38 protein-coding genes, 3 tRNA genes and 2 pseudogenes (1 of these 43 running past the window's edge) are annotated in these 44,577 nt (G+C 72.8%); 19 read left to right on the top strand and 24 right to left on the bottom strand.

What is annotated here, in order from left to right:
• Positions 1–522, bottom strand: the 5' portion of a protein-coding gene (locus ACWDAS_RS04085) for a metal ABC transporter ATP-binding protein (RefSeq protein WP_450387226.1). The gene continues 240 nt to the left of window position 1, outside the view; 522 of the gene's 762 nt are visible here — the first part of the coding sequence; its start codon is at positions 520–522; the stop codon falls past the left edge of the window.
• 34 nt (positions 523–556) lie between these two features.
• On the bottom strand, positions 557–1,534 hold the full coding sequence (locus tag ACWDAS_RS04090) for a metal ABC transporter substrate-binding protein (protein ID WP_450387228.1): 978 nt from the start codon (positions 1,532–1,534) through the stop codon (positions 557–559).
• Positions 1,535–1,716: 182 nt separating this feature from the next.
• Between ACWDAS_RS04090 and ACWDAS_RS04095 the strand changes: the two genes are divergently transcribed.
• On the top strand, positions 1,717–3,099 hold the full coding sequence (locus ACWDAS_RS04095) for a glycine--tRNA ligase (protein ID WP_450387230.1): 1,383 nt from the start codon (positions 1,717–1,719) through the stop codon (positions 3,097–3,099).
• Between the two features lie 87 nt (positions 3,100–3,186).
• Here ACWDAS_RS04095 and ACWDAS_RS04100 read toward each other — a convergent pair whose 3' ends face one another.
• The 3 genes from ACWDAS_RS04100 to ACWDAS_RS04110 form a co-directional block, all read right to left on the bottom strand.
• A complete protein-coding gene (locus tag ACWDAS_RS04100; protein ID WP_450387232.1) occupies positions 3,187–3,771 on the bottom strand; it encodes a TetR family transcriptional regulator in 585 nt (194 codons plus the stop codon).
• A gap of 33 nt (positions 3,772–3,804) precedes the next feature.
• Positions 3,805–4,815, bottom strand: a complete 1,011-nt coding sequence (locus ACWDAS_RS04105; protein ID WP_450387234.1) for an aldo/keto reductase — start codon at positions 4,813–4,815, stop codon at positions 3,805–3,807.
• 137 nt (positions 4,816–4,952) lie between these two features.
• Positions 4,953–6,362 carry an MFS transporter gene (locus ACWDAS_RS04110; protein WP_450387290.1) on the bottom strand — a complete coding sequence of 470 codons (1,410 nt, stop codon included), beginning with the start codon at positions 6,360–6,362 and terminating at the stop codon, positions 4,953–4,955.
• A gap of 224 nt (positions 6,363–6,586) precedes the next feature.
• Between ACWDAS_RS04110 and ACWDAS_RS04115 the strand changes: the two genes are divergently transcribed.
• Entirely contained in the window at positions 6,587–7,453 is an 867-nt protein-coding gene (locus ACWDAS_RS04115; protein ID WP_450387235.1) for a helix-turn-helix transcriptional regulator, read from the top strand.
• Here ACWDAS_RS04115 and ACWDAS_RS04120 read toward each other — a convergent pair.
• The 3 genes from ACWDAS_RS04120 to ACWDAS_RS04130 are packed head-to-tail and all read right to left on the bottom strand — an operon-like array spanning position 7,434 to position 9,947.
• Positions 7,434–8,024 (bottom strand): NADAR family protein, encoded by a 591-nt coding sequence (locus tag ACWDAS_RS04120; protein ID WP_450387237.1) that lies wholly within the window; start codon positions 8,022–8,024, stop codon positions 7,434–7,436. The two genes, ACWDAS_RS04115 and ACWDAS_RS04120, sit on opposite strands and share 20 nt — an antisense overlap.
• A gap of 43 nt (positions 8,025–8,067) precedes the next feature.
• Positions 8,068–8,538 (bottom strand): MarR family winged helix-turn-helix transcriptional regulator, encoded by a 471-nt coding sequence (locus tag ACWDAS_RS04125; RefSeq protein WP_450387240.1) that lies wholly within the window; start codon positions 8,536–8,538, stop codon positions 8,068–8,070.
• On the bottom strand, positions 8,535–9,947 hold the full coding sequence (locus ACWDAS_RS04130; RefSeq protein ID WP_450387242.1) for an MFS transporter: 1,413 nt from the start codon (positions 9,945–9,947) through the stop codon (positions 8,535–8,537). The genes ACWDAS_RS04125 and ACWDAS_RS04130 overlap by 4 nt, the downstream gene beginning before the upstream one ends.
• Before the next feature lie 124 nt (positions 9,948–10,071).
• Between ACWDAS_RS04130 and dusB the strand changes: the two genes are divergently transcribed.
• Both dusB and ppdK read left to right on the top strand, forming a co-directional pair.
• Positions 10,072–11,220: a tRNA dihydrouridine synthase DusB gene (gene dusB, locus ACWDAS_RS04135; protein WP_450387244.1), complete on the top strand. Its 1,149-nt coding sequence runs from the start codon at positions 10,072–10,074 to the stop codon at positions 11,218–11,220.
• 417 nt (positions 11,221–11,637) lie between these two features.
• On the top strand, positions 11,638–14,334 hold the full coding sequence (gene ppdK / locus ACWDAS_RS04140; protein WP_450387291.1) for a pyruvate, phosphate dikinase: 2,697 nt from the start codon (positions 11,638–11,640) through the stop codon (positions 14,332–14,334).
• A gap of 143 nt (positions 14,335–14,477) precedes the next feature.
• On the opposite strand, the pseudogene ACWDAS_RS04145 reads toward ppdK, so the two are convergent.
• From ACWDAS_RS04145 to ACWDAS_RS04175, 7 genes and pseudogenes are all read right to left on the bottom strand, one after another.
• Positions 14,478–14,953, bottom strand: a pseudogene (locus ACWDAS_RS04145) (alkaline phosphatase PhoX); the annotation flags it as partial.
• Positions 14,954–15,136: 183 nt separating this feature from the next.
• Positions 15,137–16,063 (bottom strand): oxidoreductase, encoded by a 927-nt coding sequence (locus ACWDAS_RS04150; protein ID WP_450387246.1) that lies wholly within the window; start codon positions 16,061–16,063, stop codon positions 15,137–15,139.
• Between the two features lie 57 nt (positions 16,064–16,120).
• Positions 16,121–16,318: an antitoxin gene (locus tag ACWDAS_RS04155; protein ID WP_450387248.1), complete on the bottom strand. Its 198-nt coding sequence runs from the start codon at positions 16,316–16,318 to the stop codon at positions 16,121–16,123.
• 170 nt (positions 16,319–16,488) lie between these two features.
• Positions 16,489–17,136 carry a PhzF family phenazine biosynthesis protein gene (locus ACWDAS_RS04160; RefSeq protein WP_450387250.1) on the bottom strand — a complete coding sequence of 216 codons (648 nt, stop codon included), beginning with the start codon at positions 17,134–17,136 and terminating at the stop codon, positions 16,489–16,491.
• 28 nt (positions 17,137–17,164) lie between these two features.
• Positions 17,165–17,497, bottom strand: a complete 333-nt coding sequence (gene nirD, locus ACWDAS_RS04165) for a nitrite reductase small subunit NirD (RefSeq protein ID WP_450387252.1) — start codon at positions 17,495–17,497, stop codon at positions 17,165–17,167.
• Positions 17,494–20,079: a nitrite reductase large subunit NirB gene (gene nirB, locus ACWDAS_RS04170; protein WP_450387254.1), complete on the bottom strand. Its 2,586-nt coding sequence runs from the start codon at positions 20,077–20,079 to the stop codon at positions 17,494–17,496. The genes nirD and nirB overlap by 4 nt, the downstream gene beginning before the upstream one ends.
• 1 nt (position 20,080) lies before the next feature.
• Complete coding sequence (locus tag ACWDAS_RS04175; protein WP_450387292.1) at positions 20,081–21,406, bottom strand: NAD(P)/FAD-dependent oxidoreductase; 1,326 nt, start codon at positions 21,404–21,406, stop codon at positions 20,081–20,083.
• Positions 21,407–21,579: 173 nt separating this feature from the next.
• Between ACWDAS_RS04175 and ACWDAS_RS04180 the strand changes: the two genes are divergently transcribed.
• Together ACWDAS_RS04180 and ACWDAS_RS04185 are read left to right on the top strand one after the other, a co-directional pair.
• Positions 21,580–22,359, top strand: coding sequence for an MFS transporter (locus tag ACWDAS_RS04180; RefSeq protein ID WP_450387255.1), 780 nt, complete (start codon positions 21,580–21,582; stop codon positions 22,357–22,359).
• Positions 22,293–22,826, top strand: a complete 534-nt coding sequence (locus ACWDAS_RS04185) for a hypothetical protein (protein WP_450387257.1) — start codon at positions 22,293–22,295, stop codon at positions 22,824–22,826. The genes ACWDAS_RS04180 and ACWDAS_RS04185 overlap by 67 nt, the downstream gene beginning before the upstream one ends.
• Here the strand turns inward: ACWDAS_RS04185 and ACWDAS_RS04190 are convergent.
• Together ACWDAS_RS04190 and ACWDAS_RS04195 are read right to left on the bottom strand one after the other, a co-directional pair.
• Positions 22,792–24,885 carry a molybdopterin oxidoreductase family protein gene (locus tag ACWDAS_RS04190; protein WP_450387259.1) on the bottom strand — a complete coding sequence of 698 codons (2,094 nt, stop codon included), beginning with the start codon at positions 24,883–24,885 and terminating at the stop codon, positions 22,792–22,794. The genes ACWDAS_RS04185 and ACWDAS_RS04190 overlap by 35 nt on opposite strands.
• 343 nt (positions 24,886–25,228) lie before the next feature.
• Positions 25,229–25,885, bottom strand: coding sequence for a SanA/YdcF family protein (locus ACWDAS_RS04195; protein ID WP_450387293.1), 657 nt, complete (start codon positions 25,883–25,885; stop codon positions 25,229–25,231).
• A gap of 137 nt (positions 25,886–26,022) precedes the next feature.
• Here ACWDAS_RS04195 and ACWDAS_RS04200 point away from each other — a divergent pair, with 137 nt between their 5' ends.
• From ACWDAS_RS04200 to ACWDAS_RS04230, 7 genes are all read left to right on the top strand, one after another.
• On the top strand, positions 26,023–26,445 hold the full coding sequence (locus ACWDAS_RS04200; protein WP_450387260.1) for a gamma-glutamylcyclotransferase family protein: 423 nt from the start codon (positions 26,023–26,025) through the stop codon (positions 26,443–26,445).
• Positions 26,446–26,576: 131 nt separating this feature from the next.
• Complete coding sequence (locus tag ACWDAS_RS04205) at positions 26,577–27,464, top strand: sirohydrochlorin chelatase (RefSeq protein WP_450387261.1); 888 nt, start codon at positions 26,577–26,579, stop codon at positions 27,462–27,464.
• A 36-nt stretch (positions 27,465–27,500) separates the two neighbouring features.
• Positions 27,501–28,808 (top strand): deoxyguanosinetriphosphate triphosphohydrolase, encoded by a 1,308-nt coding sequence (locus ACWDAS_RS04210; RefSeq protein WP_450387262.1) that lies wholly within the window; start codon positions 27,501–27,503, stop codon positions 28,806–28,808.
• 158 nt (positions 28,809–28,966) lie between these two features.
• Positions 28,967–30,229 (top strand): NAD(P)/FAD-dependent oxidoreductase, encoded by a 1,263-nt coding sequence (locus ACWDAS_RS04215; protein WP_450387263.1) that lies wholly within the window; start codon positions 28,967–28,969, stop codon positions 30,227–30,229.
• Positions 30,230–30,260: 31 nt separating this feature from the next.
• Positions 30,261–30,710, top strand: coding sequence for a GNAT family N-acetyltransferase (locus ACWDAS_RS04220; protein ID WP_450387264.1), 450 nt, complete (start codon positions 30,261–30,263; stop codon positions 30,708–30,710).
• 31 nt (positions 30,711–30,741) lie between these two features.
• Positions 30,742–32,640, top strand: a complete 1,899-nt coding sequence (gene dnaG, locus ACWDAS_RS04225) for a DNA primase (protein ID WP_450387265.1) — start codon at positions 30,742–30,744, stop codon at positions 32,638–32,640.
• Positions 32,641–32,770: 130 nt separating this feature from the next.
• Entirely contained in the window at positions 32,771–34,039 is a 1,269-nt protein-coding gene (locus ACWDAS_RS04230; protein WP_450387266.1) for an RNA polymerase sigma factor, read from the top strand.
• Between the two features lie 59 nt (positions 34,040–34,098).
• Here ACWDAS_RS04230 and ACWDAS_RS04235 read toward each other — a convergent pair whose 3' ends face one another.
• The 4 genes from ACWDAS_RS04235 to ACWDAS_RS04250 all read right to left on the bottom strand — a co-directional run bounded on the left by ACWDAS_RS04235 (position 34,099) and on the right by ACWDAS_RS04250 (position 39,746).
• Positions 34,099–36,018, bottom strand: coding sequence for an ABC transporter ATP-binding protein (locus ACWDAS_RS04235; RefSeq protein WP_450387294.1), 1,920 nt, complete (start codon positions 36,016–36,018; stop codon positions 34,099–34,101).
• Positions 36,019–36,050: 32 nt separating this feature from the next.
• The gene (locus ACWDAS_RS04240; protein ID WP_450387267.1) at positions 36,051–37,799 is read right to left on the bottom strand and encodes an ABC transporter ATP-binding protein; all 1,749 of its coding nucleotides are present in this window, start codon (positions 37,797–37,799) and stop codon (positions 36,051–36,053) included.
• 111 nt (positions 37,800–37,910) lie between these two features.
• Positions 37,911–39,365: an FGGY family carbohydrate kinase gene (locus ACWDAS_RS04245; RefSeq protein ID WP_450387268.1), complete on the bottom strand. Its 1,455-nt coding sequence runs from the start codon at positions 39,363–39,365 to the stop codon at positions 37,911–37,913.
• Between the two features lie 81 nt (positions 39,366–39,446).
• Positions 39,447–39,746 (bottom strand): YtxH domain-containing protein, encoded by a 300-nt coding sequence (locus ACWDAS_RS04250; protein WP_361798890.1) that lies wholly within the window; start codon positions 39,744–39,746, stop codon positions 39,447–39,449.
• Positions 39,747–39,923: 177 nt separating this feature from the next.
• On the opposite strand from ACWDAS_RS04250, the gene ACWDAS_RS04255 reads away from it, so the two are divergent.
• The 4 genes from ACWDAS_RS04255 (at position 39,924) to ACWDAS_RS04270 (ending at position 40,774) form a co-directional block, all read left to right on the top strand.
• A tRNA-Asn gene (locus tag ACWDAS_RS04255) sits at positions 39,924–39,996 on the top strand.
• A gap of 15 nt (positions 39,997–40,011) precedes the next feature.
• A tRNA-Asn gene (locus tag ACWDAS_RS04260) sits at positions 40,012–40,084 on the top strand.
• Positions 40,085–40,253: 169 nt separating this feature from the next.
• Positions 40,254–40,330 (top strand) — tRNA-Ile (locus tag ACWDAS_RS04265).
• A gap of 99 nt (positions 40,331–40,429) precedes the next feature.
• On the top strand, positions 40,430–40,774 hold the full coding sequence (locus tag ACWDAS_RS04270) for a DUF6251 family protein (protein ID WP_450387269.1): 345 nt from the start codon (positions 40,430–40,432) through the stop codon (positions 40,772–40,774).
• 395 nt (positions 40,775–41,169) lie between these two features.
• Here the strand turns inward: ACWDAS_RS04270 and ACWDAS_RS04275 are convergent, their stop codons facing one another.
• Both ACWDAS_RS04275 and ACWDAS_RS04280 read right to left on the bottom strand, forming a co-directional pair.
• Positions 41,170–41,604 carry a DUF4760 domain-containing protein gene (locus ACWDAS_RS04275; RefSeq protein ID WP_450387270.1) on the bottom strand — a complete coding sequence of 145 codons (435 nt, stop codon included), beginning with the start codon at positions 41,602–41,604 and terminating at the stop codon, positions 41,170–41,172.
• Positions 41,605–41,863: 259 nt separating this feature from the next.
• Positions 41,864–42,298 (bottom strand): hypothetical protein, encoded by a 435-nt coding sequence (locus ACWDAS_RS04280; protein WP_450387271.1) that lies wholly within the window; start codon positions 42,296–42,298, stop codon positions 41,864–41,866.
• Positions 42,299–42,787: 489 nt separating this feature from the next.
• Here ACWDAS_RS04280 and ACWDAS_RS04285 point away from each other — a divergent pair, with 489 nt between their 5' ends.
• Together ACWDAS_RS04285 and ACWDAS_RS04290 are read left to right on the top strand one after the other, a co-directional pair.
• Positions 42,788–43,168, top strand: a complete 381-nt coding sequence (locus ACWDAS_RS04285) for a hypothetical protein (protein ID WP_450387272.1) — start codon at positions 42,788–42,790, stop codon at positions 43,166–43,168.
• A 15-nt stretch (positions 43,169–43,183) separates the two neighbouring features.
• Positions 43,184–44,098 (top strand): NmrA family NAD(P)-binding protein, encoded by a 915-nt coding sequence (locus ACWDAS_RS04290; RefSeq protein WP_450387273.1) that lies wholly within the window; start codon positions 43,184–43,186, stop codon positions 44,096–44,098.
• Between the two features lie 169 nt (positions 44,099–44,267).
• Here the strand turns inward: ACWDAS_RS04290 and ACWDAS_RS04295 are convergent.
• A pseudogene (locus tag ACWDAS_RS04295) lies at positions 44,268–44,446 on the bottom strand (ABC transporter ATP-binding protein); the annotation flags it as partial.
• Positions 44,447–44,577: the final 131 nt, after the last annotated feature.

The raw sequence follows: 44,577 nt of genomic DNA on the forward strand, positions 1-44,577 counted from the left end.
CTGGCTGGCGAGGTCGACGCCGGCCATCGGCTCGTCCATGATCAGCAGTTCGGGCTCGACGGACAGCGCGCGGGCGATGAGCACCCGCTGGTGCTGACCGCCGGAGAGCGCCTCCACCGGGTCGCCGGCCCGGTCGGCCATCCCGACCAGTTCCAGGGCGCGCTCCACGGCCCGCCGGTCCGCCTTGCGCGGCAGGCCCAGCCTCGTACGGGCCAGGCGCCCGGCCGAGACCACCTCGCGCACGGTGGCGGGGACACCGGACGCCGCCGTGGTGCGCTGGGGGACGTAGCCGATCCGCGCCCAGTCGCGGAACCGGCTCCGCGGGGTGCCGAACAGCTCCAGTTCGCCCGCGGTGAGCGGCACCTGCCCCACCACGGCGCGCACCGCGGTGGACTTGCCCGAGCCGTTGGCCCCGAGCAGCGCGACGACCTCGCCGCGCCGCACGGTCAGGTCGATCCCGCGCAGTACCGGCCGTGAGCCGCGCGAGGCGGTCGCCCCCCGCATCGATATGACCGTGTCCATTTCAGCCTCCGTACCGGGCTCCGTCATCGCGGCCTCACTTCGCGCCGAGCGCGGCGCGCAGGGCCTGAAGATTGCTGTGCTGGACCTCGAAGTAGTCGCTGCCCTGGGACTTGTCGGTGATGCCCTCGATCGGGTCGAGGACCGCGGTCTTCAGGCCGAGGTCGCCCGCGAGGGTCTTGGCGGTCCTGTCGCTGGCGAGCGCCTCGAAGAATACGGTGCTGACGCCCTTGTCCTTGGCGAGCGTCTGCAGGGTCCTCATCCGGGCGGCGCTGGGCTCGGACTCCGGGTCGATGCCGTTGATCGCCTCCTCGACCAGCCCGTAGCGCTCGGCGAGGTAGCCGAAGGCGGCGTGGGTGGTGATGAAGGTGTCCGAGGCGCGGTTCCGCAGCCCGTTCTCGAAGTCGGTGTTCAGCGCGTCCAGCTTCTTCACCAGCGTGTCGGTGTTCTTCTCGTATGTCGCCGCGTGGTCCGGGTCGGCCTTGGCGAGGGCCTTGCCGACGCCCCTGGCGACCTGGGCGTAGCGCACCGGGTCGAGCCAGATGTGCGGGTCGGCGCCCGCTCCCCTGGCCTCCGGCATGGGGGACCCCTCCTCGTCCTCGTGCCCGGTGTGGTTGTCCCCGGTGGTGTGGTGGTGGCCGTCGACCTCGGTGCCGTGGTCCTCGAGGGTGGTCAGCGCGGCGGCGTCGACGGTGTTCTTCACGCCGGACTGGGCGATCGCGTCGTCGACGGCCGGCTGCAGGCCCTTGAGGTAGACGACGACGTCGGACTCGCCCAGCTCGCCGGTCTGCCGGGGGGTGAGCTCCAGGTCGTGCGGTTCGGTCCCGGGTTTGGTCAGTTCGGTCACGGTGACGTGGCCGCCGCCGATCTCCTCGGCCAGGAACTGCATCGGGTAGAAGGAGGCGGTGACCTTCAGCCTGCCGTCGTCGCCGCTCGCACCCGCGCTGGAACAGGCGGTGAGGGCGACCAGCCCGGCGACGGCGGTGAGGGGGACCAGGGCGCGACCTATGTTCATGACACCCATTTTCAACAAAACTGGAAACGATTGTCAATTGGCTTTGTCCCCGCCTTCCGCGACCCCGGACTGCGGAACCGATTTGATACAGGCCCCGCACCCGCCGGTAATCTGAGGTATTCGCCGGACCGCACGCGACCCGGCGGATCCCACCGACCGCTTCGTCGTCTGAAGAGAGCACCGTGGCCGCCGACAAGATCGACACCATCGTCAGCCTGAGCAAGCGCCGTGGCTTCGTTTTCCCCTGCAGCGAGATCTACGGCGGTCAGCGCGCCGCCTGGGACTACGGGCCGCTGGGCGTCGAGCTCAAGGAGAACATCAAGCGCCAGTGGTGGCGTGCGATGGTCACCTCGCGGGAGGACGTGGTCGGCATTGACTCCTCGGTGATCCTGGCCCGCGAGGTCTGGGAGGCCTCGGGCCACGTCGCCACGTTCACCGACCCGCTCACCGAGTGCACCTCCTGCCACAAGCGTTACCGCGCGGACCACCTGGAGGAGGCGTACGAGGCCAAGCACGGCCATCTGCCGGCCAACGGCCTGTCCGACGTCAACTGCCCGCACTGCGGCACCAAGGGCGCCTTCACCGAGCCCAAGCAGTTCTCCGGCCTCCTGGCCACCCACCTCGGCCCGACCCAGGACTCGGGGTCGGTGGCGTACCTGCGCCCGGAGACCGCCCAGGGCATCTTCACCAACTTCGCCCTGGTGCAGCAGACCTCGCGCCGCAAGCCGCCGTTCGGCATCGCCCAGACCGGCAAGTCGTTCCGCAACGAGATCACGCCGGGCAACTTCATCTTCCGGACCCGCGAGTTCGAGCAGATGGAGATGGAGTTCTTCGTCAAGCCGGGCGAGGACGAGACCTGGCACGAGTACTGGATGGAGCAGCGCTGGGGCTGGTACCGGGACCTCGGCATGCGCGAGGAGAACATGCGCTGGTACGAGCACGCCAAGGAGAAGCTCTCCCACTACTCGAAGCGCACCGTCGACATCGAGTACCGCTTCAACTTCGGCGGCACCGAGTACTCCGAGCTGGAGGGCATCGCCAACCGCACGGACTACGACCTCAAGGCCCACAGCCAGGCCAGCGGCCAGGACCTGTCGTACTTCGACCAGGAGGCCGGCGAGCGCTACTTCCCGTACGTCATCGAGCCCGCGGCCGGTCTCAACCGCGCCATGCTCGCCTTCATGCTCGACGCGTACAACGAGGACGAGGCCCCGAACGCCAAGGGCGTGATGGAGAAGCGCACCGTCATGCGCCTCGACCCGCGCCTGGCCCCGGTCAAGGTCGCCGTCCTGCCGCTGTCGCGCAACCCGGAGCTCTCCCCGAAGGCCAAGGGCCTGGCGGCCGACCTGCGCCGCCACTGGAACATCGAGTTCGACGACGCCGGCGCCATCGGCCGCCGCTACCGCCGCCAGGACGAGATCGGCACCCCGTTCTGCGTGACCGTCGACTTCGACACCCTCGAGGACAACGCGGTCACCGTGCGCGAGCGCGACACGATGAAGCAGGAGCGGGTCTCGCTGGACCAGGTCGAGGCCTACCTCGGCGGCCGGCTGCTCGGCTGCTAGGTCCGTAACCGGACGGACGCACGAAGGCGCCCGGCCACCCCTCGCAGGGGTGGCCGGGCGCCTTCGTGCGTACGCGGGGTCGGGCGCTCAGGCCTTCAGGCCGCGCAGGATCAGGTCGGTGACCGCGGAGAACGCGGCGTCGATGCCCGGGGCGAACCACTCGGCGGCGTACGCCGGGTCGTGGAAGCGGACGGTGGCGTCCCACACCGCCTGCGCTGCGGCATCGGGGTCGCCGGCGGCGAACTCGCCGGTGGCCACGCCGTCCCGGACGATCCGCGCGAGGAGCGAGACCATGACGGCGACGTGCTGGGCGACCACCGAGCTGTGCTCGACGGTGAGCGCCATGTACGTGGCGAACAGCTCGGGGTCGCCGCCCGCCTTGCGCCGTTTGGCCGCGAACAACGCCTCCAGCCAGGCGCGCAGCCGCTCCGGCCCCGGGCGGCCGCCGTCCTGCGCTATCGCCGTCAGCTCCGTGTGGGCCTGGTCCAGCCACCGCTGGGTGACCGCCTCCCGCAGCGCGGCCTTGGTGCGGAAGTGCCGGTAGACGCTGCCGTGGCTGACCCCGAGGGCGCGCGCCACGTCGACCACGGTCGCCTTGGCCGGGCCGTAACGGCGCAGCACCTCTTCCGTGGTCTCCAGGATGCGTTCGGCGGTCAGCGTCTCGGGTGGCATGGCGTCATTCTCCCAGGGCCGGGCGGGTGCCCGTCAGTGCCGCCGCTCACTGTCCAGGTGCGCCATCTGCGACTCCGGGTAGCGCTCGCCCGCGGCCGCGTCGGCCGGGACCGCGGTCTCGATCGCCGCCAGGTCGGCCGCGTCGAGGGGCAGGTCCAGCGCGCCCAGTGCCTCGGCCAGCCGCTCGCGGGTGCGGGCGCCTACCAGCGGGACGATGTCCTCGCCCCGGGCCAGTACCCAGGCGATGGCGGTCTGGGCGACGGTGACCCCCTTCTGCTCCGCGATCTTGCGCAGCGCCTCCACCAGCCCGAGGTTGTGCTCCAGGTTCTCGCCCTGGAAGCGGGGGCTCATCGCGCGGAAGTCGTTGCCTGCCAGCTGCCGGTCGCGGGTGAAGTGCCCGCTGATCAGGCCGCGGGACAGCACGCCGTACGCCGTGATGCCGATGCCCAGCTCACGGGCGGTGGGCAGGATCTCCTCCTCGATGCCGCGGGAGATCAGCGAGTACTCGATCTGCAGATCGGTGATCGGGGCCACGGCGGCCGCGCGGCGCAGGGTGGCGGCGCCCACCTCGGACAGGCCGATGTGGCGCACGTAGCCGGCCTGGACGAGCTCCGCGATGGCGCCGACGGTCTCCTCGACGGGGACCTGCGGGTCGACCCGGGCGATCCGGTAGACGTCGATGTGGTCGGTGCCCAGGCGCTGCAGCGAGTACGAGGCGAAGTTTCTGACGGCCTGGGGGCGCCCGTCGATGCCCAGCCACTCGCCGCCGGGCCCGCGCAGGGCGCCGAACTTGACGCTGACGAGGGCCTTCTCGCGGTCGGCGGGGGCGGCCGTGCGCAGCGCCTCGCCGATGAGCATCTCGTTGTGGCCCATGCCGTAGAAGTCGCCGGTGTCGATCAGCGTGACGCCCGCGTCGAGGGCGGCGTGGATCGTGGCGATCGACTCGGTGCGGTCGGCGTCGCCGTAGAGGGCGGACATGCCCATGGCGCCGAGACCGAGTGCGGAGACGGCGGGACCGGTGGAACCGAGGGTGCGGTTCTGCATGGGGGACTCCTTGGATCGGATCAGGAGGTCAGGTGGGGATACCGGCGACAATGACACATGCGCTGACAGATTTCAATATCTGTCAGCGCATGGCTGTCACTCACTCACGCACTCCGACCGACCCGGAACCCGCCTCCTCAGCCCACGTGCCGCGGCAGCCGCAGGCTGAGCAGCGCCGTCCCGATCACGGCCGCGAGCTGTACCACCAGGACCGCGACCAGTGCGTCCCGCGTCCCGTGCGACGGGGCCAGGGCGAGGAAGAGCGTGCCGAGGGTGGCCACGCCCAGGGCCAGCGCCGACTGCTGGGTGGTGATCATGACCCCGCTGCCCACGCCGGCCCGCTCGGCCGGTACATCCGCGAGCACCAGCCGGAACAGCACCGGCAGCTGCAGCCCCTGGCCGAAGCCGGCGATCGCGACACCCGGCAGCAGGGCCCAGGCGGTCATCCCGGTCTCCCACTCGCGGGCCACGGTCAGCGCCAGCACCGCGATGCCCAGGGCCTGCAGGACGCCGCCGGCGGTGACCACCCGCCCGCCGTACCGGCCCACCAGGCGCGGTCCGGCCAGCGAGGCCACGAAGAACGCCACCGCCATCGGCACGAGCGTGGCGCCCGCCTCCACCGGCCCGTACCGCAGGCCTTGCTGCAGGGCGACGGCGATCACGAACATGAAGCCGCCGAAGCCGATGGAGAACGGCACCAGCAGCGGCAGCGCGCGGCGCATGCCGGTCAGCGCGAACAGGCTCGGCGGCACGAGCGGGATCCGCCCGGCCCGGTCGGCCCGCCGCTCGACCAGGAAGAAGGCCAGGGCCGCGAACGGGAAGACGGCCAGCGACACCCAGGTCCACACAGGCCACCCGGCCGCCCGGCCCTCGGTCAGCGGCGCCAGCAGGGTCACCAGCGACACCGCCAGCAGGAAGGTGCCCGGCCGGTCGACCGGCGCGGGCCGGTCGGAACGGGTCTCCGGCACCGAGCGCACCGCGAGCAGCAGACCGGCCGCGGCGACCGGCACGTTCACCAGGAACACCGCGCGCCAGCCGGTCCCGGCGATGTCCGCGGCGACCAGGACGCCGCCGAGGATCTGGCCCGCGACCATGGACAGGCCCGCGGTCGCGCCGTACAGGCTCAGCGCCTTCGCCCGGCGGTGGCCGGAGGTGGCGGAGTGGATGGTGGCCAGCACCTGCGGCAGCATCAGCGCGGCCGCCGCGCCCTGCGCGACCCGGGCCCCCACCAGCACCCACGCGTCGGGCGCCAGGCCGCAGGCCAGCGAGGTCAGGCCGAACGCCGCCATGCCGGCGAGGAAGAGCCGGCGGCGCCCGAAGGAATCGCCGAGCCGGCCGCCGAGCACCAGCAGCACGGCGTACGCGACGCCGTAACCGGCGACCACCAGCTCCAGCAGCGCGGCCCCGGCGTGCAGATCGGTCTCGATGGCGGGCAGGGCGACATTGACGATGAAGAAGTCGATCAGCGGCAGTGCGGCGCCCAGCAGCACGGTGAACAGGCCCAGCGGGCTGAGCAGCGGTGCGGCGGAGCCGGGCGGCGTTTCCACGGCCGGTGGCGCGGTGCTCGGGGCCCGCGTCGCGTCACAGGCGCCGACGCGGATGACACGGGGCCGGACCTCGGCGCGGGAACGCAGGTCGGCGGAGACGGTGGCTTCGATGCGATCGGTCACGTATGCCACCATGGCCCTGTTCTCAGGGGGGTACCAGAGAGCGTTTATCCAGGTATCGGGACCACCTGGCAATGGTCTGAGCTCTCAGGCACTCTGGATATATGACGTCTCCCAGCGCCGCCGCGCGGAGCGAGCTCGCCTCCTTCCTCCGCAGCCGCCGTGAACGGATCTCCCCCGAGCAGGTCGGACTCCCGCCCGGCCGCCGGCGGCGCACCCCGGGGCTGCGCCGCGAGGAGGTGGCCCAGCTGGCCGCGGTCGGGGTGACCTGGTACACGTGGCTCGAGCAGGCCCGGGAGATCCAGATCTCCGCCCAGGTGGCCGACTCCATCGCCCGCGCCCTGATGCTCGACCCGAACGAGCGCACCCACGTCTTCCTCCTCGCCGGGGTGGCGGACCCCAACCCGCGCGCCCAGTGCCCGGGGATGTCCGACCAGATCCGCGAGATGCTGACGAAGCTGGAGCCGCTGCCCGCCGCCGTCCTCAACAGCCGCACCGACGTCATCGCCCACAACCGCACCTATGGGCGGCTGGTCGACGACCTCGACGCCCTGCCCTTCGAGGACCGCAACATCATGTGGCTGGCCTTCACCGATCCCGCCTGGCGCGAGGGGCTGCCCGACTGGCACGAGACCAGCCGGCAGCTGGTCGCCAAGTACCGCGCGGCGATGGCCGAGCACCTGGCCGAGTCGCCCTGGAAGGCACTGGTCAAGCGGCTGGAGCAGGCATCTCCCGAATTCCGGGAACTGTGGGAGCGCCACGAGGTGCAGGATCCGGAGAACCGCACCAAGCGCTTCCTCAACCCCCAGGTGGGCCTGCTGACCTTCCACTTCACCCATCTGTGGCTCGGCCCAGGCCAGGGCCCCCGGCTGGTCACCTACATCCCGGCGGACGACGTCACCCGCGAGCGGCTGGACCGGCTGTACGAGATCGTCACCTCCGCCCCGAGCGCTATGCCGGCGCCTGCGTGAGGAGCCGTCGCCGCGTCTCCATGAGCGCGAAGCCCAGCAGATTCAGGCCGCGCCACTGCGCCGGGTCGGCGGCCCGCTCGTCGTCGGAGGCCAGGCCGATGCCCCATATGCGGTCCACCGGGCTGGCCTCCACCAGCACACGCGAGCCCGTGCCCAGCAGATAGCCGCGCAGCGCCGGATCCTGGCCGAACTTGGCGACATTGCCCGCCACGACCAGCTCCTCGCGCCGTCGCTCCCAGGTCTCGTTGTCGAAGCCGCGGACCTGCCGCCCGAGTTTCTTCGCGGCGTGCGGGTGCGGCGAGGCGAGGATCCTGGCGAGGGTCTGCGCGTCGTCGAAGAGACGGGCCTTGCCGGCCATCATCCAGTGCTCCGCCGTGGCGTAGCCGATGCCGTCGACGGTGAACTCCGAGGGCCACCACTGGCTCAGGCAGCCCGCGCCGACGCTGCCGTCGCGCTGCGGCTGATGGCCCCAGAAGAACAGATACCTGGGCCGGACGCCGCGCGCGGTCAGCTGTGTCAGCGCCGCGCGTGAACGCGCGTCGCGGGGCTCGGTGATCTGCGTTCCGGTCATGTCGCCGACCGTAGCGCCAGGGTCCGACAACGGCCCGCGAATTTCAGGCGTGCCCGGGCGGCGCCTGCCCGGGGGGCACGGGCGAGGACTCCAGCAGCTTCGCCACGACGCGGTCCAGCACCGCCAGCTCCGCGGCGTCCAGCTCCACCAGGCCCGGCGGGGGAGTGCCCAGGATGCGGTCGGCCTCCGCCGCCGCGGCGGCGCCGGCGGGCGTGACGGTCACCAGCTTGCGGCGCCGGTCCCGCGGGTGCGGTGTGCGCTCCACGAGCCCCCGCCGGGCGAGGTCGTCGACGACCAGCGTGACGTACGGGCGGTCCGTCATGAGGTCGGAGGCGAGGTCGCCCGGGGTCACGGGGGCCACCGCTATCCGGCGCAGCGCCTTGACCCGGAAGAAGCTCATGCCGAGCGCGTCGGCCACCTCACGGCGGCGTTCGTTGCGCTCCAGGACGAGGGTGCGCAGATCGCGCCACACCCGGGTGGCCCTGTCCTCGCCCGCCTCGGTGCCTTCGTTCATCGTGCGCCCACCGGCTCCCGGGCCGCGTCCACGGTGAGCCGTTCCGCGGCGCGTTCGGCCGTGCCCGCCGCCCAGTGGCCCGAGGTGAGCCAGCCCAGCACCAGGACCGCCACACCGCAGCCCGTGATGATCCACCACGCGGTGAGGCCGAGCCCGGCGGCGAGGGCGGCGCCGATGACGGCGACCCCCAGCGACTGGCCGACCTGCCGGCTGGTCGAGGCGACCGCTGCGGCGACCCCGGCCTGGCTCCGCGGCATGCCGGAGACGGCGGTGTTGGTGATCGGCGCGTTGACGAAGCCGAAGCCGATGCCGAACAGGACGTACGCCGTGAACAGCTTGGCGTCCGAGGACGTCGCGTCCAGCGCGGCGAACATCACGCCGCTCGCGGTGGTGGCCGCACCCGCCAGCAGCAACGGCAGCCGGGGCCCGCGGCTGCCGACGATCCGCCCGGACAGCGGGGCGCAGACCAGCGCCATGGCCGCCATCGGCAGCAGGTGCAGGCCTGCCTCCAGGGCGGACATGCCGCGCTGGTCCTGCAGATACAGGGTGTTGAGGAAGAGGAAGCCGGCGAGGGCCGCGAAGGCGCTCACCGCTATCACGGTCGCCCCGCTGAAGGGCGCGCTGCGGAAGAAGCGCGGATCGATCAGCGGCTCCGTGCGCCGCCGCTCGTAGCCGATCAGGACCACCGCCGAGCACAGCGCCAGGACGAGGCAGCCGACGATGACCGGGGAGCCCCAGCCCGCCGCGGGGGCCTCGATGATCGCGTACGTCACCGAGCCGAGCAGCGCGATGACGAGCAGCTGCCCCACCGGGTCGATCCGGCGCGGCCTGGGGGCGCGGGACTCGGGGACGTACCGCGCGGTGAGCACCAAGGCGAGCAGGCCGATGGGCAGGTTGATCCAGAAGACCGAGCGCCAGCCGACCGACTCCACGAGCGCGCCGCCGATGATCGGCCCGGCCGCCATGCTGATGCCGACGACGCCGCCCCACGCCCCGATCGCCCGCGCGCGCTCGCGTGGGTCGGTGAAGACGTTGGTGATGATCGACATCGCGACGGGGTTGAGCATCGAGCCGCCGATCGCCTGCAGCATGCGGAAGAACACCAGCCACTCCAGGCTGGGGGCGATGCTGCACAGCCCGGACGCCACGGTGAAGATCACCAGACCGGTGCGGAAGATCCGGCGCCGGCCGATGCGGTCGGCGGTGGAGCCGGAGAGCATGAGCAGCGAGGCCAGCACGAGTGTGTACGCGTCGATGGTCCACTGCAGGCCGGAGATGGAGGTGTGCAGGTCCCGGCGCATCGAGGGCAGCGCGACGTTCAGGATGGTGTTGTCGAGGCTGACGATCAGCAGGCTCATGCAGCAGATGGCCAGCACCAGCAGACGTCTGCGCCGGCTCAGCTCGGGCATCGGCCGTTCCTGTCTCCGTGGCGGTGGCCCGGGTCGATGACCCGGGCCCGTGGATTGATTGTACGTGTGTAACCATTTCACGTTACAGCCAGTGCCTCCCCGGCGATACGGGAGAATGGTCCGCATGACTGCTGACGCCACCGCTCCCGCACTCCGCATCGGCCCGCACACCGTGTGGCCGCCGGTGGTGCTGGCACCGATGGCCGGGATCACGAACGCGCCGTTCCGCACGCTGTGCCGTGAGTTCTCCGGCGGCAAGGGGCTCTTCGTCTCCGAGATGATCACCACCCGGGCCCTCGTCGAGCGCAACGACAAGACGATGCAGCTGATCCACTTCGACGGCAGCGAGAAGCCGCGCTCGATCCAGCTGTACGGGGTCGACCCGGTCACCGTCGGCAAGGCGGTCCGGATGATCGTCGACGAGGACCTGGCCGACCACATCGACCTGAACTTCGGCTGCCCCGTCCCCAAGGTGACCCGCCGGGGCGGCGGCTCGGCCCTGCCGTACAAGCGCAACCTGCTCCGCTCGATCCTGCGCGAGGCGGTCGGCAACGCCGGCGACCTGCCGGTCACCATCAAGATGCGCAAGGGCATCGACGACGACCACCTCACCTACCTGGACGCCGGCCGGATCGCCGTCGAGGAGGGTGTCACGGCCGTCGCGCTGCACGGCAGGACCGCCTCCCAGCACTACGGCGGCACGGCCGACTGGGAGGCGATCGCCCGCCTCAAGGAGCACGTCCCGGAGATCCCGGTGCTGGGCAACGGCGACATCTGGAGCGCCGAGGACGCGGTCCGCATGATGCGGGAGACCGGCTGCGACGGCGTCGTCGTCGGCCGCGGCTGCCTCGGCCGGCCCTGGCTCTTCGGCGACCTCGTGGCCGCCTTCGAGGGCGGCGGCGCCCCGGCCGCCCCGACGCTGCGCGAGGTCGCGGGGGTGATGCGCCGCCACGCCGAGCTGCTGGGACAGTGGCTGGGCGACGAGGAGCGCGGCGTCATCGACTTCCGCAAGCACGTCGCCTGGTACACCAAGGGCTTCTCGGTCGGCTCCGAGATGCGCCGCAAGCTGGCGATGACGTCCTCCCTCGCCGAACTCGACGCCCACCTCGCCGATCTCGACCTGGACCAGAATTGGCCGGATGGCGCCGAGGGGCCGCGCGGCCGGACGGCCGGGACCAAGCGCGTGGTGCTCCCGGACGGCTGGCTGAAGGACCCCTACGACTGCTCGGTGGTCGTCGGCGCCGATGCCGAGCTGGACACTTCGGGCGGCTGAGGACGTTTCCCCGGTCCACGCGGACGTCCGCACCGTAAGACGGGGAGCCGTGAGGACGAGTGATTCTCGCCACGCCTGATAGGGGCGTCGCTCAGATGAGCGGCGAGAGTGTCATGACACCTCTCCAATGAGTGGCACTGGGTGCCATCGTTGTCGTGGTCACCTGATCAAGTCATCCTCACGTGGAGTAGTCGATTCCGAGTGGGGCGATCACGTGGCGAGAGCATGTGTTCGACGATTGAACGCATCCAGTGTTCACCCGGAGGGACGTCAGCGCTTTCGATCTCTCGGCGGATGGGTGGTTACGACCGTGTGACCTGGTGATTGACGTACTGCGGCGCCTTCGAGATGGGTACGCTCCCCGCCGTCAGGGCATCCCGGCCGCGAGGAGCGAGTCCCGTGTCGGAAGAACAAGTAATCCAGAAGTTCGTCTACGACTTCACTGAGGGCAACAAGGACCTCAAGGACCTGCTCGGCGGCAAGGGAGCGAACCTTGCCGAGATGACCAACCTCGGTCTGCCCGTCCCTCCGGGCTTCACGATCACCACCGAGGCGTGCAAGGTCTACCTGGAGTCCGGCGCCGAACCCGCGGCGCTGCGCGACGAGGTGAGTGCGCACCTCGAAGCGCTCGAGCAGAAGATGGGCAAGAAGCTCGGGCAGGCGGACGACCCGCTGCTGGTGTCGGTCCGCTCCGGGGCGAAGTTCAGCATGCCGGGCATGATGGACACCGTCCTCAACATCGGCCTGTCCGACGCGTCGGTCACCGGCCTGGCCGCGCAGGCCGGCAACGAGCGCTTCGCGTGGGACTCCTACCGGCGCCTCATCCAGATGTTCGGCAAGACCGTGCTGGGCGTCGACGGCGAGCTCTTCGAGGAGGCGCTGGAGGAGGCCAAGCGGGCCAAGGGCACCCACAACGACCTCGACCTGGACGCGGCCGACCTGCAGGGCCTGGTCGAGCAGTTCAAGGCCGTCGTCGCCAAGGAGACCGGACGGGACTTCCCGCAGGAGCCGCGTGAGCAGATGGACCTGGCCGTCCGGGCGGTCTTCGACTCCTGGAACGGCGAGCGCGCCAAGCTCTACCGTCGCCAGGAGCGCATCCCCGGCGACCTCGGCACCGCCGTCAACGTCTGCTCGATGGTCTTCGGCAACCTCGGCTCCGACTCCGGCACCGGCGTCGCCTTCACCCGCGACCCGGCCACCGGCCACCAGGGCGTGTACGGCGACTACCTGAGCAACGCGCAGGGCGAGGACGTCGTGGCGGGCATCCGCAACACCGTGCCGCTCGCCGAGCTGGAGCAGTTGGACAAGGCGTCCTACGACCAGCTGATGCAGATCATGGAGACCCTCGAGACGCACTACAAGGACCTGTGCGACATCGAGTTCACCATCGAGCGCGGCAAGCTGTGGATGCTGCAGACCCGCGTCGGCAAGCGCACCGCGGCCGCCGCCTTCCGCATCGCCACCCAGCTGGTCGACCAGGGCCTGATCGACGAGGCCGAGGCGCTGCAGCGGGTCAACGGCGCCCAGCTGGCGCAGCTGATGTTCCCCCGCTTCGACGAGAAGGCGAAGGCCGAGCGGATCGGCTGGGGCATCGCCGCCTCGCCGGGCGCGGCGGTCGGCAAGGCCGTCTTCGACTCGTACACCGCCGTCAAGTGGTCGCGCTCCGGCGAGAAGGTCATCCTCATCCGCCGTGAGACCAACCCCGACGACCTCAACGGCATGATCGCCGCCGAGGGCATCCTCACCTCGCGCGGCGGCAAGACCTCGCACGCGGCCGTCGTCGCCCGCGGCATGGGCAAGACCTGTGTCTGCGGCGCCGAGGAGCTCGAGGTCGACACCAAGCGGCGCCGGATGACCGCGCCCGGCGGGATCGTCGTCGAGGAGGGCGACGTCATCTCCATCGACGGCTCCTCCGGCAAGGTCTACCTGGGCAAGGTGCCGGTCGTCCCGTCCCCGGTCGTGGAGTACTTCGAGGGCCGCATGCACGCGGGCGCCGACGACGCCGACGAGCTGGTGCGTGCGGTGCACCGGATCATGGCGTACGCGGACCGCGTCCGCCGCCTGCGGGTGCGCGCCAACGCCGACAACGCCGAGGACGCCTCCCGCGCCCGCCGCTTCGGCGCCCAGGGCATCGGCCTGTGCCGCACCGAGCACATGTTCCTCGGCGAGCGCCGCGAGCTGGTCGAACGGCTGATCCTCGCCGACACCGACTCCGAGCGCGACAAGGCCCTCTCCGCGCTGCTGCCGCTGCAGAGGTCCGACTTCATCGAGCTCTTCGAGGCGATGGACGGGCTGCCGGTGACCGTGCGCCTGCTGGACCCGCCGCTGCACGAGTTCCTGCCCGACATCACCGAACTGTCGGTCCGGGTCGCGCTCGCCGAGTCCCGCAAGGACGCCAACGAGAACGACCTGCGCCTGCTCCAGGCCGTCCACAAGCTCCATGAGCAGAACCCGATGCTCGGCCTGCGCGGTGTCCGCCTCGGCCTGGTCATCCCGGGTCTGTTCGCCATGCAGGTACGGGCGATCGCGGAGGCCGCCGCGGAGCGCAAGGACGCCAAGGGCGACCCGCGCGCCGAGATCATGATCCCGCTGGTGGGCACCGTCCAGGAGCTGGAGATCGTCCGCGAGGAGGCCGAGGCCGTCATCGCCGAGGTCGAGGCCGCCACCGGCACCGAGCTCCGGCTCACCCTCGGCACGATGATCGAGCTGCCGCGCGCCGCCCTGACCGCCGGTCAGATCGCGGAGGCCGCCGAGTTCTTCTCCTTCGGCACCAACGACCTCACCCAGACGGTCTGGGGCTTCAGCCGCGACGACGTCGAGGCCAGCTTCTTCACCGCCTACCTGGAGAAGGGCATCTTCGGCGTCTCCCCGTTCGAGACCATCGACAAGGACGGCGTCGGCTCCCTCGTCCGCTCCGCCGCCGCGGCCGGCCGTGCCACCCGGCCCGACCTCAAGCTCGGCGTCTGCGGCGAGCACGGCGGTGACCCCGAGTCCGTCCACTTCTTCCACGAGGTGGGCCTGGACTACGTCTCCTGCTCCCCGTTCCGCATCCCCGTCGCCCGCCTGGAGGCGGGCCGGGCCGCAGCGCAGAGCAAGGGCAGCGACAGCCGGTAACCCCGGCCCTGAAGACCATCTCCAACCCTCACCGGGGGCGGCACCTTTGTGCGAAGGTGCCGCCCCCGCTTCCTCGTCCGGCCGCGACCGGGCTACGGCCTGAACGGGCCGCGCACCTCGTAGCTGATGCCGCCCGACGAGCTGCCCCGGGGGTGGGTCCCGTGGACGTGGCCGCGGCTGACTTCCTCGCACGACAGCCAGGTGGTCCACGGTGTCCTGCCGCCGGCGCAGTTCTGCCGGGTGCCGGAGAGGATCCGGTAGGCAGCGGTGATGTCACCGGAGGAGCCGAACCTGACCGCGCTCGCCCCGCCGCCCGGTTCGATCTCCGACCCGGAGACGTGGATCCACCCGGCGCCGTCGGCGAAGCACGCGCCGCCGTCGGTCGCGTTGTGCCAGGTGTACGACGTGCCCGCGACGGTTGGCCGGAGCGGGCGATGACACGGCTGGTGAAACCGCTCGGCAGCGCAATGCCGTTGGCGTCGGCCGCTCGGCAGCGCGCCGTAGGGGCCGGCGCCCGGCTGGGCGGCGCGGCACAGGCCGCTGCGCGCATGAGGGTGCCGCCGAAGGCGGCCGCCGAGGTGCCGGGCACCGTTCCGCGCAGGAAGGTCCGACGTTCCACGACCACTCCAGGGACGACGGGGTGGCCGCCCGGACCCATCGCCGCGGACGGGTCGCGCACCGGAAGGCCGGGGTGCGTGCCCCGACGCCGTCGGCGGCACAGCGTGAACCACCCGCCGCGGTCTGTCGCATTCGCCGGCCCGGTAGACGCCCCGGGGCGGCGCGGCGGCGGAGGGCGGCTGCCTCACGGGGCCGCCGGCAGCTCGTACCGGACGCCCGTCAGCTGTTCGGAGGCCGCCCACAGCAGCTCGCCCGCGCGGTCGTCGCGGGTCCACGAGGCGCGCCAGGAGGGGGCCGGCGAGCCGCGCCAGCCCTGGAAGCGGGGGCCGGTGAAGGAGTCGGGGAGGACACCGGGCGCCGTGGCGGCGTAGAGCAGCGGGAGCGCGCCGGCGTCGGCGGACTGGGCGATGGCGCGGTTGCCGAGGTTCATCAGGCGTTCGGTGAGCCGCCGGTTCTCCATGCGCGCGGCGCGGGTCTGCAGATTGGTGTCCGCGTAGCCGGGGTGCGCCGCCGCGGCGACGGTGTCGGCGCCCGCGGCGGCCAGCCGCCGGGACAGCTCGTGGACGAAGAGCAGATTGGCGCTCTTGGAACGGCCGTAGGCGATCCAGCGGCGGTAGCGGCGTTCGCTGTTGAGGTCGCCGGGGTCGATGTTGGCGACGGCGTGCATGCCGCTGGAGACGGTGACGACGCGGGCGCCCGGGGTGGTCAGCAGGCGCGGCAGCAGCAGCCCGGTGAGGGCGAAGTGGCCGAGGTGGTTGACGCCCATCTGGGTCTCGAAGCCGTCGGCGGTGGTGCCGTACGGCAGGGCCATCACGCCCGCGTTGTTGACCAGCAGGTCGAGACCGGTGTCGTCGTACCCGGCGGCGAAGGCGCGCACGGAGGAGAGGTCGCCGAGATCGAGGTGGCGGTAGCCGGCGCGGGCACTGGGCACTTCGGCCTTCAGGCGCTCGACGGCCTCCTTGCCGCGCGTCTCGCTGCGGCAGGCCAGCAGCACACGTGCGCCCCTGCGGGCCAGCTCGCGGGCGGTGCAGTAGCCGAGGCCGCTGTTCGCGCCGGTGACGACGGCGGTGCGGCCGCTCTGGTCGGGGATGTCGTTCGCGGTCCAAGCCATGCGGGCCAGCGTAGGGCCGCCGCGCCGCCCTGGCGGGCACGCGGCGGCCCTTCGGCGTCAGGAGTGCGGGGGACGGTCCTCGCCGGTGCTGCCCGAACCGAACTCGTCGCCCAGCTTCTCCTGGGCGGTGTCGACCTGGCGCTGGTACTTCCCGCCGGTCTTGTCGTCCAGCGTGTCGCCGCCCTTGTCGATGCCCTTCTGGGTCTGGCTCTCGTGGCCCTTCAGCTTGGCCTTGATCTTGTCGAACATGGACATCGCTGTCCTCCTCGCCGTGAGTGGCACTTCTCTCAGCATCACCGCCCCGACGAAGATCCGCATCCGGAGCCCGAGTGGGTGTGACTTGGCAGGTCAGACGGTGTGCGGCCGCCGTGGGCGGCGGCCACGGCTGCGGCCGTACGGTCAAACGGCGCGGCCCGTGCCACCGCTCAGCCGGCGAAGGCCACCCGGCCGCCGATGTCGACGGAGCCGTCCGGATGCACCCGGGTCAGGATCTGCGATCCCACGCCCTGACGGACGTCCAGCGGCCGCCCCAGCTCACCGGTGAGCACCAGGGCGGCCGCCCCCGTCGCCTCGTCCTCCACGATGCCGTCGCCCCGCCGCGGGAAGGCCCGGGCCCGCACCCGTCCGGCGGCCTCGTCCGCCCAGGCCCAGGCGTACAGCCAGCCCTCCCCGGGCGGCGGCGCCGGCAGCGCGTCCACCTCCGCGGGAGAGCCGTACCGCTGTGTACGGCGTCCCGACGCCCACGCGGCGCGCCCGCGCACCCATGTGAACTCGTTCTCCGCCCACGCCTTCACCTCGCCGGCGGGCGGCCGGAGCACCCCGGCCCCCAGCAGCCACGCCGTGCCCACCGTGGGATGGCCCGCGAACGGCAGCCGCACACTCGGCGTCCAGATGTCCACGACTCCGCGCTCGGCGTCGTCCACGAACACGGTCTCGCTGTACCCGAGCTCCGCGGCCAGCCGCTGCCGCGCCTGCGCCCCGGGCACGGACTCCCCGTCCCGTACGACGCCGAGCAGATTCCCGCCCCGCCCGTCGGGACCGATGAACACCCGCAGCACCTGAAGATCGACCATGCGTCGATTCAAGCAGGCGCCGCGCGGGTCATCGCGTCCGGACCGCGAAGGCCGGCACCGAGACCGCCTCGTCGTCGAGGCAGCGGCCGTTCTCCAGGTCGAAGCGCTGCTTGAGCAGCGGGGAGGCGACGAAGGCCCGGCCCTCGGCGGTCGAGCCGAGCAGGCCGCGGGACAGGACGTAGGCGCCGGTGAAGGGGTCGCGGTTGTCGATGGCGTAGAGGCGGCCGTGCCGGTCGGTGAAGAGGGCGGCCTGGCGGCCGCCGGGGAGGAGGGCGGCGACGCCGCGGCCGGGGGTGAGGACCTCGTGCTCGCAGACGGCGAACCAGTCGGCGGTGCCGGGGAGGAGGACTTCGACGGTCATGCGGTGGTGCTCCCTTCGAGGGTGCGGACGGTGAGCACCGGGCCGGCGAGGAGGCCGAGGTCGGGCTTGACCTGGTCCCGCTCGGGGACGAACCCGACCGACGGGTCCGGCACGCCCGGCGCGTTGACGAAGGAGACAAAGCGCCGCAGCTTCTCCGGGTCGCCCAGGGTCTCGGCCCATTCGTCGCGGTAGTTGGCGACGTGGTCGGCCATCAGCCGCTCCAGCTCCCCGCAGATGCCCAGCGAGTCGTGGACGACGACGTCCCGCACGTGGTCGAGCCCGCCCTCGATCCGCTCCAGCCAGCCGGCGGTGCGCTCCAGGCGGTCGGCGGTGCGGATGTAGAACATCAGGAAGCGGTCGATGAGCCGGACCAGCTCCGCGTCGCTCAGGTCCTGGGCGAGCAGGTCCGCGTGGCGCGGGGTGGCGCCGCCGTTGCCGCCGACGTAGAGGTTCCAGCCGTTCGCGGTGGCGATGACGCCGAAGTCCTTGCTCTGCGCCTCCGCGCACTCGCGCTGGCAGCCGGAGACGGCGGACTTGAGCTTGTGCGGGGAGCGCAGGCCCCGGTAGCGCAGCTCCAGGTCGATGGCCATGCGCACGCTGTCCTGCACGCCGTAGCGGCACCAGGTTTGCCCCACGCAGGACTTCACGGTGCGCAGCGCTTTGCCGTACGCGTGGCCGGACTCGAAGCCGGCGTCGACCAGCCGGGCCCAGATCATCGGCAGCTGCTCGACCCGGGCGCCGAAGAGGTCGATCCGCTGACCGCCGGTGATCTTGGTGTAGAGGCCGAAGTCGCGCGCCACCTCGCCGATGACGATCAGCTTCTCGGGGGTGATCTCACCGCCCGGGATGCGCGGCACGATCGAGTACGACCCGTTTCTCTGCAGGTTGGCCAGGAAGTGGTCGTTGGTGTCCTGCAGCGCGGCCTGCTCGCCGTCCAGGACGTAGCCCGACGCGCCGATCGTCGGGGCGAGCGAGGCGATGATCGAGCCGACGGCCGGCTTGCAGACCTCGCAGCCGTCGCCACCGCGTGCGCCGTCCCGGCCGTGGTGGTCGATCAGCTCGCGGAAGGTGGTGATCCGCAGGGCCCGCACGATCTCGTACAGCTCCTGGCGGGTGTGGCCGAAGCAGCCGCACAGGCCCTTGTCGACCTCGACGCCCGAGGCCTCCAGCTCCGCGGTGACCAACTGGCCCAGCACCTTCACGCAACTGCCGCAGCCGGTGCCGGCCTTGGTGCACTTCTTCACCTCGGGGACCGTGGTGCAGCCGTGCTCCGTGACCGCGCCGCGGATGGTGCCCTTGGCGACGTTGTGGCAGGAGCAGATCACCGCCTCGTCCGGCAGCGCCGACGGGCCGAGCGCCACGGGCGCCCCGGCGCCCGCCGGGAGCACCAGCTGCTCGGGGGAGACCGGCGGCACCGAGCCCGTCAGCGGGCGCAGCATGCCGTACTGCTCGGCGTCCCCGACCAGGATGCCGCCCAGCAGCACGCCCTCGGGCGAGACGACCAGCTTCTTGTAGACGCCGGAGCGGGAGTCGGAGTAGACGACGTCCAGGCAGCCCGCGGTCGCGCCGTGCGCGTCGCCGAAGGAGGCCACGTCGACACCGAGCAGCTTGAGCTTGGTGGAGGTGTCGGCGCCGGTGAAGGAGCCCGCCTCGCCCGCGATCGCCTTCGCGGCGGTCTCCGCCATGTCGTAGCCCGGCGCCACCAGGCCGTAGACCCGGCCGTCGGCGGCCAGCGCGCACTCGCCGATCGCGTAGACGTGCGGGTCATCGGTGCGGCAGGCCGCGTCGACGACGACGCCGCCGCGCTCGCCGACCGGCAGCCCGCACTCGCGGGCCAGCTGGTCCCGGGGCCGTACGCCCGCCGAGAAGACCACCAGGTCGACGTCGAGCGACGAACCGTCCGACAGGGCCATGGCCGTGACCGAGCCGTCCCCGGCCATGAGGACCTCCCGCGTGCCCACCCCCGTGTGGACGGCCACGCCCATGTCCTCGATGGTGCGCCGCAGCGCCTCGCCGCCGCCCTCGTCGACCTGCACCGGCATCAGGCGCGGCGCGAACTCCACGACGTGCGTGTCCAGTCCGAGCCCCTTGAGCGCGCCCGCCGCCTCCAGGCCGAGGAGCCCGCCGCCGACCACCGCGCCGGTGCGCGAGGTCATCGCGTACTCCTCGATCGCCAGCAGGTCCTCGATCGTGCGGTAGACGAAGCACCCCGTCGCGTCCTTGCCGGGGACCGGCGGCACGAAGGGGTACGAGCCGGTGGCCAGCACCAGCGTGTCGTAGCCGACCGTCAGACCCGAGCGGGCCGTGACCGTCCGGGCCTGCCGGTCCACGGCGACCGCCGGATCGCCCAGGTGGAGCTCGATGCCGTGCTCGGCCATGAAGCCGGCCTCCACCAGGGACAGCCCCTCGGGGCTGGTGCCCGCGAAGTACGAGGTGAGGTGGACGCGGTCGTACGCCGGACGGGGCTCCTCGCAGAACACCACCACCCGGGCGCGGGAGGTCAGGCCCCGGTCGGCCAGCGCCTCAAGGAACCGCTGTCCGACCATCCCGTGGCCGACGAGCACGATGGTGGGCGTGGTCATATCAGGACCCTCCGTTGTCGGTGAGCAGGTGAAGCGGAGAGGAGGGCAGCGGCTCGTCGCCCTCCCAGGTGCGGGCCAGGGCGCCCACGGTGCTGAGGTCGCCGAGGAGGATTCCGCCGACCAGGCGGTCACCGCGCAGGACGACCTTGCGGTAGGCGCCGCGTGTGGCGTCGGCGAGGCGGAGCACGTCGTCGCCCGGCGCGGGCGTGGTCTCGCCGAAGGCGGCGATGTCCAGGGCGGCCGGGCCGTTCAGGGTGAGCCGGGTCAGCGAACGGGTGCCGCCGTACCGCCGCGCGGGGCCGGCCGTCAGGACGTCCGCCAGCGCGTCCGCCTGCTCGGTGGCCGGACCCGCGAGACCGTAGACGACGCCGTCGTGCTGGGCGCAGTCGCCGACGGCGTGCACGGACGGGTCGGAGGTGCGCAGGGCGTCGTCCACGACCACGCCCTTGGCGACCGCCAGGCCCGCCGCCTGGGCGAGCCCGACCCGCGGCCGGACCCCGCAGGCCAGGACGACGAGGTCGGTGCCGAGGCAGTAGCCGTCGGCGAGTTCGACGGCGGTGACGACGGGGCGCGCGGCCGTGCGGCCGCCTGCGGCTTCGCGGGGCAGGGTCAACGGGCGCGCGCCGGCAGTCCGGTCGCCGCGCGCCGACAGGGCGAGCCGCAACTGCCGTGAGGGCTGCGCGACGCCGTCCTCACCACGGGTCAGCAGACCGCGCACCCGGCACTGGGTGTGCACCTCGACGCCCAGCCCCTCCAGATGCGCGCGCAGCAACCCCGAAGCCGCCTCGTCCAGATGGCGTTCCATCAGATGTTCGCCCTGGGTGGCGATCACCACCTGCGCGCCGCGCGCCGCCAGCGCCCGCGCCGCCGACACCCCGAGCAGCCCGCCGCCGACGATCACCGCGCGGGCCCCGGGGCGCACCGCCGCCGAGAGCGCCAGGCAGTCGTCCATCGTGCGGAAGGCGTGCACCCCCTCGGGGAACGTGCCGCTGCCCTCGGCGAACAGCCCGCGCAGCGGCGGCAGCACCGGGTTGGAGCCGGTCGCCAGCACCAGCCTGTCGTACCGGACCGCACCGCCGTCGTCGCAGACCACGGTCCGCTCGTCGCGGTCGATCCGCACCACCCGCACGCCCCGGCGCACCACCGCGCCGGGCGCGCCCGGCAGGGCGACCACGTCGGGCGCGTACCGGCCGGCCAGCACCTCCGCGAGCAGCACCCGGTTGTACGGGGCGTGCCGCTCCTCGCCGATCACCGTGACGTCCGCGCCGGAGGGCGCCAGGCGCTGCGCGAGGCGCGCCCCCGCCATTCCGCCGCCGACCACCACCATCCTCATGCGACGAGCGTGCGGTGCCGCTGTTAACCGGCCGCATCCCCGTCGTTTCCCCCGGGGAACAGTGCCCTCAGCGCCGGCCGGGGCCCGCTGTGAGCGGGAAGTGGCCCAGCGGATCCGGTGCGCAGTGGCCCTCCCCGGCGGTCCGCCCTGCCCCCTACGGTGGCCCCATGCCCCTCGCGCGGCTCGCCCCGCCCTCCGGAGCGCCCCGGCTCCTCGTCCTCGCCCAGCTGGCCAACTCCGTCGGTGACGGCGCCTACCTCGTCTGCTCCGCGCTCTACTTCACCCGGATCGTCGGCCTTCCGCCCGAGCGGGTCGGCCTCGGCCTCACCCTCGCCTGGGGCATCGGCTCGGTCGCGGGTGTGCCCCTCGGCCACCTCGCCGACCGGCGCGGCCCGCGCGGTACGGCGGTCGTGCTGGCGCTCGCCACGGCCGCCTCGGTCGCCGGCTTCCTCGTCGCCCGCTCCTTCGCGGCGTTCCTTCTCGCCGCCTGCGCCTACGCCGTCGGCCAGTGCGGGCTCGCCGCCGCCCGCCAGGCCCTGCTGGCCGCCCTGGTCGTCCCGGCCGCCAGGACCGGACTGCTGGCGTACCTCCAGTCCACCCTCAACGCCGGGCTCGGCATCGGCGCGGCGCTCGGCGGGCTCGCCCTGCACGCCGACACGCGCACCGCCTACCTCGCGGTCCTCGCCGTCGACGTGGCCGGCTTCCTCGTCTGCGCCGTCCTGCTGGGCCGGCTGCCCGCCGTACCGCCCCGGCCCCCCGCCGCTCCCGCGGAACCCGCCCTCGCGGTGCTCCGCGACCGCCCGTACGCCCTGGTCGCCGCGCTCAACGCGGTCCTGCTGCTGGCATGCCGCTGCTGTCGCTGGTCGTCCCGCTCTGGGTCGTGCAGCGCACCGCCGCCCCCGGCTGGATCGTCTCCGCCCTGCTGCTGCTCAACACCGCCGCCGTGACCCTCTGCCAGGTCCGCACGGCCCGCGCCGTGACCGGCCTGCCCTCCGCGACCCGCGCCGTACGCCGCTCCGGCGTCCTGCTGCTCGCCTCCTGCGCCGTCTTCGCCCTCTCGGCGTACGGCGGTTCGGCGCCCGTCGCGGCGGCCGTGCTGCTGGCCGGCGCCGCCCTGCAGGTCGCCGGGGAGATGCTGCAGTCCGCGGGCTCCTGGCAGATCGCCTTCGACCTCGCCCCACCGGACCGCCAGGGCCAGTACCAGGGCTTCTTCGGAGCCGGCACCGCCGCCGCCCGCACCCTCGGCCCGGTCCTCCTCACGGCCCTCGTCCTCACCGGAGGCACCGCCGGCTGGCTCCTCGTCGGGGCCCTCTTCCTCGCCGCGGCCCACGCCATGGGCCCCGCGACCCGGCTTGCGCGGCCCGGCGGCCCGATCGTCGCTACGGCCGCTCGACCCGGACCGCGCACACCTTGAACTCCGGCATGCGGGAGGCCGGGTCGAGCGCCGGGTTGGTCAGGGTGTTCGCCCGGCCCTCGCCCGCCCAGTGGAACGGCATGAAGACCGTGTCCGGACGGATGGCGTGGTCCACCCGGGCCGGTGCCACCGCGCGGCCGCGGCGCGAGGTGACGGCGACGGGGTCGCCCTCGGCGACGCCGATGCGCTCGGCCAGGTGCGGGTGGAGCTGCACGAAGGGGCCGGGCGCGGCGGCGTTCAGCTCCTTCACCCGCCGCGTCTGGGCGCCCGACTGGTACTGCGCCAGCACCCGGCCGGTCGTCAGGTACAGCGGGAAGTCCTCATCCGGTTCCTCGGCCGCCGGACGGTGCAGCACCGGTACGAACCTGGCCCGGCCGTCCGGCGTCGCGAAGCGGTCCAGGAACAGCCGCGGCGTGCCCGCGTGCGCGGCGGCCGGCACGTCCGGGCACGGCCAGAACACCCCGTCCTCCGCCTCGATGCGGCGGTAGGTGATCCCCGAGTAGTCCGCGGGGCCGCCCGCGGACGCGCGGCGCAACTCGTCGAAGACCTCCTCCGGTTCGGCCGGGAAGCCCTTCTCCCAGCCCAGGCGCGCGGCGAGCCCGTTCAGCACGTACAGATCGCTGCGCACACCCGCCGGCGGGTCGAGGGCCCTGCGCCGCAGCAGGACCCGCCCCTCCAGGTTGGTCGTCGTGCCCGTCTCCTCGGCCCACTGCGTGACCGGCAGCACCACGTCCGCCATCGCCGCGGTCTCGGACAGCACCACGTCGCACACGGCGAGGAAGTCCAGCGCGGCGATGCGTTCCGTGATGTGCGCCGCCCGCGGCGCGGAGACCACCGGGTTGGACCCCATCAGCAGCAGGCCCTTCACGTCCCGGCCCAGCGCGTCCAGCAGTTCGTACGCGCTGCGCCCCGGCGCCGGGAGGTCGTCCGGTTCGACGCCCCACACGCCGGCCACGTGCGCGCGGGCCGCCGGGTCGTCGAGCCTGCGGTAACCGGGCAGCTGGTCGGCCTTCTGGCCGTGCTCCCGGCCGCCCTGGCCGTTGCCCTGCCCGGTGAGGCAGCCGTACCCGGACAGCGGCCGCCCCGCCCGGCCCGTCGCCAGGCAGAGGTTGATCCACGCGCTGACCGTGTCCGTGCCCTTCGACTGCTGCTCCGGACCGCGGGCGGTCAGCACCATCCCTTCCGGGGCCCCGCAGAACATCTCCACCGCCTCGCGGAGGCTCGGCACCGGCACGCCCGTGATCCGCTCGACCAGCTCCGGCCAGTGCGCCATCGCCGCGGCGCGCGCCTCCGGCCAGCCGGTGGTCCGCTCCGCGACGAAACCCTCGTCCACGAGGCCCTCCGCGACCACCAGGTGCAGCAGGCCCAGCGCGAGGGCGAGGTCGGTGCCGGGACGCGGCTGCAGATGCAGGTCGGCGTGCTCGGCGGTGCGCGTACGGCGCGGGTCCACGACGATCAGGCGGCCGCCGTTCTCCTTCAGCTCCGTGAGATACCGCAGTGCGGGCGGCATCGTCTCGGCCAGGTTCGAGCCGACCAGGATCACGCACCCGGTGCGCGGGATGTCGGCGAGCGGGAACGGCAGCCCCCGGTCCAGGCCGAAGGCCCTGTTGTGGGCGGCCGCGGCGGAGGACATGCAGAAGCGGCCGTTGTAGTCGATCTGGGACGTCCGCAGTACGACGCGGGCGAACTTGCCGAGCGCGTAAGCCTTCTCGTTGGTCAGGCCCCCGCCGCCGAAGACGCCGACGGCATCGGGGCCGTGGGCGGCCCGCACCCGGAGCAGGCCCTCCGCGACCCGGTCCAGGGCCTCGCCCCAGGCGGCCGGCTCCAGCCGGCCCGAGGCGGGGTTCCTCAGCAGGGGCTCGGTCAGCCGCGCCCCGGGGGACAGCACGTCGGGCGCGGTCCGGCCCTTGCCGCACAGGGCGCCCCTGTTCACGGGGAAGTCGCGCTCCACCACGTCGGCGGTGCCGCCGCGGTTGGGGCGCAGGCCCATTCCGCACTGCAGGGCGCAGTACGGGCAGTGGGTGTCGACGGTGGGCGCGGTGCGGGGCGCGGTACTCATACGTCCACGATGTGCGGGGGGTGTTTCCCGCCGGGCCCACGGGCGTTACGCCCGGCGTACGGTGCGCTCAGCGCGCGGCGCGCCACGGTGTGAGGGGGCGCGGGGTGCGGGGGTGCCCCTTGCGGCCCGTCGTCGTGTGCGGCTTGTCCGTGGTTTCTGTCGGGGGTGCGGCATCCGGGGCGGGAAAAGAAGGTGCCCGCCATGCACGTGAATATGCCAGTCCAGGACGTGCAGCCCCGGAGGCCCCGACCCCGGCCCACCACGCATGCAGCGCGCAACGCACACGCGGCAACTGATCGCCCCCTCAACACACGACAGCGCCGCCGCACACGAGGTACGGGCGCTAGCGAAGCGCGCGCCGGACCCCGGCCTCGCTGGGCCCGAGGAACCGCGGATCGGGGGTGAAGGCCGCGTCGAAGGCCGCCTTGACGGCCCCCGCGACCTCACGGGTACCCCCGTAGTACCAGGTCACGTCGTGCCGCTCGTCGACCCCGATCCCGTACGCATCGATCCCCGCCGCCTCGCACAGCGCCAGTGCGCGGCGGATGTGGAAGCCCTGGCTGACCAGCAGCGCCCGGTCGACGCCGAAGATCCGTTTGGCGCGGGCGCAGGAGTCCCACGTGTCGAAGCCGGCGTAGTCCAGGACGACCTTCTCCCGGGGCACCCCGTGCGCGGCCAGGTAGTCCCGCATCGCGGTCGGCTCGTCGTAGTCGGTGCGGCTGTTGTCGCCCGTGACCAGGACGGCCCGCACCTTGCCCGCCGCCCACAGTTCGGCGGCCGCGTCGAGCCGGTGGGCGAGGTAGGGGGAGGGCTCGCCGTTCCACAGGCCCGCGCCGAAGACGACCGCGACCGGCTCGGCGGGGGCGTCGGCCACGGTCCGGACCCGTCCGTCCGCGCTCGCCTGGAGCCACGTCGCGGGCAGCAGCGCCAGCACGCACGCCGCCACGGCTGCCCACAGCAGGCGCCGCCGGCCCCGCCGCGATCGCGGCAGCCGCGCCACGGCCGCCCGGGCGGCCCGCGCCGACCGCGTTCCGGCGGCCCGGGCCGCCCGTGCCACCCGCGCCGCTCCTGATGTCTTTCCGACCTGTCCCACGTCCGAGTCGACGTCCCGCACGTCCCTGCGGTTCCATGATGGTGATGCGCGATGACCATTCCCGCCTCCCGTTCTTCGTGTACGGGACCCTGCGGCCCGGCGAGATCAACCACTCCTGGCTGCTGCGCGGCCGTACGTCGTCCGAGACGCCCGCCGTGCTGCACGGCGCGCTGCTCTTCGACGGCCCGGGCTATCCGTACGCCGTCGCGGACGAGCGGGGCCGCGTCCACGGCGATGTGATCCACCCGGTCGACGACCTGTACCAGGAGGTGCTCGCCGACCTCGACCGCCTGGAGGAGTACTCCCCGGGCGCCGCGGGGAACCTGTACCAGCGCGTCGTCCGTGACGTGCGCACCTACGGCGGGCAGACGCTGTCCGCGTGGGTGTACCTGGCGGCGGGGGACCACGAGCGGGAGCTGCGCGAGAAGGGCCGCCCCATCGCGAGCGGGGACTGGAAGCACCGCTGACGCGGGGCGGCGGGCGCGGGGGCCGCCGCGGCGTGCCGCCTCACACCGCCGCGCACCGTGTGTGAAGTGGCGGAAACCAGTCGTCATGTCCGTGCAACGGCCCGGCAACCCCCGCTCGCCACACTCGGTCCATGACGGCCAAGGAACCCACGCTCCACGGCGTGCCCGGACCGGACCACTTCGACAGCACGGCGCAGCTCCTGTCCCGGATCGGCGCACAGCTCAGCAGCCAGCTCTCCCGGGTGACCCTGCGCTCCGCGGCCTCGTCCGCGGGCCGCCGCCCCCCGGTCCTCGTCGCCGTCGCGCACGGCAGCCGCGAGCCGGAGGCGCTGCGCACCGCGCACGCGCTGCTGGACCGGATCAGGGCCCTGCGCCCGGGCCTGACCGTGCGGCTCGGCCACATCGAGCTCAACGAGCCCCTGCTGGGCGACACCCTCGCCGCGCTGCGCGGGGACGCCGTCCTCGTGCCGCTGATGCTGACCCGCGGCTACCACGTCAAACAGGACATCCCGCAGGCCCTGGCGCGCGCTGCGCACCTGCGCGGCCGGATCGCGGCGCCGCTCGGCCCGCACCCGCTGCTCGCGGAGGCGCTGCACGCCCGCCTGGCCGAGGCCGGCTGGGGTGCCGGATCGGCGGAGAGCGCCGGCCGTACCGGGATCGTGCTGGCCGCCGCCGGGTCCCGGGATCCGCAGTCGGCCCGTGACACCGAGGCCACGGCGGCGCTGCTGCGGGCCCGGCTGGGCGGCGTGCCGGTGGTGCCCGCGTACGCCGCGGCGGGGCCGGACGTCCCCGAGGCGGTGCGGCAGCTGGTGGCCCGGGGCCGGCACCGTGTCGCGGTCGCGTCCTGCTTCGCCGCGCCCGGCCGCTTCGCCACCGCGATCGCCGCCGCGGCGCCGTGGGTCGCCGCCGCCCCGCTCGGCGCGCACCCGGCGATGGCGGCGCTGGTGCTGCACCGCTACGACCGGGCGCTGGCCGGTACGGCCGCTTCCGGCGCCGCGACGCGGCTGGCCACGGCGTAGCCACCGGTATCGCGCCGCGCCCGCTACCGTCGCGGTATGGACGCGAACCACCCCGCGGCGGCCGACTACGCCCCCTACAGCGAAGCCGACACCGAACGCTATGTGCCCGAGCCCGACAAGCGGCCCGGCCGCACGTCGTTCCAGCGGGACCGCGCCCGCATGCTGCACTCCGCGGGGCTGCGCAGGCTGGCCGGGAAGACGCAGGTGGTGGACCCGGTCGACGACGCCCGGGCGATCAACAGCAGTCCGCGCACGCGGCTGACGCACAGCCTGGAGTGCGCCCAGGTGGGCCGTGAGCTGGGCGCGGCGCTCGGTTGCGACCCGGATCTGGTGGAGACCGCGTGCCTGGCCCACGACATCGGGCACCCGCCCTTCGGCCACAACGGCGAGATGGTGCTCGCCGAGGTCGCGGCCGGATGCGGCGGATTCGAGGGCAACGCCCAGAGCCTGCGCATCCTGACCCGGCTGGAGCCGAAGCGGTTCGCCCACGCCGACGACGGCGCCCTGATCAGCGTCGGCCTCAATCTCACCCGGGCGGCCCTGGACGCGGCGACGAAGTACCCGTGGCCGCACGGCGGGCACCCCACCGACCCCACCAGCCCCAAGTTCGGTGTGTACGAGGACGACCTGCCGGTCTTCGAGTGGCTGCGCCGCACCGCCCCCGCGGACCGCCCGTACGTGCAGTGCTTCGAGGCCCAGGTCATGGACTGGGCCGACGACGTGGCGTACTCCGTCCACGACGTCGAGGACGGACTGCACGCCGGCCACCTCGACCCGGCCGTGCTGCTCGCCGAGCCCGAGCGGCGCGAGATCTTCGCCGTCGCCGCCGGCCGCTACGCCCCCGGGGCGGCCGAGGACGAGCTCGCCGAGGCCCTGGACCGGCTGCTGGACATGGAGTGGTGGCCGCACGGCTTCGACGGCTCCGCCATCGCCCAGGCCCGGCTGAAGGACGCCACCTCGCAGCTCATCGGCCGGTTCTGCCTGGCCGCCGAGCGCGCCACCCGGGACGCCTACGGCACCGGCCGGCTCACCCGCTACCGCGCCGAGCTGGTCGTCCCGCGCGACCAGCGGCTGGAGTGCGCCGTCCTGAAGGCGGTCGCCGACCGGTACGTCATGCAGCGCGAGGCGCAGGAGCGGCGCCGCGCCCAGCAGCGCGTGGTCATCGGGGAGCTCGCCGAGGCCCTGCTGGCCCGCGCGCCGGAGGGGCTGGACCCGCAGTTCCGCGGCATCTTCGACGCGGCGAAGGACGACCGGGCCCGTCAGCGGGCCGTCGTCGACCAGATCGCCTCGCTCACCGACGCCGCCGCAACGGCCCTGCACGCCCGGCTCACCGCCGCGCGGTGAGCCCCCGGCGGGCCCCGCCCGCCCCGCGCGCCGCGCCGGCCGCACCCCCGGTCGGCGCGGCGCTCTTCACGTCGGCCCTGCCGTGCGGGACGCTCACATGACTGGCAATTGCCAGAGGGAGGGCCGCCGGGCACCCGAGGACACCAGGGAGGCGCACAGTGGTGGACGCAGACCACACATTCGTCATCGTCGGGGCGGGACTCGCCGGGGCGAAAGCAGCGGAGACGTTGCGCTCCGAGGGCTTCACCGGCCGCGTGATACTGATCGGGGACGAACGCGACCACCCCTACGAGCGGCCCCCGCTCTCCAAGGGCTTCCTGCTCGGCAACGAGGAGCGCGACTCGGTCTTCGTCCATCCCGCCTCCTGGTACGCGGAGCACGACGTGGAGCTCCACCTCGGCCAGCCCGTCACCGGCCTGGACCGGACGGGCAAGCGGATCACGCTGGGCGACGGCACCTCCATCCCGTACGACAGGCTGCTGCTGGCGACCGGCGCCGAGCCGCGCCGGCTGGACATCCCCGGTACCGGCCTGGCCGGGGTGCACCACCTGCGCCGCCTCGCGCACGCCGAGCGGTTGAAGAACGTGCTGACCTCGCTCGGCCGCGAGAACGGCCACCTGGTCATCGCCGGAGCCGGCTGGATCGGCCTGGAGGTCGCGGCCGCCGCCCGAGGCTACGGCGTGGAGGTCACGATCGTGGAGCCGCAGCCCTGCCCGCTGCACTCCGTCCTCGGCCCCGAGCTGGGCGAGGTCTTCGCCGACCTGCACCGCGAACACGGAGTGCGCTTCCACTTCGGCGCCCGGCTCACCGAGATCACCGGCCAGGACGGCATGGTGCTGTCGGTGCTCACCGACGACGGCGAGGAGCACCCCGCCCACCACGTGCTCGCCGCCATCGGCGCCGCCCCGCGCACCGCACTCGCCGAGGCCTCCGGGCTGGCCCTCGCCGACCGCGCCGCGGGCGGTGGCATCGCGGTGGACGCCTCGCTGCGCACCTCCGACCCCGACATCTTCGCCGCGGGTGACGTCGCCAACGCCGAACACCCGTTGCTGGGCGGCCGGTTGCGGGTGGAGCACTGGGCCAACGCCCTCAACAGCGGGCCGGTCGCGGCGCGTGCCATGCTCGGCAAGGACGTCGTGTACGACCGGGTCCCGTACTTCTTCACCGACCAGTACGACCTCGGCATGGAGTTCTCCGGGCACGCCGCACCCGGCACGTACGACCAGGTGCTGGCCCGGGGCGACATGGGCAAGCGGCAGTTCATCGCCTTCTGGCTGCGCGACGGCCGGGTGCTGGCCGGGATGAACGTCAACGTCTGGGACGTGACGGACACCGTCCAGAAGCTCATCCGCTCCGGCCGGCAGGTCGACACGGACGCGCTCGCCGACCCCTCCGTGCCGCTCAACTCCCTCCTGGAGTGAGTGCGGCGGTGATCACCTAGCATGGGCTTTCATGGAGCCCAGAACCGCCGTCGTGCCCGTCGAGGACATCTTCGATCTGCGCTGGAGGGTGCTGCGGCCAGGGCTCCCGAGGAAGTCGGCGATCTTCCTGGAGGACGGCCACCCGCTCGCCTTCCACATGGCGGCCTACGGCGGTGACGGCGGCGACGAGGTCATGGCGTGCGTCACGCTCTTCCCGGAGCGGCTGCCCGGCCATGCCGCGGTCGCGTACCGCATCCGCGGCATGGCCAGCGCCCCCGAGGTCCGCGGCCGCGGCTACGGCTCGGCGCTGCTGCACGCCGCCCTGGAGCAGGCCCGGCAGCGCGGGGCCGAGCTGGTGTGGTGCAACGGCCGCACCTCGGCGCGCGGCTTCTGGGAGGGGCAGGGCTTCACGGTGGTGGGGGAGGAGTTCGTCCTGGAGCCGGCCGGTCCGCACTTCCTCTTCGTCGCGAAGCTGGTCTGACCTTCCGCGGGCCGCGCCGTAGAATCCTTCCGTGGCAGGGCGGATCAGGGACGAGGACGTGAAGGCGGTACGGGACGCGGTCCCGATCGACGCCGTCGTCTCGGAGTATCTGCAGCTCAGGAACGCGGGCGGCGGCAATCTGAAGGGCCTGTGCCCCTTCCACGACGAGAAGTCGCCCTCCTTCCACGTGAGCCCGAGCAAGGGGCTCTACCACTGCTTCGGCTGCCAGGAGGGCGGCGACACCCTCGACTTCGTGATGAAGGTCGACCACCTGTCCTTCTCCGAGGCGGTCGAGCGGCTCGCCGCCGTGGCGGGCATCACACTGCGGTACGAGGAGGGCGGCTACACCCCCGGCCGCCAGCAGGGCGAGCGCATCCGCCTGATCGAGGCGCACAAGGCGGCCGCGCAGTTCTACACCGAGCAGCTGGGCGGCGCCGAGGCCGAGATCGGCCGGAAGTTCCTCGCCGAGCGGGGCTTCGACCAGGCCGCCGCCGAGCACTTCGGCGTCGGCTACGCCCCGGCCGGCTGGGACCACCTCGTCCGCTTCCTGCGCGGCAAGGGCTTCACCGACCGCGAGCTGATCGTCTCCGGGCTGGCCAGCGAGAGCCGCCGCGGCGGTGCCATCGACCGCTTCCGGGGCCGGCTGATCTGGCCCATCCGCGACATCACCGGCGAGGTGATCGGCTTCGGCGCGCGCAAGCTGCGCGAGGACGACCAGGGCCCGAAGTACCTGAACACCCCCGAGACGCCGATCTACAAGAAGTCGCAGGTCCTGTACGGCATCGACCTGGCGAAGAAGGAGATCGCCCGCACCAGCCGGGCCGTCGTCGTCGAGGGCTACACCGACGTCATGGCCTGCCATCTCGCGGGCGTCACCACCGCCATCGCGACCTGCGGCACCGCCTTCGGCGGCGATCACATCAAGATCCTCCGCCGGCTGCTGATGGACAACTCCAACGCCGAGGTCGTCTTCACCTTCGACGGCGACGAGGCCGGCCAGAAGGCCGCGCTGCGCGCCTTCGAGGACGACCAGAAGTTCGCCGCCGAGACCTCCATCGCCATCACGCCCGGCGGCATGGACCCCTGCGACCTGCGCCTCGCGGAGGGCGACGCGGCCGTGCAGCGGCTGGTCGACACCCGTACGCCGCTGTTCGCCTTCGCCCTGCGGTCGGTCGTCGCCCGCTACAACCTCGACACCGCCGAGGGTCGCGCCTCCGCGCTGGAGGCGGGCGCGCCCATCGTCGCGGGCATCAAGAACGCCGCCATCCAGCACGAGTACGCCGTACAGCTCGCGGGCATGCTGGGCATCCTCGACTCGCAGTTCGTCGTGCGCCGTGTCGCCCAGCTCGCCCGCTGGCAGCGCGAACGCCGTCAGTCCGGCGCGGGGCCCGCCGCGCGCAACGCCCCGCAGCCGCAGGCGCAGGCACCCGCCGGTCCCGCCGTACCGCGCGGCCCCCGGCTGGACCTGCGCAGCCCGGCGCACCGCGTCGAGCGCGAACTGCTCAAGCTCGCCCTCCAGCACCCCGTGCTGGTCTCCCCGGCCTTCGACGCCTACGGGGAGGACGAGTTCACCGCGCCCCCGTACGTGGCCGTACGCCGCGCCATCGCCGAGGCGGGCGGCGCGGAAGCCGCGGACGCGGAGTTCCTCGCCCGCGTGCGGGACGTCGCGCCGGACGACACGGTGCGGGGCATGGTCACGGAGCTCGCCGTCGAGCCGGTGATGCACAAGGCCCCCGACATCTACGCGGGCGAGGTCCTGGTCCGGGTCCGGCTCCTCGCGGTCGACCGCCGCGTCTCCGAGGTCCGCGCCTCCCTCGCCCGCCTGGGCCACCGTGCCGACGAGGCCCAACTCGCCGCCGTCCAGGGCGAGCTGTGGGCTCTCCAGCAGTACGGCCAGCGCCTGCGCGAACAGGGCGCCGCCGCGCTGTGAGCCCCCGGGCGGCGGTCGCGCCCCGGGAACGGGCCGGAACGGCGGCGTGACGAGGGGGTTGCCCTCAGTCACAAAAAAGCGGGCGCACGACCCTCGTGGGTGTGGTGTGCCGTACGCCACACTGGGGGCGGTGCAAGAGTCCTCGGAGCGCGGACTTCCGGGCGGTGTCGAAGGTGACGTCGCCGGAGTGCCGCTGACGGTGAACTCCCGGACGGGCCGCGGCGAGGACGCTGCGACCGTTCCGCTGCCGCGCGTCTCCGAGTCCGTGGCTGCGCTCACCGTGGAGGTCGCTCCCGTGCACATCCAGATCCTGATGCCCCCGGCCGACGACCTGCTGGAGCGCGTGCCGGAGCAGAACCACGCCGCCGTGCACCCGGAGGAGCCGGAGGCGGAACCCGACGAGGCGGAAGCGCGGGCCCAGGCGGAAGCCGAGGCGGACCCGGACCCCGACCCCGGCCCCGTGCGGCGGCTGAGCGACGAGGTCGCCGGCCCCTCCGCCGACCTGTTCCGCCAGTACCTGCGCGAGATCGGCCGGATACCCCTGCTCACCGCCGCGGAGGAGGTCGAGCTCGCCCGCCGGGTCGAGGCCGGCCTCTTCGCCGAGGAGAAGCTCAACAGCACGCCGGACCCGGACTCCAGGCTCGCCGTCGACCTCGACCGGCTGGTCGTCCTCGGCCGGATGGCCAAGCGCCGTCTGATCGAGGCCAACCTCCGTCTGGTCGTCTCCGTCGCCAAGCGCTACGTGGGCCGCGGCCTGACCATGCTCGACCTCGTCCAGGAGGGCAACCTCGGGCTGATCCGCGCCGTGGAGAAGTTCGACTACGCCCGCGGCTACAAGTTCTCGACGTACGCGACCTGGTGGATCCGTCAGGCCATGAGCCGGGCCCTGGCCGACCAGGCCCGCACCATCCGGGTCCCGGTCCACGTCGTGGAGCTGATCAACCGGGTCGTCCGCGTCCAGCGCCGTCTGCTGCAGGAACGCGGTTACGAGCCCAGCACCGAAGAGGTCGCCGCCCACCTGGAGATCCCCCCGGAGCGGGTGAGCGAGGTGCTGCGCCTGGCCCAGGAGCCCGTCAGCCTGCACGCACCGGTCGGTGAGGAGGAGGACGTCGCCCTCGGCGACCTCATCGAGGACGGCGACGCCGCCTCACCGGTGGAGTCCGCCGCCTTCCTGCTGCTGCGCGAGCACCTGGAGGCGGTCCTGTCCACGCTCGGCGAGCGGGAGCGCAAGGTCGTCCAGCTGCGGTACGGCCTGGCCGACGGCCGTCCGCGCACCCTGGAGGAGATCGGCCGGATCTTCGGCGTCACCCGTGAACGCATCCGGCAGATCGAGTCGAAGACCCTCAACAAGCTGCGCGACCACGCCTTCGCCGACCAGTTGCGCGGCTACCTGGACTGAGTGCGGAGGAACCCCCGGCGGCCGGGCCGCCGGGGGTTCCGTCGCAGCGGTGACGGCGGTCAGTCGACCTCCGCCACCGCCTCCGCGAACTGCGCCGCGTACAGCCGGGCGTAGGCGCCGTCCTTGGCGAGCAGCTCCTCGTGCGTGCCCTGTTCGACGATGTCGCCGCTCTCCATGACGAGGATGACGTCCGCGTCGCGGATCGTGGACAGCCGGTGCGCGATGACGAAACTGGTCCGCCCGTGGCTGAGCTGCGCCATGGCCCGCTGGATCAGCACCTCGGTGCGGGTGTCGACGGAGCTGGTCGCCTCGTCGAGGACGAGGATCACCGGGTCGGACAGGAACGCCCGCGCGATGGTGATCAGCTGCTTCTCGCCGGCGCTGACGCCCGTGCCCTCGTCGTCGATGACGGTGTCGTAGCCGTCCGGGAGGGTGCGGATGAAGCGGTCCGCGTGCGCGGCGCGCGCGGCCTCCTCGATCTGCTCGCGGGTGGCTCCCTCGGTCCCGTACGCGATGTTCTCCGCGATGGTGCCGCCGAACAGCCAGGTGTCCTGCAGCACCATGCCGATGCCGGAGCGCAGTTCCTGCCGCGACATGGACGCGATGTCGGTGCCGTCGAGGGTGATCCGTCCGCCGGTGACCTCGTAGAACCGCATGAGCAGATTGACCAGCGTGGTCTTGCCCGCGCCGGTCGGGCCGACGATGGCCACGGTGTGGCCCGGCTCGACCGTCAGCGACAGGTCGTCGATGAGCGGCTTCTCCGGCTCGTAGCGGAACGCCACGTCCTCGAAGCGGACCTCGCCGCGCAGTTCCCTCGGCAGGCCCAGCGCCTTCGGTTCCGCGCTCTGCTCGTCCGCGTCGAGGAGTTCGAAGACCCGCTCGGCGGAGGCCACGCCGGACTGCACCAGGTTGGACATGCTCGCCACCTGCGTCAGCGGCTGGCTGAACTGCCGGCTGTACTGGATGAAGGCCTGGACGTCGCCGATCGACAGCGCCCCACTGGCCACCCGCAGACCGCCCACGACTGCGACCAGGATGTAGTTGATGTTGCCGATGAACATCATCGCGGGCTGGATGACGCCGGAGATGAACTGCGCCCGGAAGCCCGACTGGTAGAGCGCCTCGTTCTGCTCGCGGAAGGCCTCCGCGGACTCCTCCTGGCGGCCGAAGACCTTCACCAGGGTGTGCCCGGTGTACATCTCCTCGATGTGGGCGTTGAGCTTGCCGGTGGTCCGCCACTGCTGGACGAACTGCGGCTGGGCCCGCTTGCCGACCGCCGTGGCGACGAACACCGAGAGCGGCACGGTGACCAGCGCGACCAGCGCCAGCAGCCAGGAGATCGAGAACATCATCGCCAGCACGCCCACGATCGACAGCAGCGCGAAGATGATCTGCCCCATCGTCTGCTGCAGCGTCTGGCCGATGTTGTCGATGTCGTTGGTGGCCCGGCTCAGCATCTCACCGCGCGGCTGCCGGTCGAAGTACGACAGCGGCAGCCGGGCCAGCTTCGCCTCGACGTCCTGGCGCAGCCGGAACACGGTGCGCTGGATGATCGTCGTGGCGAGCCGGCCCTGGACGATCGCGAAGACCGCGGCGGCCGCGTAGATCGCCAGGGCGGTCAGCAGCACATGGCCCACCGCGTCGAAGTCGATGCCGGCGCCAGGGGTGAAGTCGATGGACTGCAGCAGGTCGGCGAGGGTGTCGCTGCCCTGCTGCCGCAGATGCTCGATCGCCCCGGCCTTGTCGGTGCCGGCGGGCAGCGAGCGGCCCAGGACGCCGGCGAAGATCAGGTCGGTGGCCCGGCCCAGGATCCTCGGGCCGATGACGTTGAGGGTGACGCCCAGCGTCGTGCACGCCAGCATGGCGTACACCAGGGTGCGTTCGGGACGCATCAGCCCCAGCAGTCGCTTGCCGGACCCCTTGAAGTCCATGGACCGCTCGGTCGGCTGGCCGCCCATGAAGCGCATCGGCCCCGCCATGGGCGCGGGCCCCCTCCGGGGTGCGGGGACGCTCATGCCGCCTCCTGCTCGGTGAGCTGGGAGAGCACGATCTCCCGGTACGTCGGATTGCCGTCCATCAGTTCGTGGTGGGTGCCGGTGCCCACCACACGTCCCTCGTCGAGGACCACGATCCGGTCGGCGTCGCGGATGGTGCTGACCCGCTGCGCGACGATCACGACCGTCGCGTCCGCAGTCTCCCGCGCCAGCGCCCGGCGCAGCGCGGCGTCGGTCGCGTAGTCCAGCGCGGAGAAGGAGTCGTCGAAGAGGTAGACGCGGGGCCTGCGCACCAGCGCCCGCGCGATGGCGAGCCGCTGGCGCTGCCCGCCGGAGACGTTGGTGCCGCCCTGCGCGATCGGGGCGTCGAGCCCGGAGCCGGAACCCTCCTCGGCGAGCCGCTCCACGAAGTCCCGGGCCTGGGCGATCTCCAGGGCGTGCCACAGCTCCTCGTCGGTGGCCTCGGGGTTGCCGTAGCGCAGGTTGGAGGCGACCGTCCCGGAGAACAGGTACGGCTTCTGCGGGACCAGGGCGACCGTCTCGGCCAGCTGCGCCGCGTCCAGTGCGCGGACGTCCGTGCCGTCGATGAGCACCTGCCCGCCGGTGGCGTCGAACAGCCGCGGCACCAGCCCCAGCAGGGTGGTCTTGCCGCTGCCGGTGGAGCCGATCACGGCCGTGGTCTCGCCGGGCCGGGCGATCAGGTCGATGCCCCGCAGCACCTCGGCCTCGGCGCCCGGGTACGCGAAGTCCGCGGCGCGCAGCTCCAGCTCGCCGCGCCGCACGGGGAGCCGTACCGGCTCGGCGGGCGGGGTGACGCTCGGCTCGGTGCCGAGCACCTCCTCGATGCGCTCCGCGCACACCTCGGCGCGGGGCACCATCATGACCATGAAGGTCGCCATCATGATCGACATCAGGATCTGCATCAGATAGCTGATGAAGGCGGTCAGCGCGCCGATCTGCATGCCGCCGCTGTCGATCCGGTGGGCGCCGAACCACAGCACGGCGACGCTGGTCAGGTTCACGACGGCCATCGCGACCGGGAACATCAGCGTCATCATCCGGCCGGCGCGCAGCGCGACGTCGGTCAGGTCGTCGTTGGCCTTGCGGAAGCGCGCCTGCTCGAAATCGTCCTTGACGAAGGCGCGGATGACCCGGATGCCGGTGATCTGCTCGCGCAGCACCCGGTTCACCGTGTCGAGCCGCTCCTGCATGGAGCGGAACAGCGGGCGCAGCTTCCGCACCAGCAGCAGCACCAGCACGCCCAGCACCGGCACCACCGCCAGCAGCAGCGAGGAGAGCGGAACGTCCTGGCCGAGCGCCATGACGATCCCGCCGAAGCACATGATCGGCGCCGACACCATCAGCGTGAAGGTCATCAGGACCAGCATCTGCACCTGCTGGACGTCATTGGTGGTCCGGGTGATCAGCGACGGGGCGCCGAACTGCCCGACCTCGCGCGAGGAGAAGCGCTGCACCCGGTCGAAGACCGAGGCGCGGATGTCCCGGCCGACCGCCATCGAGGTGCGGGCCCCGTGGTAGACGGCGCCCACCGAGCAGGCGAGCTGGACGAGCGTGACGGCGAGCATGATGCCGCCGATCTGGAGGATGTAGCCGGTGTCCCCCTTCACGACGCCGTTGTCGATGATGTCGGCGTTGAGAGTGGGCAGGTAGAGCATGGCGATGGTGGCCACGAGCTGCAGCACCACGAGCACCGAGACGGCGCGCCGGTAGGGCAGGAGATGGGACCGGAGGAGTCGGATCAGCACGACGGGAGACCCTATAGTCCGATCGTTGCCGCAGGCACACGATTTACCGGGTCATGGCCGGTACCGGGACCAACCTGGGACCACCCGGGATCGACCGGGGACCACCCGGGATCACCCCGGGAACGCCCCCGGATGCGTCTGCTCCCGCACCGCGATGTACTGCTGCCGCACCGAGTGCCCGATCGGGCCGTCGTCCGGGCCCGGTTCGACGACGGCGTACTCCGCCGGGTGCCAGTACGGCGGCTGCTCCGGCGAGGCCGTGCCGTTCACCACGCCCAGCGACCACGCCGCCTGCCGGGCCGCGCCCAGCGCCGCGTACTCGCCCGGCGGCGGAACCACGATCTGCGCCCCCAGCAGCGCCGGGGCCATCGACCGTACGGCGGGCAGGTCACCGGCGGGGCCCAGCAGGAAGATCCGGCGCACCTCCACCCCGCGCGCCCGCAGCACGTCCAGGGCGTCCGCCAACCCGCACAGCATCCCCTCGAACGCCGCCCGCGCCAGATGCTCGGGCTTCATGCTCTCGCGCCGCAGCCCGGTCAGCGTCCCGGCGGTGTGCGGCAGGTCGGGAGTGCGCTCGCCCTCCAGGTACGGCAGCAGGACCAGTCCGTACGAGCCCGGCGTCGAGCGCAGCGCCAGCTCCGACAGGCCCGTCAGGTCCGTGCCGAGCAGCTCGGCGGTGCCGCGCAGCACCCGTACCGCGTTGCGGGTGTGCACCACCGGCAGATGGCGGCCGGTCGCGTCCGCGAAGGAGGTGATCATGCCCGTGGGGTCGCTCAGCGCGTGGTGGTGCACCGCGAAGACCGTTCCGGCCGCGCCGAGCGAGACCACCGCGTCACCCGGACCGACGCCCAGTCCGAGGGCGGCCGCCATGTTGTCCCCGGTGCCGGCCGAGATCAGCAGCCCCTCCGGCGTCCGCCCCGCGGGTTCGGCGGGGGCCAGCACCTCGGGCAGCGCCACCGGGTGGCCGAGCGCCCGTTCCACGATGTCCGTGCGGTAGCGGCCGGTCGCCGCCGACCAGTAGCCCGTCCCCGAGGCGTCACCCCGGTCGGTCGTACGCCGCTGCGGCCGGCCCATGAGCTGCCAGACCAGCCAGTCGTGCGGCAGCAGCACCTCGGCGGTGCGCTGCGCCGCGGCGGGTTCGTGCTGGGCCATCCAGCGCAGCTTCGCCACCGGGTACGCGGCCTGCGGCACGGCCCCGACCGCCTCGGCCCAGCCGCCCGGCCCGCCCAGCTCCTCGGTCAGGTCGGCGGCCTGGATCTGCGCCCGCTTGTCGTTCCACAGGAGCGCGGGCCGCACCAGCACACCACCGGTGTCCAGCGCCAGCATCCCGTGCTGCTGCCCCGAGACCCCGATGGCCTCCACGCCCTCGAGCATCCCGCCCTTGGCCGCCTCGCCCAGCGACAGCAGCCACGCCTCGGGGTCGATCTCGGTCTGCGCCGCGGCGCCCTCGCCGCCCGGCAAGGGGTGCGGGGCGTGCGTCTGCCGGAGCACGGCTCCGCTGCCGGTGTCGCACACGACCACCGTCGTGCCCGTGCCCGAGCTGTCGATCCCCGCCACAATCCCCATGCGCGCATCATGCCGTACCCGGCGCGTACGGCGGAAAACCGGTCACCCGTAGCCGCATCCGCACGCGCCGGACCGGCCGTATCAGGTGTTGCTGGTGCCCCAGTCGTCCTCGACCGCCGAGCCGTTGCCGCGCACCCGGCGCAGCCGCTCCGCGACCGCCGGCGGCAGCCGGTCCCCGACCTTGGCGGTCACCGCGTCGACGGCCTTCACGGCCGCTCCGCGCCCCGCCTGTCCCGCGCTCTCCACGGTGTTCCGCACCGCCGGGTTCTGTGCGATCCGCTGTGCGCTCTTGCGCAGCTGCTCGTACCGGTCGCGGCCGGCCCGCGCCCCGAGCACGTACCCGACGGCGACCCCGCTGATGAACGTCAGCCGGTAGCGCATGGCTCCACCCTCTCCTCGTCTCGGGGCTGTGCTTCGCGCCTACCCGTCGTGGCCTGCGGACAACCACGGAGATACCGGTTGGCGGAGCACCCCCCACCTTGCGCTAATGTATGTGTCGCAGCGAGCGCACGCCGTCCGGGATGCCGGAAACGGGTGCATTCGATGCAAGCGGAGCGATCCCCTGTAGCTCAATTGGCAGAGCAGCCGGCTGTTAACCGGCAGGTTACTGGTTCGAGTCCAGTCGGGGGAGCTCGCGCACCAGCATTCCTCCGTAGCTCAATTGGCAGAGCAGCCGGCTGTTAACCGGCAGGTTACTGGTTCGAGTCCAGTCGGGGGAGCAGTGAGTGAAGGACCCCCTCGGGGGTCCTTTTTCGTGCCCCCGGGAACCGGTCACCAGGTGATCGCAGTCCACCAGGTGGTGCGTCTGTGACCCGCGAGGGCGACAGATCGTATGAGCAGCTATGCTGCGGCAGACGGCGTGCACGGGTACGTGACGGCGCGCCGTACGGGGCGGTAGCTCAGCCGGTTAGAGCAGCGGACTCATAATCCGTCGGTCGTGGGTTCGAGTCCCACCCGCCCCACCAAGGGCCGTGGGCGCAGGCGTCCGATGACCTGCGCCCGAGTACCCAACTGGTGAAAGCCGGGCCGGGATGCTCACCCGCTCGAAGGGTCATGCGTGAGCGATGCGTGAGCGGCGGTCCCGATCCCGCCGAGCGCGGCACGAGAGCCGCCGCCTTCTCCGCGATCTCCCGGTCCGCTCGGGGGAGCAGGCTCGCGTAAGTGTCCGCAACGCGCAGCGCCTGGCCCTCGGGGCCGGCATGGGCGCCGGAGCCGTCGGCGCGGCCGTCTGCTTCGGCCCGATGCTCGTCGCCGCCCTGGCCTCCAGGACCGCCGGCCTCGCAGTCCTCGCCGTCATGGTCGCCGTCTGCGCCTGGGCCATCGTCACCGTCATCAACGCTGTCAGCGGCGAGAACATCCACGCCGCCCGCGCCACCCGCCGCCGCGGCCTCCTCCGCCGCCGTACCTGACACCCGGGGCGGCCGTACTCGGCTGGACACCGCCGGCCGCCCGGGCACACCTGCACCTCTTCCGAGAGCGGGAGCGCCCCCAAGGCCCTCGCCGCGGGTATGGCCGCCGACGCGGGCGCCCTGCTGCGACGGAAAGCCGCCGAAGCACTCATGCGACGTGCAGCCGGCTGGGGCTGGAATGCTTCGCAACCCGGCTTCGAGAGCCTTCCCACGCTGCAGATCAACTGGCAAGGGCCCGAGCCGGAGTTCGGTTTTTCCTCGTGGCCGGACCCACCGGAAGGCCGGGAAGCACTTCGCAGGTGGCAAGACTGGCTGAGGCACAGGGCGAGGCACCCAGGCGCGTGGCGTCCTTGAGCCACGGCCACTGCGCGCCCGACCCTGGCCGACGCGACGTCCTACGGGTACCTCGCCGCCAGCGCGACCGCGTGACGGGCGTAGGCGGATTGCTCTACGCGACGATGCGCGATGTACGGCTCCACCTTGGAGACCAGGAGCGGGACGCTCGGGAACAGCTGGATCGCGTCATCGAGATCAACAAGCCGACGACTGACGAGGAAGGCGACCAACTCAAGTTTCTGCATCAGGTCATCGAGGCCATCCCTGTCCTCCGCACTCAAGGCATCGAAGTCCGCGAGCTCCCCATCCCGGATACGCCGCCGAATCCGCCTGAGCGCCGGCGCCTGATACTCCTGATGTACAGCGATCAACGACTGCAGGGCACGCGCCTGCCTGGCCTCACGCACCTGAGCCGCGGCATAGCCACAGGCGACGGTCACGATCACCGCGCCGAAGGCACCGCTCACGGCCGCCGTCGCATCCCAGACGGACATGTCCCCTCCCGAAATCACCCGCCAGGACCAACTGCATACCCAGAGCATCCCGCCCGTAGTACTGGGCCGCACTGGGGCCATGGAGTCGCTGAACATCCGGCCCGGCCATCTCACCGCCCACCATCTGGCGCTTGCCGCAATTGTCGGCCTGACGCTGGGCAGGGCTGTGCACTGGACGCGCGATCTTCTTCCGCAAGTCCGCTGCGGGCTCCCCTGTATGGACTCCCAGCCAGCGGCCGGCCTGATGGGCGCGCCGGCCTCAGGAGGTCGTCGTCTTGCGGCACTCAGCCCGGACCGTGTCTGTGGCGCCCTCGTAATCCAGCTTCTCCAGACGGGCGTTCAGCACGTGGAAGGCCTCAGATGCGTCAGGAAACGCCTCTTTGACGTCCCCGAGCTCGATGTGCACGGATGCGCCTTCGGCGATGCGGTCCTCGGCCTCGGCGAGCTTCTGCCAGGTCGGGTCCAGGCGGGCCGCCTGAGCAGCCTTGTCCGCGTGGTCCCGGAGGACGGGGAGGGCCTCGGCTCGAGCGGCTTGCCGGCCCTGTGGACTGTCGAAGTCGAGGTCGGACAAGCGCGAGTCGTCGCAGGCCTCGGTTGCGAGGCGCAGCGCGGGGTCCTTGTGGCTCATCCCGCAGGCGGCGGCGAGGGGGAGCGCGGCGACGGCGGCGAGCAGCGCCCAGAGGGGTCTGTGCATGCGGCCATCCTTCCCGGGCGGTGGCCGCACGGGAAGGAGCGGGGCGCGCTGCCGGGATCGCACCGTAGACGTCGTCGCCGCCAGGGCGAGCACCGGCCGTCGTCATGGTGCCGCGCCGCCGCGACGGCATCGCCCCCGGGGACGGACGCGGTGAACCAGATGGGCGAAGCCGCGCACATCATGGGGCGCGGTTGCGAATCCATCCTGGAGACGGCCAACGACTGCATGGCCGCAGAGGGCGCCGTCGCGGCCGAGACGCTTTGGGGACGGCCGGGCCCCGGTTCCCTCCGGATGCGCCATCCGGGTGACTGTGATGTGCTGGACCTGTCGATGACGGCCCGGCACCGTGATCCGAGTGCCACGGGCCCCGGCCATCCCGCCCCTCCCCAGGGGCCGGTGATCCGCGCTCCCTCGCAGGCACCGTCGTGTGCCCGGTGCCTCGGGAGCGCCGGCACGACCGACCCGACCACCCGATCCGAGGCGGAGTCCATGGCTCTCTCGAAGAAGCTCGCCGCAGGAACGATCGCCGCGCTCGCGACGGGGGCCCTGGTCCTCGGCGGCGCGAGTACGGCTTTCGCCGACGACGGCTGCCACGCCGGGACCGGGCAGGACGGTTCCCTGTCGCACTGCATGCCGGGCGACTCGGGATGGTCCGCGGCGGACGTCCGGGGGGCGCTGCAGTCCTTCCTGCAGGCCCATCCGGACATCGCCGCCGATCCTCATGTGCAGGCCTTCGCCGCCCTCGCCACGCAGTGGCTGGACACGCACCCCGGTATGACACCGGACCAGCTGACGGCGGCGCTGGCGCCGGTGGTCTCCTGCCTGGAGGCGGGTGGCGCACCGGAGTCCTGCGTGATGTCGCCGTCCTGACGGAACGGCCGGACGATGCCCGACAGTCCGATGATCCTCGTGACCGGCGCCGCCGGGAGCGTCGGGGCGGTCGGCCGCACCACCGTAGGGCTGCTGAGGGAACGCGGCTTTCCCGTGCGCGCCTTCGTCCACCGGGAGGACGAGCGGGCGGCGGAACTGCGGGCCACCGGGGCGGAGGTGTTCGTCGGCGACCTGACCAGGACCGCCGACGTGGCGCGGGCCGCGGAGGACTGCGGGCGCGTGTACTTCGGGATGGGAGTGTCGGCGCAGTACCTCCAGGCCGCGGCGACGACGGCGGCCGTGGCGCGCGCCCACTCCGGGCTCGACGTACTGGTCAACATGTCGCAGATGACGGTCTCCCAGATGAACCTCACCAGCACGTCGGAGTCGAAGCAGCAGTGGCAGCAGTGGCTGGCGGAGCAGGTCATGGACTGGTCCGGGGTCCCGGTCACCCACATCCGGCCGACCGTCTTCATGGAGAACCCGCTCTTCCTGGGACTCGGCTTCCGCTCGATCGCCCGCGACGGCACGATCCGCCTGCCCTTCGGCTCCGGGCGGACCTCACCCGTCGCGGCACGGGACGTCGCCGAGGTGGTCGCGGCGGTCCTGGCGGACCCGGCGCCGCACATCGGGCGGGTTCACGAGCTGACGGGCGCGGAGTCCCGTGACATGACGGCGATCGCCGCCGAGTTCTCCGAGGTGCTGGGGCGGCCGGTCAGGTACGTCGACGTGCCCTACGAGCCGTGGGCCGAGCGGGAACTGGGCGCGTTGGGGCTCCCCGAGCACGTGCGGCAGCACATCGCCACCATGGCCCGCCTCCACGCGCAGAACCGGTACGACCGCGCGACGGACGACGTCAGGGAGATCCTGGGCAGACCGGCCTCCGGCATACCGGAGTTGGTGAAGGAGTACCCGCAGCTGTTCGGCTGACGTCTTCCCCCGGCGCGCCGTGAACCGGGCCGCCCCGAGCGCCGTGCGGCGGCCGGGGCGCCGCCGGCCGCGCCGTCAGTGGTCCGCGGAGGCCGGATGAATTCGTCGGGCCCTGGGGTGGAGAGAGCGGGACGCGACATGTGGTCTGGGCCACACGGAATGGAGGAGATCACTCCACCGCGGTGAGGAACCGGGTGGCCGCCGGCTCGGCGTACAGCGGGTCGGCGGCGACGAGTTCGGCGTGCGTGCCGACCGCCCGCACGGTCCCGGCGTCCATGACCACCAGCCGGTCCGCCATGGCACCGTGGACAGCCGGTGTGCCACGACCAGCACGGTGGTCGTCCGCGCGCCCCTCGATGCGCACGCGCGGTCTGGTCGCCCTCCCGGTCCGCTTCTGAGCGGCCGGCCGACCGGGGCCGGCACCGTCGCCGGGCGCCCCGGGGCCGCGGGGGGGGGGGGGGGGGGTAGCCCGGGGCCCC

The organism is Streptomyces sp. NPDC001070, assembly GCF_053598835.1.

Bases quoted from the DNA above. Each gene is read 5' to 3' on its own strand.
- ACWDAS_RS04115 (WP_450387235.1), top strand. From the start codon at position 6,587: ATGACGTCTCCCAGCGCCGCCGCGCGGAGCGAGCTCGCCTCCTTCCTC.
- ACWDAS_RS04250 (WP_361798890.1), bottom strand. From the start codon at position 39,746: ATGCGCTACCGGCTGACGTTCATCAGCGGGGTCGCCGTCGGGTACGTG.
- nirD (WP_450387252.1), bottom strand. From the start codon at position 17,497: ATGACCGTCGAAGTCCTCCTCCCCGGCACCGCCGACTGGTTCGCCGTC.
- ACWDAS_RS04220 (WP_450387264.1), top strand. From the start codon at position 30,261: ATGGAGCCCAGAACCGCCGTCGTGCCCGTCGAGGACATCTTCGATCTG.
- ACWDAS_RS04245 (WP_450387268.1), bottom strand. From the start codon at position 39,365: ATGGGGATTGTGGCGGGGATCGACAGCTCGGGCACGGGCACGACGGTG.
- ACWDAS_RS04125 (WP_450387240.1), bottom strand. From the start codon at position 8,538: ATGAACGAAGGCACCGAGGCGGGCGAGGACAGGGCCACCCGGGTGTGG.
- nirB (WP_450387254.1), bottom strand. From the start codon at position 20,079: ATGACCACGCCCACCATCGTGCTCGTCGGCCACGGGATGGTCGGACAG.
- ACWDAS_RS04090 (WP_450387228.1), bottom strand. From the start codon at position 1,534: ATGAACATAGGTCGCGCCCTGGTCCCCCTCACCGCCGTCGCCGGGCTG.
- ACWDAS_RS04175 (WP_450387292.1), bottom strand. From the start codon at position 21,406: ATGGTGGTGGTCGGCGGCGGAATGGCGGGGGCGCGCCTCGCGCAGCGC.
- ACWDAS_RS04160 (WP_450387250.1), bottom strand. From the start codon at position 17,136: ATGGTCGATCTTCAGGTGCTGCGGGTGTTCATCGGTCCCGACGGGCGG.
- ACWDAS_RS04280 (WP_450387271.1), bottom strand. From the start codon at position 42,298: ATGCACAGACCCCTCTGGGCGCTGCTCGCCGCCGTCGCCGCGCTCCCC.
- ACWDAS_RS04180 (WP_450387255.1), top strand. From the start codon at position 21,580: ATGCCCCTCGCGCGGCTCGCCCCGCCCTCCGGAGCGCCCCGGCTCCTC.
- ACWDAS_RS04190 (WP_450387259.1), bottom strand. From the start codon at position 24,885: ATGAGTACCGCGCCCCGCACCGCGCCCACCGTCGACACCCACTGCCCG.
- ACWDAS_RS04285 (WP_450387272.1), top strand. From the start codon at position 42,788: ATGGCTCTCTCGAAGAAGCTCGCCGCAGGAACGATCGCCGCGCTCGCG.
- ACWDAS_RS04270 (WP_450387269.1), top strand. From the start codon at position 40,430: ATGCGTGAGCGGCGGTCCCGATCCCGCCGAGCGCGGCACGAGAGCCGC.
- ACWDAS_RS04120 (WP_450387237.1), bottom strand. From the start codon at position 8,024: ATGACCGGAACGCAGATCACCGAGCCCCGCGACGCGCGTTCACGCGCG.
- ACWDAS_RS04155 (WP_450387248.1), bottom strand. From the start codon at position 16,318: ATGTCCATGTTCGACAAGATCAAGGCCAAGCTGAAGGGCCACGAGAGC.
- ACWDAS_RS04105 (WP_450387234.1), bottom strand. From the start codon at position 4,815: ATGCAGAACCGCACCCTCGGTTCCACCGGTCCCGCCGTCTCCGCACTC.
- ACWDAS_RS04200 (WP_450387260.1), top strand. From the start codon at position 26,023: ATGCGCGATGACCATTCCCGCCTCCCGTTCTTCGTGTACGGGACCCTG.
- ACWDAS_RS04290 (WP_450387273.1), top strand. From the start codon at position 43,184: ATGCCCGACAGTCCGATGATCCTCGTGACCGGCGCCGCCGGGAGCGTC.
- ACWDAS_RS04275 (WP_450387270.1), bottom strand. From the start codon at position 41,604: ATGTCCGTCTGGGATGCGACGGCGGCCGTGAGCGGTGCCTTCGGCGCG.
- ACWDAS_RS04150 (WP_450387246.1), bottom strand. From the start codon at position 16,063: ATGGCTTGGACCGCGAACGACATCCCCGACCAGAGCGGCCGCACCGCC.
- ACWDAS_RS04205 (WP_450387261.1), top strand. From the start codon at position 26,577: ATGACGGCCAAGGAACCCACGCTCCACGGCGTGCCCGGACCGGACCAC.
- ACWDAS_RS04210 (WP_450387262.1), top strand. From the start codon at position 27,501: ATGGACGCGAACCACCCCGCGGCGGCCGACTACGCCCCCTACAGCGAA.
- ACWDAS_RS04100 (WP_450387232.1), bottom strand. From the start codon at position 3,771: ATGCCACCCGAGACGCTGACCGCCGAACGCATCCTGGAGACCACGGAA.
- dusB (WP_450387244.1), top strand. From the start codon at position 10,072: ATGACTGCTGACGCCACCGCTCCCGCACTCCGCATCGGCCCGCACACC.
- ACWDAS_RS04130 (WP_450387242.1), bottom strand. From the start codon at position 9,947: ATGCCCGAGCTGAGCCGGCGCAGACGTCTGCTGGTGCTGGCCATCTGC.
- ACWDAS_RS04235 (WP_450387294.1), bottom strand. From the start codon at position 36,018: ATGGCGGGGCCGATGCGCTTCATGGGCGGCCAGCCGACCGAGCGGTCC.